Consider the following 57,671-nt stretch of genomic DNA (forward strand, 5'->3'; position numbering starts at 1 on the left):
TTTTGATCTCATTGTTATAGGAAACCGGTTTTTCGGGATCACTTATAAATTCCTCCTTATTTTCGGTAGGTTCCTCAGTGAATTTCTGATCATCTCCCAGATACCAGGTTTTAGTATTAGTATTCTTCGGAGGCCATTCCGTATAATCGTTCCATTTTCTAAGCCCGGTGTCGTAAATGTGAGCTTCAGCAAGCTTCAAGGCATCTTTGGTTTTCTTTTTCAGAAAATGATTAAAGAATTCGGTTTCATAATCTCTCTGAAAATGAGTAGAAATACTATCACCAAAATATACATTCCCTACAGCCTGTCTACCAGATTCTCTGGCCCAGTCCCCATGACTCCAGGGACCAAAAACAATAGAATTATAATTATCGCTGTTCTCTTCTATACTTTTGTAGATCGCGAAAGGCCCATAAAGATCTTCAGCATCAAATAATCCGCCAACAATTAGCACTGCAGGCTTGATGTCTTTCATATGCTGAACAATTCCCCGCTTTTGCCAGAAATCATCATAATTAGGATGATCTTTCAATTGCTGCCAGAACTCATTATCTTCCTTGTAATATTCATCAAGATTACTCAAAGGGCCATTATCCAAAAAGAACTGGTATTGATCTTCAGTTCCCAGTTTTGGAAAATCGTACCAGGCAGAATCTGTTGGTTTATCGTGCTGATATCCAAAAACGGCGGTAGCTCTCCAGTAACTTAAAAGATAGGCTCCATTATGATGAAAATCGTCAAAAAAGAAATCACCAATACTAGCCTGCGGAGATGCTGCTTTTAGCGCGGGATGTCCGCTCAACAAAGAGTAAGTGGCATAGAATCCGGGGTACGAAATTCCCCAGGTGCCGACTCTCCCATTATTATTTTCAACATTATTGATCAACCACTCTATCGTGTCGTAAGTATCGCTGGCTTCATCTACCTCTTTTCCTTTTTTATTCGGAATATAAGCCCGCATATTATCATATTTTCCTTCACTCATCCATCTACCGCGAACATCCTGGTAAACAATGATATTCCCTTCTTTCATCATGATCTCATTAGGGCCGATCTTTGAGCGAAACTGATCCACTCCATAAGGTCTGGAACTATAAGGAGTTCTTTGCATTAAGATGGGATATTCCTGCGAAGTATCTTTCGGAGAATAAATGGTAGTATGCAGTTTGGTGCCATCCCGCATCGGTATGTCTACTTCCATTTTATTATAATTTTTCTTAACATCAAATTCCGATTCAGTTTGGCCTAAAACCGGATTCATCACAAATAGAAAAAGTATTGCGAACAGGGGGTTTTTGAAGATTTTCATTTTGGGATTTTATTTAAAGTTTCTAAAGATAGAAATTAGCCCATTAAACCTAAAGGAAAATAGAGGTTAAAGCTCAATACTATAATTTATGCGTTAAATAAAGGCTCGGAATGCATTAAAAAGGTCAAAAATATATTCGTGCATTAGTGGCAATAGTAAAAATCAAACTAACTCAGCATTTATTTCAGGGCCTGGAACAGATGCTGAAAAGCAAGAAATTCTCTTTAGATTAACACTTAAACAGGATATTTCTCCTTCGCTATGCTTCGTCGAAATGACAACCACGCATTGTTCTTTAAATCTCTACGTAATACAGATCTTCAGGATCTTAGAATCAGATTTGTCAACGGCAAAACGATTATCGGCGCGATGATTAATGATCCAAACAATTTCTTTATCTGAACAAAGTATCCAGGTATGTTCTTTTTCCGGCAAAGAAAATTTCTCATCTTTAAAGAAATCACTCAGCTTTTTTTTGCCATTCATCCCGAAAGGATAGAAAAAATCACCTTTTTTCCATTTTCTTATCACTAGTGGAAATTTAAGTTTTCGCTCCGGTACATAAATGCAACTTTGAGAAGTTTGCCCTATTTTATCAACTTCACTCATATGAAATGATCCCATTCCCGGGATCATCACCAGGTCTTCTTCCCTATCCAGGCGATATTCCTTGTTCCCGGTTTTTTCATTATGTTCCGTCAACAACAATTTCTTACGGTCTTTGATAAGACGATGGGAATCTGAAAGTACCATTTTCCCCGTTTGTGCATGCATAAGATCATAAACATCATCCCACTCTGTAAAGCCAAATGATTTCAATAACTGATACAGGATCTGTTTTTGATGAGGCACCTTTTTAAGAAAATCAATATCCAGCGAGTATCCATATTTATCTTTCTGAACAAGTTTTGGATAGAGCAGACTCATATAATCTTCTACCAGGTCCAGGCTTTCCTGAAGATGATCCTGAGTTTTTGAAAAACTATCCAGCAATTGCGGATTAATCTCTTCCATCACAGGGACTATCTGATGCCTGATCTTATTCCGCATATATTTATCTGAAGCATTACTGCTGTCTTCCCTCCATTTATAATTCTTCTTCCTGGCGAAATTTTCAATCTGACTTCGCGTAAAAGGAAGAAGTGGCCTCACGACCTCGTTTTTTTCTTTTTTGATTCCGGTTAAGCCTTCAGGTCCGGTTCCACGAATAAGATTGATAAGAAATGTTTCCAGATTATCGTTGGCGTGATGCGCCGTAAGCGTATAATCGAACTGTACAGAACTACTAAGTTCAGAGAACCACTCATAACGCAGATCTCTCGCCGCCATTTGAACGGAAATACCATGATTTTCCGCAAATTTCAAGGTATCGAAACTTTCCGTATAAACATCTACCTCCAGGGAGTCGGCCAGATCAACTACGAATTTCTCATCCCCGTCACTTTCTTCTCCCCTCAAATTGAAATTACAATGGGCAATGGCGAAATCCAGTTTCGCTGAATGGCACAAATGAGCCAGTACTACACTATCTACGCCCCCGCTAACTGCAAGCAACAACTTACTTCCGCATAAATAGGGATAGTCAGTTTTTACGAGATTCTTGAAGGTTTTTTCCATTGTTTCCCAAATATACGAAGGCCCCTCCTAAATCCTCTCCACAGGGAGGGACTTTTTTATGCTTAGGAGAAAAGAGGAAAACTGAATTATTTATAATGCGGCAAGAACTTCCCGCATCGCTTTTGCCTTTAACAGGCACTCCTCATATTCCTTTTCAGGATCAGATTTTGCGGTGATAGCACCCCCTACAGAAAAGGACAAATAGTTATTTTCTGAATTATAAAGAATACTTCTTATCACCACATTAAAATCGAAATCACCATCTGGAGTAAAATAACCTACAGCTCCGCTATATAACCCACGTTTGGATTCTTCCAGTTCCTCTATGATCTTCATGGCTGAAATTTTCGGGGCTCCCGTCATACTACCCATGGGAAAACTGGTTCTTAAAGCTTCCACCGGTGGAATATCATCTGCAATTTCAGCGGTTACACTGGAAACTAACTGGTGAACCTGTTTAAAAGTATAAACCTTACAAAGTTCATCTACTTTTACACTACCCTTTTTAGCGATCCTGGACAGATCATTTCTCACCAGATCTACGATCATCACATTCTCAGACTGTTCTTTTGGATCTTTGGCAAGTTCTGATGCTATTTTTCGATCTTCCTCAATATCTTCTGCTCTTCGCGCGGTGCCCTTTATTGGTTGAGATAAGAGTTCGCTGCCTCTTTTTCTTAAATATCTTTCAGGCGAAGCAGAAATAAGATTCACATTCTCTAATTTAAGATAGGCTGCAAAAGGGGGAGTCGAAATTTCATTGAGAGACCGGTAAATATTAAAAGGATCAATTTGCACATTTTCAGCATAAAATTCCTGGCAAAAGTTGGCTTCATAAATATCTCCGCGATAAATGTGGTTCAGCATCAAGCCAATCTTATCCAGGTATTCCTGCTTCGATATTCTGGCTTCAACCTTTACCGGCGTATGCTCTTCATCAGATTTGAGATCATAATTCTGGATATCTTCAAAATCATCTTCAATTTCATCATCTATCATTCTCAAATAATGAAACTCGATCTGATCTTCCTTAATGAATATTATTTTTTGAGGCTGAAAGAAATAAAGATCCGGAAAATGAAGTCCGTCGAAATTTGAAGATTTCAGACGTTCCACATCATTTTTTAGGTCATAGCTTAGATAACCAAAGATCCAGTCGGCCGTGGTTTCCTGGTATTCTTTCAGTTTATCAAAAGCATTTAAGTGATCGGTTTTAATCGCCGTAAAAGCTTCCACCGCCAGAATAGCCTCATATTCCCCGGTTTTTGAATCATATTCATTACTGTCCAGCCAGGCGATTTCCTGAAACTGTCTGCCCCAGGCCAGTAGCTGTTCTTTTAACTTTTTTGACTCTTTAACTGAAAATACTCTGGAAGTACGCACTTAACTTTGAATTTGATGCGCAAAGGTAGTAAGCACATCTTCAATTCCCATATCCAGAACTTCGTTTGTCACCTTGCCTTCCTCGAAATTATCTTTAAACGATGGCAGACTAAAACTTTCTATCACCTCACCACCGAACCGGCCAAAGATATTTTTCGTGTATTCCAGCGAAGAACTAGCGCCTCGTTTTCCGGGAGAAGTACTTATTAGAAGGATTTGCTTACCCTCTAAAAAATTCCTGTTCACTCGCGAAAGCCAGTCGATTATATTCTTAAAAAAAGCCGAAGGTGCTCCATTATGCTCATTTACCGCTATCACCAAAGCATCACTTTCGGCGATTAAATTTTTGATGATCGTAGCATTTATGGGAAATCCCTCATTTTTTTCAAGGTCGGCGCTATAAATAGGCAACGGATAATCGGTAAGTTTAACTTCCTTGATCTTGTGTCCCTGTATCCTTCCCACTAAATGATCCAGTAATTGCTGATTTATAGAGGTGCTACTATTAGAGCCTGCGAAGGCCAGTACTTTTTGCATCGGTTCAATTTTCGTCTAAAAATACCTAAAATATTTTAGCCAGAAACATTAGCCTTTCCCGACTCTCCGTGGTTTTGTAACTTTATTCAAAAATTATCTGTTTTGAAAAAATATTCCATAGAAAATGAATTTCTGAAGATCACAGTAAAAGAGACCGGAGCGGAACTCTGCAGTATTCTGAATAAAGAGAACCATAAAGAATATATCTGGCAGGCAGATCCTGAAATTTGGGATAGTCATGGTCCTAACCTGTTCCCGGTAATTGGGGTTCTAAAAGACGGGAAATATAGATTTGAAGGAGAAGAGTATAAGATCCCAAAACACGGATTTATCCGCCACAATGAGAACATACGCTTAAAAGAGAGGACTGAGCTTCAACTTGTTTTTGAACTTTTATATTCTGAAGAGACCTTACAGATGTATCCTTTCAAATTTGATTTCAGGATAGCTTTTACTCTGAACAAAAAATCGATTGAAGTAAATCATCATGTGATCAACCTGGACGAGAAACCGATATATTTCTCTTTAGGCGGCCATCCTGCCTTCAATATTCAGCATTTTGAAAAAGAGAAGATCGAGGACTATGCCCTGGTATTTGATAAGAAAATGGATCTTGAAACCTATGTATTAAATGAAGAAGGACTGGTTAGTTCAAAGACCAAAAGTGTTCTGAATAATGAGAATAAAATTCAGCTAACTGAAAACATTTTTAATAAAGACGCGTTTATTTTCAAAAATATCAAGTCTAAAAAAGTTGATCTTATAAGCAGGAAAAATGGAAAGATCCTTTCAGTAACATATAAAGATTTCAAAAACCTGGGAATTTGGGCTAAACCTGGGGCTCCCTATGTTTGTATCGAGCCCTGGCTGGGGATAGCAGATATTGAAGGCACCGATCAAAACCTGAAAAATAAAGAAGGAATCATCAAACTTGAGCCTGAAAATGAATTCGATGCAGACTACAGCATAAACATCGTTTAAGTTTTACTTGCTAAAATCAGGTAAAACTTTGAGTTTCATGCCGTACCTTTGCGCAAAATTAAACTTCGCACTTTGAGTTTTCAGGACCTAAATTTAAACACTCCGTTACGCAATGCCCTGGAAGATCTGAATTTTCAGACTCCCACTCCTATACAGGAACAGGCATTCTCATCTATCATGTCTGGGAGAGATGTGGTTGGAATTGCCCAAACGGGAACGGGAAAAACTTTCGCCTACCTATTGCCTTTACTAAGAATGCTGAAATATTCTGAACAAAAGAATCCGCGTATTCTCATTATGGTCCCAACCAGAGAGTTGGTGGTTCAGGTAGTAGAAGAGATCGAAAAACTGGCAAAGTATATCAATCTAAGAGTTGCTGGAGTTTATGGTGGAGTGAATATTAATACGCAACACCAGGATCTCATGCAGGGTCTGGACATTGTTGTAGCTACTCCCAGGAGGCTGTATGATCTTGTACTGAGAAGAGCCGTTCAGTTGAAGTCTATCCAGAAATTTGTGATCGATGAAGTGGATGTGATGTTGGATCTTGGATTTAAATTCCAGGTGAATAATATTATTGAATTGCTTCCGAAAAACAGGCAAAGCATCATGTTCTCGGCAACGATGACTGAAACTGTTGAAGAAATGATCAACGCAAATTTTAAATCTCCTGAAAAGATTTCAGTAGCTGTAAGCGGTACGCCTTTAGAAAATATTGATCAGCGCGGGTATAAGATCCCTAATTTCTATACAAAAGCTAACTTATTAAAACATTTACTGGCAGATACTGAAACCTATCATAAGGTCCTCATCTTTATTGGAGATAAACGAATTGCAGACAGACTTTATGAAAATTTAGGAGAGGAGTTTCCGGGGGAAACGAGTCTTGTACATACCGGGAAAAGCCAGAATTACAGATTGAAGAGTGTAAGTGATTTTGGGGAAGGTGAATCGAGAGTTTTGATCGCTACAGATGTAATGGCGCGTGGTCTGGATATTGAGAACGTTTCACATGTGGTGAATTTTGATACGCCTCAATATCCTGAGAACTATATGCATAGAATTGGTAGAACGGGACGTGCCGAGAAAAAAGGTCATTCCTTATTATTTACCACGGAAAATGAACAGGAATACCTGGATGCGATTGAAGAATTAATGAAAATGGAAGTTCCAAAATATGAACTTCCGGAAGAAGTTGAAATAGCTACAGAATTAATCCCTGAAGAAAAGCCCAGGGCTATTGAGATCAATAATCCTAATTCTGTTACCGATGAGGCTGGTCCTGCGTTTCATGAGAAAAAGGACAAGAATAAGAAAGTAAATCTTGGTGGATCTTATAGAAGGGAGATCGCCCAAAAATATAAGAAGCCTAAAACTCGAGGCGACAAGAACGCCAATCGAAGAAGGAAAAAATAGAAAAAGGAGCGCCAAAGCGCTCCTTTTTGTTTTTAAAAAACAATTTGTAATTGAATCTTAAATATTTTTGTCATTTCGACCGAAGGGAGAAATCTCCATCGACCGAGATTTCTCAGTCGTTACACTTCTTCGAAATGACAATAGAAAGATTAAGAGATTCTGGTTTTCTTAACTTCTATTTTTCTTCTTCGCAGCTTTAGCAGCTCTTTTTTCTTTCAAACTCAAAACCGGCTCTTTCTTAGCCGAATTCTTAGAAGGCGATTTTTCTTTTGCCATGATTTCTATAATTAGAATTAACTGAATAAAAGTAATAAAAGATCATATACGAAAATCATAAATTTTAAAATTGTAGGTCTACCTGATTATAAAGTATTTTTGAGAATTCATATGAGAAATCTCAGATTCTTCCTATTTCTTAATTATTTTCAAAACAAATTTAAATTACACTGATTATCAGATATTTATATTATTTTAATGGTTTGATTGAGATATATTATATTCAAAAAAATAATTTTATATCATGAAGTATGAAGGCTCACATAATTAGATCCAGACTTTTAGCATTTTTTCTTTTGAATGCCATATTATTTCTAAGTTTTTCATCTTGTTCAGATGATGACAATAATAGAAATGGAGACGACGGGGAACCCAATGAAGAAAATGGAGATGCATTTGATAATTCGGAAATTGTATTCCTTTTGATTGATGAAGATGCCATTGATAACGGTAATGAACCTAATAATTTTTCAGAAACAGACGTTAATGATAATATTGCTGATATTGGTCAAAGACAAACCTTGAAATATTTTCAGGATAATATTGGCCGGGTTATCGATCTTTATTCAGGTCAGGTTGGAGATGAAGCTTGGTTTGCACTAAAATCTATTCCAGATAGTTGGATCACTACAGGACCTACCAGTAACGGACTGCAAAATTACCTCACACCGGGGCCGGGTCTGGGCGCTCCAGGTGACGATCGGGAAGTCTTACTTGATGAAATACCAAATGTGACTCCGTTAAGGGCAGCCGGATTAAAAATGCTGGAAGGTGAGACTGTATATGCGGTGGTATATGATAGTGATATATCTATAAATTACGATCCTATCGAAGGGAATCTTCAGGGGGATAATCTGGGCATTGTAGCTTTTGATGTGATCGATGTCACAGCGAGAAATGACGGTTCAAGTTCAGACCTTCCGAGAGTTACTATACGAATAAGGAATGCTATAGAAATAGCAGAAATGAACTTAGCCCTGTTTTCTAATGCACCAGTTCCGGAATCTTCTTCAGAACCCTTGGATATCACGCCACCAGAAAGTCCGGAACCAATCGTACTTAGCCCTGCCCGGTGATTTGGAAAATTTGGTTTATACCATAGCTATAACATATAAGTAGATTTCTTATTGTTAATAAAGATCCCAGTCGTTTTACTCCTTCCAAATGATTATAAGTTTTCGCAAATATGAAAAGTAAATAATCCTCGGGGAAAGCCCCCAGGCATTAGTTTAGAATAGATTCAATTGAATGTCATTATTTCTAAACTTGGTCAAGACTAATTTTTAGATGAAATCTATGCCTTCATATCAACTTTATCCAGTTCGGCATTTCTTACCCAATTCAGAATAAAAGTTGCTATTCTGCCAATAATAAAGGTGAAACCTCCAAAAACAGGTGGTAATAATGTAAGTTTTAAACCGCCAGCAAACAGGCTTGGGTTTACATCTCCTAAAGATTCAAAAGCATCGAAAACACCAATAAGTACGATTAACTGGCTGAATAATCCAATTATCAACGCCAGTAATGCTACCTGATTCACAAGATAAACCGCCTTTTTAAAAACATGAGAGGATGTTCTCAATTTCATACCGGCTCTCACAATAAAAAAGATCATTAAGAAAAATAACAGTATAATTATGGTCATAGAGAAAGGCCCTCCCTCCTGAATTCTTGAATACAGTTGCCCGAAAAAACCCTGTCGTTGTGCCAGATAAATAAAAAATGAAATCATAAGTGTTTTTTTAGTGGTTAATACCTCAAAACTATATGTTTAATGCAAGGTATTTTAAGATTTGCGATGAACTGCAGATTATGCAGGGTTTATTACAAATATTGGCTCGCCATGTTTTCTACCTTTCTAATTTGGTTATCTGTCGTAAAAGTTTTCAGTATTTAATATTTAGTCGCATTTTTAGTACTTGATGAAAAAAGGAAAAAGGATAACAGGACTTGTTAAACGCAGTCTAACCCATCTCGTATTGTGGTTGATAGTAGTGATCTTTTTCAGTTTTTTCCTTGGAATAGAGGGAGCAGATATCTATTCAAAAATCATATTTTCATTATTCTTCCTGCCAGTTACCATAGCTACCACCTATACTTTCCTATACCATTTGATCCCTAAGTATTTACTGCCGAAACATTATTTTAAATTCGGGTTGTTTACCCTTTATACTCTGGTCATTTCCTCTATTTTTATCATTCTATCTGCTTTTTATGGTTTTGTAATTGCCCTGGAACTTCAATGGAATGCCAACTTTCCCATCTCTAAAAGCCTGTTCTTTATAATTATAACTATTTACCTGGTGGTGGCGATCGCTTCGGCATTCAGCCTTCTGAAAAATAATTATTCCGCTACCGCTAAAAATGAAGAATTAAAAAATCGGATACTTGAAGCTCAGCTAAAATTGAAAGATCAGGAACTTCAGTATTTAAAAATGCAGATACATCCACACTTTCTTTTCAATACGCTCAATACGATCTATGGTCTTAGTTTGTCAAAAAATGAGAAAACACCTGAAATGATCCTTCAACTTTCTGATCTTCTGGACTATATCCTTTACCAGACCACAAAACCATCGGTAAAGCTTGAGGAGGAAATCAATCACATTCGTAATTATATTGATTTGGAGAAAAAACGCTTTCAGGATGCATTGGAAATTGAATTTAAATCTGACCAAATTCCTTCTGATATTGAATTAGCCCCCATGTTGCTTTTACCTTTTGTAGAGAATAGTTTTAAACATGGAAAAGGTAATGATGGAAAACTTAAAATATCGATCTGTATAAAACTGGAAAATAAACAACTCGATTTCAAAATTATAAATTCGGTGAAGCCAAGCTGTGAATATACTATAGCGGAGGGAATTGGGCTTGAAAACATCCGACGCAGATTGAATCTTCTTTACGGTAAAAATTATGAACTGCGTATTGAGGATGAAAAAGAATATTTTAGTGTTAATTTAAAAGTAAACACTGCAAAAATGCCTGCCGATGTTAGATAAAATAAGATGTATTATTGTTGATGACGAACCGGTAGCTTTGGATATTCTGGAGAATCATCTTTCAAAAATAGCTAAGATCGAGATCATTGGCCGGTGCAGAAATTCCACCGAAGCATTTAATATGATCAACGCTAACAAAACTGATCTTATTTTTTTAGATATCAATATGCCCGGTATTTCAGGAATTTCATTTGCAAAATCAATCAATAAGAACATCAGGATCATTTTTACTACCGCATACCGGGAATATGCTATAGAAGGCTTCGATCTGCACGCAGTAGATTATCTTTTAAAACCAATTTCTTTCGACCGCTTACTCGATGCCGTAAATAATTTTCAGGAAGTTCTTTTAAGCCGAAAGACAGAAGAGATTCAAAATGAAAGTTCGGGTGATTTTATTTTTGTGAAGATCGACCGGAAAATGCATAAGATAGATTTTGACAAAATTCTCTGGATAGAAAGTTTAAGTGATTACCTGAAAATCGAAATCACCGACGGTACAAAAGTCACTCGCGAAACAATTTCGTCCATTGAGATGAAACTTCCACAGGATAAATTTCTTAGAATTCATCGGTCTTTTATTATTGCTATTGACAAAATAGAATCTTACTCTAACGAAGAGGTGATCATTCAGAATAAATCAATTCCCATAAGCCGGACCTATAAAGAACAGGTGATCCAAGGGCTGGAGAAATTTCAATAAAAAAGCCCCGCAAGAGCGAGGCTTTTTAAATAAATATTTTCTAATTATATATGCAATGCCCTGTTTTCAGTAGCGGCTAAGGCAGCTTCTTTTACCGCTTCAGCATAAGTTGGGTGAGCATGGCTCATTCTTGCGATATCTTCCGCAGATGCTCTAAATTCCATAGCGGTAACAGCTTCCGCAATAAGATCGGCAGTTCTGGCACCAATCATATGAACTCCAAGAACCTCATCGGTCTTTTCGTCTGCAAGAATCTTAACAAGTCCGTCAATGTCTCCACTGGCTCTGGAACGGCCAAGTGCACGCATAGGGAATTTTCCTTCCTTATATTTCACACCTTCTTCCTTCAACTGCTCTTCAGTTTTTCCAACCGCAGCAACTTCAGGCCAGGTATAAACAACCCCTGGGATTAGGTTATAATCGATATGAGGTTTTTGCCCGGCGATCAATTCAGCAACCATAGAACCTTCTTCTTCCGCTTTATGCGCAAGCATGGCTCCACGAACCACATCTCCTATCGCATAGATATTCTCTACATTGGTTTGTAAGTGATCGTTCACTTTCACTCTTCCCTTATCATCCAGTTCTACTCCTGCGGCATCGGCATTCAATCCATCAGTATAAGGACGACGTCCTACTGAAACTAGACAGTAATCACCTTTTAGTTCGATCTCCTTATCCTTCTTATCATCTGCTTTTATAATGATTTCATCTCCATTTCTCTCTACCGACTTCACTTTGGTACTGGTATGGAATTTAACTCCCTGCTTCTTCAATACTTTCTGAAGTTCTTTAGAAAGTGCGCTATCCATAGTCGGGATAATTCTATCCATGAACTCAACTACAGTAACCTCAGCACCAAGACGGCGATACACCTGTCCCAGTTCTAATCCAATAACTCCACCACCAATCACGATCATATGTTTTGGTACTTCTTTAAGCGTAAGAGCTTCTGTAGAAGTGATGACTCTTTCCTTATCTAATTCGATAAATGGAAGGTTAGCCGGCTTGGAACCGGTAGCGATAATGATCTTCTTTGCTTCGATGGTTTGAGTTTCTCCATCCTTTTCGATATTGACATGGGTTTTATCTTTAAAAGATCCAACACCTTCAATCACATCGATCTTATTCTTATCCATGAGGAACTTTACTCCGTCGCAAGTCTGACTTACCACAGAAGATTTACGCTCCATCATTTTTTCAAGGTTCAATTTCACTTCTCCCGGAATTTCTATTCCGTGTTCTTCAAAATGTTTAAGGGCATCATGATAATGGTGAGAAGAATCCAAAAGCGCCTTACTTGGGATACAACCAACATTAAGGCAGGTTCCTCCAAGAGTGGAGTATTTCTCTATGATTGCAGTTTTCATACCCAGTTGGGCGCAACGAATGGCGGCTACATATCCACCGGGTCCTGATCCTATAACTGCAACATCATATGTACTCATAATTGTAAGTTTTTTTGTTTTTCAAAAATTGGTCGTAAAAGTACGACTATTCTCCACAATGACCAATACTGAGTTCGTAGTTCGTGGTTCGTAGAAAATAAAATTTCACTGCCTCGTAAAAAAATTTATTTAAAAAGTCACGAACTAATAACTAAAGACTAATCAGCGTACTTTGCTTTACTTTATTGATCGTAAAGATACTTTTGGTACTTCCTATATGATCCAGCGTAGTTAATTTTGTAACCAGAAATTCCCGGTAGGCATCCATATCTTTCACCAGAACTTTCAGGATATAGTCAAAATCTCCACTTACATGAAGACATTCTATTACTTCGGGAAGACTGGTAACTTCTCTTTCAAATTTATTTAGGAAATCTTTTTTATGCTGAATAAGTTTTATCTGGCAAAGCACCATAAAAGCCTTTTCAATTTTTTCAGGATCCAGCAGAGCAACATAATTTTTGATCACTCCTGCCCTTTCCAATTTCCGAATCCTTTCATATACCGCGGTTACCGAAAGTCCCAGATCGTTCGAAATCTCTTTATTGGTCTTTTTACTATCCTGCTGTAGATGATTCAGGATTTTCTTATCAAGTTGATCAATTTTCATAGGTTACTAATTTTCATCAAATCAATGAAATTTATCCTAAAAATAGAATTTAATTCTAAATTTTAGATTTAAAGCAGATTTATTTACCATAATTGACCAGTATCATTGTTTTTAAAACTAATCTTATTCAACTTTGATATATTAAATCAAACATCATGAAATACAAACCGGCAGATCGTATTCAGGATCTACAATATTTTGGGGAATTTGGAGGAGTGAATCCTTCAATTTCTGACTCTTCAACTTATACATTTCTTTCCGCAAAGACCATGTTCGATACTTTCGAAGGAAATGCAGAAGGTTGTTATTTATATTCACGGCATTCTTCCCCTTCAAACCTATATTTAGGCGAAGCCCTGGCAGCAATGGAAGGAACTGAGACGGCGAATGTTACAGCATCAGGAATGGGTGCGATCACAGCAACATTAATGCAATTATGTAATGCCGGAGATCATATCGTATGTAGCAGAACTGTTTATGGGGGCACCTATGCTTTTCTGAAGAATTTAGCGCCTAAGTTTGGGATAGCAACCACATTTGTTGATATTACTAAACCTGAAATGGTAGAAGCTGCGGTTCAGAAAAATACGAAAGTGATCTACTGCGAATCTGTAAGCAATCCTCTACTGGAAATTGCCGACCTTGAATCTCTAAGCAGAATTTCGAAGGTTCATGGTCTTAAGCTTGTAATAGACAATACATTTTCTCCTCTGTCTATCACTCCACAAAAGTTGGGAGCAGACGTGGTGATTCATAGTCTTACTAAATTCATCAATGGCAGCAGTGATACGGTTAGTGGAGTAATTTGTGGAACTAAAGAATTCATCAATGATCTTAGGAATGTGAATGACGGGGCGGCCATGTTATTGGGGCCAACCATGGATAGTTTTAGAGCAGCTTCAATTTTGAAGAATCTTAGAACCCTTCATATTAGAATGAAACAGCACAGTCATAACGCCATGTTTCTGGCCAAAAAATTTCAAGAAGATGGATTTAAAACGGTATATCCTGGACTGGAATCTCATCCCGGCCACGATACTTTCAGGAAAATGATGAATGAGTCTTATGGATTTGGCGGAATGCTGACCATTGATGTTGGTTCTCTGGACAAGGCCAATGAACTTATGGAGTTAATGCAGGAAAAAAATCTTGGATACCTGGCAGTAAGTTTAGGATTCTATAAAACCCTGTTCAGCGCACCGGGAACTTCTACTTCATCTGAAATTCCTATAGAAGAGCAGAATGAAATGGGCTTAAGCGATGGATTGATCCGTTTTTCCATTGGTTTGGATAACGATATTGCAAGAACATATGAAATGATGAAAGAATGTATGATAAAAGTAGGAGTTCTGGATACTGAAATGGTCTAAAATTTTGCAGGATTAAGCCGAAAGTCGTAAAATTACGTTCAGAAAAAATGATCAATATTAACGACCGGTTTTAAAATCATAAGCCTCAGGGTAGATCTGATAATTTTCAGGTATACCCTGAGGCTTTATTTTTACCGCATATAAAGAACTTAAGCTTAATGGAAAACTCTACTGCGAATCCTGAAAATGAACCTGTAATTGAAAACAGAGAGCTTAATATCTGGGAAGCTTTAATTCCAGTTTTTGCCCTAATTGGGATGCTTGCATTTAATGTTTTTGTTTTTGGCGACGACGCACTTAGTGGATCCAATCAATTCATCTTATTATTAGGAGGTGGAGTTGCAGCGATTGTTGGATATTTCAATAAAGTGAAATTTGACTTCATGATAGATGAGGTTGCTAAAAATATCCAAAGTACCGCAGGCGCTATCCTGATATTATTAATGGTGGGAGCACTTGCAGGAACCTGGCTTATTAGTGGAATTATCCCTACCATGATCTATTATGGTCTACAAATATTAAATCCCACAATCTTTCTTGCAGCCTGTGTGATCATCTGTTCGGTAATTTCTGTGGCTACAGGTAGTAGTTGGACCACTTCAGCCACGGTAGGTATTGCTCTTATCGGGATTGCCGACGCCCTGGGGATTTCTTTGGGAATGACCGCCGGTGCTATACTTTCCGGAGCTTATTTTGGAGATAAAATGTCTCCTTTAAGTGATACCACCAACCTTGCCCCTGCCATGGCCGGCACCGATCTTTTCACGCATATAAAGTACATGGCCTTAACTACGGTGCCTACCATCACAATTACTTTGATCGCATTTATCATTATAGGATTAAATCTTGATACCAGTGGATCTACAGATACTTCAGCTATTTTAAATTCTATTGAAAGTTCCTTTACTATTACTCCATGGCTTTTTCTCGTGCCGGTAGTGGTTATATTTTTAATCGTTAGGAAAACTTCTCCTTTGGTGGCATTGTTAATTGGAACCTTAATGGGAGCAGTAGCAGCTTTGATTGTTCAACCGAACATCGTGCTTGCGGTGAGCGGAATGGATGATCTCAACTTCATAAGTGGGTATAAAGGGATTATGAATGCGATCACCGTAGATACTGCTGTTGAAACCGATTCTGAAGCCCTGAACGATCTTTTTGCTTCCAGCGGAATGGCGGGGATGCTGGGCACGATCTGGCTGATTATTTGCGCGATGGTCTTTGGTGGAATTATGGAAGCTATTGGTGCCTTAGCCAGAATTAGCAAGGCCCTGCTTAATATGTTCCATACTACCTTTGGATTATTTGCCAGTACCGTATTTAGCTGTTTAGCATTGAATGTAACTGCTTCAGATCAATACCTGGCGATTGTTGTTCCTGGTAAAATGTTCGACAAAGCCTATAAAGATAAAGGACTTGCTCCTGAAAACTTAAGCCGTAGTCTGGAGGATTCGGGTACGGTAACTTCAGTTTTAGTTCCCTGGAATACCTGTGGGGCTTATCACAGTGGTGTTCTGGGTGTACCGGTTTTATCTTATGCCGGCTATGCCTTCTTTAATTACCTAAGCCCGTTTATGACATTGTTATTCGCGGCGGTGGGAATAAAAATTAAAATGCTTTCCGAAAAATAAAACTTACAATTACGATAATTCTGAAGTTAATTTACTGATAATTTGATAATTATAGAGTCATACTATTGCGTTAATTGAAATCAATAGATAAGCCCTATTAAACAATAAAATTTTAAAATTTTTCAGGCTTTCAAATACATGCTTAGATAGTAAATTTGCGGTGTAGAAAAGAAAAAAGTTTAATTAAAAATAAAATTATAATATGGCTTTAGTAGGAAAAAAATTTCCAAATCTTAGCGTTGACGCAATGAACGAAATGGGAGATACTTTCAAATTAAATGTTTTGGAAGAAGCTCAGAAAAACAACAAGAAAGTATTGCTTTTCTGGTACCCGAAAGATTTCACCTTTGTTTGCCCTACAGAACTTCACGCTTTTCAAAATGCTATGGAAGAGTTTGAAAAAAGAAATGTGATGGTGATCGGAGCTTCCTGTGATACTCCAGAGGTACATTTTGCATGGTTAAATACTCCAAAAGATAATGGTGGTATTGAAGGTGTAAAATACCCGATCCTTGCAGATTCTAACCGTAACCTAAGTTCAAGACTTGATATCCTGGACATTATGAGTGAGACTTATGATGACGAAACAGGAGCGATCACTCTTGAAGGTGATAATGTAACTTATAGAGCTACTTACCTTATCGATGAAGAAGGAACTGTATTTCATGAAGGTATCAATCATATGCCACTTGGAAGAAATGTAAACGAATTCCTAAGATTGATAGATGCTTACACGCATGTTCAGGAAAAAGGAGAGGTTTGCCCGGCAAACTGGGAAGAAGGTAAAGAAGCAATGAATGCAAATCGCGATGGAGTTGCATCTTACTTAAGCCTTAACTAAGAAGTTAGAACTGAAGTAAGAACTTAAAAAAATTGCTATGATTAAGGAATTAGATCAGGATAACTTAAGCGAATTAGTTGAAAGTAATGATACCGTAGTGGTCCAGTATATGGCCGGATGGTGTGGAAACTGCAGGTTGATGAAGCCAAAGTTTAAAAAACTGGCTTCTGAGAACGAAAATGCTCAGTTTATATTTGTTGATGCGGAAAAGTTTCCGGAATCAAGAAAACTGGCTAAAGTTGATAACCTGCCTACCTTTGCTACTTTCAAAAATGGAAGTTTTAAGAATCAGGTTCAGACGAACAAGTTTGACCAATTAAAAAGCTTAGTAGATGAAGTTACCAGTAATTAGACATCTGCAGAAAAACAATGATGAGGTAAAGCTTCAAAACACGATTGAAGTTCTTGAAAATTTCACCGAACATCGTTCAGTCTCTGAAGAGGAAATGGACGTGATAGGTGAACTGCTTACCAATCTTTGTGGAGCTGTAGAAGTTCATAAAATGATAAAAGATGGTGTTCCGGAAAGGGATGCTGCAAATAACTTTGTAAAGAAAGTCTTAGGTTCTATAGACAAATAGATAATCTTACAAATCAATTCACAAGGGCTGTTTTCATTAGGAAACAGCCCTTATTGTTTTATGATAATTTTAGTAATAACCCAAAGACAATCTTCTAAATTTATATTTCAAATAAAAAAATAGCATGGCAAAGATTGAACTTGGCGGAGAAAAAGTAACTACCTATGGTAATTTACCTTCGATGGACGAAAAAGCACCTCATTTTGAACTGATTAAGTCAGATTTATCTATTGGGACTTTAGAAGATTTTAAAGGTAAAAGAGTGGTGATGAATATTTTCCCCAGTATAGATACGGGGGTTTGTGCAACTTCTGTCCGCAATTTCAACAAGAAAGCATCAGAATTAAAAAATACCGTAGTTCTGTGTATCTCCAGAGATCTTCCATTCGCGCAACAAAGGTTCGTGAGTGATGAGGAACTAAAAAATGTGACTAATCTTTCAGATTTTAGAGATAGAAATTTTGGAAAGGACTATGGTGTGGAAATGCTAGACGGAGCTTTTGAAGGACTTCTTTCAAGAGCTGTCGTGGTACTGGACGAAAATGGCCATGTAATTCACTCACAACAGGTTTCAAGAATTGAAGATGAACCGGATTATCTTGCCGCTTTGAAAACATTATTATAATGAAGAACAGTTTCCTCGGAAAAAGAATCAGAGGAGGAGGATATGCGATCAAAGGAGCCTGGCTTCTGCTTAAGCATGAACCCAGTATCCAGGTTCAATTTGTGATTTCTATCCTGGTGTGCATTGCCGGATGGTTTTTTGGGATCTCCAGAACAGAATGGATATTTCAGTTCCTGGCTATTGGTCTGGTTATGTCTACAGAAGGCCTGAACACTGCTATTGAAGCCATGGCAGATTTTGTCCATCCAGATTTTCATAATAAAATAGGTCATATCAAAGATGTGGCAGCCGGAGCAGTATTTATATCAGCACTAATTGCTGTAATAATTGCTGGTTTCATTTACTTACCCTATATATTTAATCCCGGTAAATAATAAATCCTATATATTAAAGTTTTCATTTATAGTCTAAAACCTATAAAACAGGCAAGTTTTAAAATTGAAGATTTTTTTCCTTAATTTGGAAAAGGCTAATTTGTATTTTTGCCGAAACCGTTCAACCTACATATGGCTAAAAAGAAAGCTAACACCAAGAAAACCGCCAAAAAACCTCGTAATTTCTCACTGAAGCTCAACAGGCAACAAAAGGTGGTTCTGGGTAGTTTTTTAATGCTTTTTGGCTTGGCCCTAATTGTAGCCTTCGTTTCCTTCCTTTTTAACTGGCAAGCCGATCAGAGTGTTCTTAATGAATTTACCAATCGGGAGATCGAAGCCAGAAACTGGCTTAGTAAATTTGGAGCCACTGTTAGTGATTTCTTTATCTACCAGGGATTTGGCCTCGCCGCTTTCTCCATTGCTTTTTTAGTATTGCTTAGCGGAGTATATCTTTTCTTTGGATTCAATAGCTCCAATCTTAGAAAATTCTGGTTTTGGGGAGTATTGGTCATGATATGGCTATCTGTATTCTTTGGCTTCTTTGCTGAAAAAAATGCGTTGCTTGGAGGACGCATAGGTTTTGAAACCAATGATTTTATACAGGATTATTTAGGCTTTTTTGGAACTGCACTTCTAATGCTTTTCTTATTTATTGCATATCTGGCAATTAGATTAAAAGTAACTCCGGAAATGATAGGAGTATATTTCAAATCTGGTAAAAAAGAGCTTAAAGACGCTATGGTAGAACACCAGTCCACTATTTCTGAAACCGAAGAAGAAAAAGACTGGAAAGAAACTGTAGTTAAACCAAAAACAGAAGAAGAGAAACCTCAAAGTATAGATCTTTCGGAAGAAAAACCTGAAAAGAAGGAACCTGAACCATCTCCGAAAATGGAAGTTACCACCCCTTCTGAAGAAGATGTCGCGATGGAAGTTGAAGCAGCTCCAGAGGAAGAAGAGGAAGATAACCTGAGCAAAAAACTGGTAAAGGATTTTGGGGAATTTGATCCGACCCTGGAATTGAAGAATTATAAGTTCCCAACCGTAGAACTTCTTAAAGATTATGGAGGGACTATTACTATAGACCAGGAAGAACTTGAGGAAAACAAAAATAGAATTGTAGAAACCCTCAAAAACTATAAAATCGAGATCGCCCAGATCAAAGCGACCGTGGGACCTACGGTAACGCTATATGAGATCGTGCCTGAAGCTGGAATAAGGATTTCCAAGATCAAGAATTTAGAAGATGATATTGCGCTTTCACTATCGGCATTAGGGATCAGGATCATTGCTCCGATTCCGGGAAGAGGAACCATTGGTATTGAAGTACCTAATAAAAATGCCAGTATTGTCTCCATGCGCTCCGTGATTGCCTCGGCAAAATTTCAGAATGCTGAAATGGAATTACCCCTGGCGCTGGGAAAAACCATTTCAAACGAAACCTTTGTGGTAGACCTTGCTAAAATGCCGCATATGTTGATGGCGGGAGCTACCGGTCAGGGTAAATCGGTTGGTTTAAATGCTATTCTTACCTCCCTACTCTACTGCAAACATCCTGCAGAAGTGAAATTTGTACTGGTGGATCCGAAGAAAGTTGAACTTACTTTATTCAATAAAATTGAACGTCATTACCTGGCAAAATTACCAGATACCGAAGACGCAATTATTACCGATAATACCAAGGTGATCAACACCCTGAACTCGCTTTGTATAGAAATGGACAACCGTTACGATATGCTGAAAAACGCCATGTGTCGTAACATTAAAGAATACAATACTAAATTCAAGGCTAGAAAACTTAATCCAAACGACGGACATAAGTTCTTACCATATATTGTTTTGGTAGTAGATGAGTTTGCAGATCTTATTATGACGGCAGGTAAAGAGGTTGAAACTCCAATCGCAAGACTGGCCCAGCTTGCCCGTGCTATTGGAATACATTTGATCATTGCCACCCAAAGACCATCTGTAAACGTAATTACTGGTATTATCAAAGCTAACTTCCCTGCCAGAGTTGCTTTCCGTGTTACTTCGAAAATTGACTCCAGGACTATTCTGGATAACCAGGGAGCAGACCAGTTAATTGGCCGCGGGGATATGCTATTTACTCAGGGAAATGATCTTAAAAGATTACAATGTGCTTTCGTAGACACTCCTGAAGTGGATAAGATAACAGAATTCATAGGTTCTCAAAAAGCCTATCCAGATGCACACCAACTTCCTGCTTATGAAAGTGAGGAAAGTGGCACAGGACTTGATATAGATGTGAGCGAGCGGGATAAGTTATTCCGTGAAGCCGCAGAAGTGATCGTTACGCACCAGCAAGGGTCCGCATCATTGCTTCAAAGAAAACTAAAACTTGGTTATAACCGTGCCGGAAGGATCATAGATCAACTGGAAGCTGCAGGCATCGTTGGTCCTTTCGAAGGAAGCAAGGCAAGACAGGTATTAGTAACAGATCTGGCGGCATTAGATCAACTTTTAAATGAAAAACCAGACAATTAAAAAATCAAGATGAAAAAATTAGTATTTATTCTGGCTGCGATCATGTCGTTAAACGTGCAGGCCCAGGATTCTCAAAAAGCTGAAAAATTACTTAATTCTGTATCCTCCAAGGTGAAAGCCTACGACAATATGGTAATAGAATTTAAATATGCTTTGGAGAATAAAGCCGAAAATGTAAGCCAGGAAACAAGAGGAGATGTGAGTATAGATGGGGAAAAGTACGTGCTAAACCTTATGGGAACTACCCAAATGTTTGACGGAAAGAAAATTTATACGATCATTCCTGAAGATGAAGAGATCAACATATCAAACTATGTAGAAGAAGATAATAACAGTATCACTCCTTCAAAAATGTTCAGTTTTTATGAGGATGGATACAACTACCAGATGGACATCACTCAAAATGTAAAAGGACGTGAAATCCAGTATGTAAAGCTTACCCCTAAAGATAGTAATGCTGAGATCAAAAATATTTTACTGGGAATAGACAGCCAGACCAAACATATTTATAATCTTATCCAAACTCAGGAAAATGGTACAAAAGTGACCATTACCGTGAAAAGTTTTAAAACGGATCAGCCTTTGGCGAAAAATCTGTTTACCTTCAACAAAGACAGATATAGCGATTACTACATCAATAGATTAGATTAAATTGAAAATACTCGACCGGTACATACTAACCAGTTTTTTAAAAACATTTTTTTCGGTCTTTATCATACTCATGTTCATCTTTGTACTCCAGACAATCTGGTTGTACATAGGTGAACTTGCTGGTAAAGACCTGGATGCAGAAGTTATTTTGAAATTCCTTTTGTATTTTTCCCCAAAACTGGTACCGCTCGTTTTACCGCTTACCATCCTGCTCACTTCCATAATGACCTTTGGTTCCTTTGCTGAAAATTATGAATTTGCAGCGATGAAATCTTCGGGTATTTCACTTGGTCGCGCGATGCGAAGTCTAACGGTCTTTATTGTTTTTGTTAGTCTTATAGCTTTCTTTTTTGCCAATAATGTGATTCCTGCTGCGGAATTCAAGTCAATAAATCTTCGGAAGAATATTGCACAACTAAAGCCTGCCATGGCCATTTCTGAAGGTATTTTTAATGACATAGGTACTTTCAACATCAAAGTAGAAGATAAAACGGGTGAAAATGACCAGTATCTTACGGATGTGATCATTCATCAGAAAAAACAAACCGGAGGAAATACCACGGTTATAAAAGCAAAAGAAGGTGAATTAGTAGGTAGTACAGAATCTGATGTACTCTCTTTAATATTAAAAGAAGGAAATTACTACGATGAAATAAAACCTTCAGATTACGAAAAGCGGAAGAACAAACCTTTTACCAAAAGTTATTTCGATGAATATGTGATCAACATAGATCTTTCAGATTTTAATAATGTTAACCTGGAAGATGAATCTTACAGTTCTACTCACGGAATGCTTAAAATTTCAGAATTAGATGAAAGTATAGACTCGTTCTCTGTGGCTTACAATAACAAAATGGCTGAGTTTAAAGAATCTATGTATAACCGAACAGGTGTAAAGACCATCAAAATAAATTATACTCCGAAGGATACCCTCATTGCTTTTGAGGACGGACTTCTATCCCACTACGACACCTACGATGCCGCTCAAATTGCAAATCTCGCGCTGGGTTCGGTAAATTCATCCTTAGCACACCTGGGAATGAAAAAGGTGGAATTTAAACGAAGTGTACAGCAGGTGAATAAGTTTGAGATCGCCCTGCATGAGAAATACGCGTTGTCGGTGGCATGTATAGTACTCTTCTTTGTAGGGGCGCCATTGGGAGCGATTATAAGAAAAGGAGGGATTGGACTCCCAATAGTAGTAGCAATACTACTGTTTTTAACCTATCACTTCATAGGAATTTTTGCTAAAAATTCAGCGGAAGACGGTAGTGTTCCGGCTTTTATAGCCACATGGCTCTCCACTTTAATCATGTTACCACTGGGAATATATTTAACATACAGAGCCACGACAGATCAGGGTCTGTTTGTGTTCGACAATATTCTGGAACCTTTCAAAAAACTCTTCAAAAAAGCCGGGCTTTTCAAGGACAAAAGTAAAACAGAATAAATATCTTTGCAGCCACAAAATTAGATGTTATGGCTCAGGTAGAAAACAATCAATATTCAATAAAACTGGATAATATTCAGGAAGCCATTGATGATATTCGTGCCGGGAAGGTAATCATTGTGGTAGATGATATTGATCGTGAAAATGAAGGTGACTTTTTAGCTGCTGCCGAAAAAGTTACACCTGAGATGATAAATTTTATGGCTACCCACGGTCGCGGACTTATTTGCGCACCACTTACCGAAGCCAGATGTAATGAGCTGAAACTAGAAATGATGGTTGGTAATAATACCGATCCTATGGAAACAGCTTTTACTATTTCAGTTGATCTTAGAGGAAAAGGAGTTACCACAGGAATCTCTGCGGCCGATCGTGCTAAAACTGTCGAAGCTCTTATCGATCCTGAGATCAAACCACAGGATCTTAACAGGCCAGGACATATCTTTCCGCTCAAAGCAAAAGAAGGCGGAGTCTTAAGAAGAACAGGCCACACTGAAGCTGCCATTGACTTTGCCAGACTGGCTGGTTTTGAACCGGCGGGAGTGATCGTGGAGATCATGAATGAAGATGGTACAATGGCCCGTCTACCTCAGTTAATGGAAGTCGCCAAAAAGTTCGATCTTAAAATTGTTTCTATCGAAGATCTGGTAGCCTATAGAATGCAACATGACTCTTTGATCGAAAAGAAAGAAGATTTTGAGCTGGACACGAGATTTGGAAAATTCAGATTACGAGCCTATAAGCAAACCACCAATTCTCAGGTACATGTGGCCTTAACCAAAGGTGCATGGAAATCAAATGAGGAAATTATGGTAAGGGTCAATTCTACCCTGGTAAACAATGATATTCTAGGTACGTTGACCAATAATGCCGACAAGAAGCTGGACAGTATGTTCAAAGCCATAAATGATGAAGGTCGTGGCGCTATTGTCTTTATTAATCCTGCAAACCAATCTCCCAATCTCTTAAACCGTCTTACAGAATTAAAGGAAAGTCAGAAAAAAGGAGAGATCAAAGCACCTCCGGTGAAAATGGATAATAAGGATTTTGGAATTGGAGCCCAGATACTTCACGACCTCGAAATACATAAGATCAGGTTGCTTTCAAATACACAGCAAACCAAGCGTGTGGGGATGATTGGATACGGACTTGAAATAACTGAATACGTAAATTATTAGTCTATTTCAATAATAACCTCATCCAGAGGTCTTCTTACCTTTTTAAATTTAGAGAACATATCCTCTTCAGAACGATATCCAACCGGAAGAACGAGGACAGATCGTAAATTCTTAGCATGCAGATCCAGGAATTCATCATATTTCTCAGGTTCAAAACCTTCCATGGGGCAGGCATCAATTTCTTCTGCAGCGCAAACAGTAAGCAAAGTTCCTAAAGCAAGATATGCCTGATTAATCGCCCAGGCTTCGATCTCTGCTACTTCTTTCGTCTTAAAATCATTGATAAGGAAATCATGAAATGGTTTAAGGATCTCTTCGGGAGTTTCCCGCACATGCTTTACCCTTTTAAAGTAATTCGTAATAAAATCTTCATCTACCTTGTCTTCAATACAAATTACCATAACATGTGAAGCGGAATCCACCTGTTGCTGGTTCATAGAAAATTCACGCAGCTTTTTTTGAATTTCTTTATTAGAAATGATCAGCATTTTAAGGGGCTGAAGTCCGTAAGAGGTTGCGGTTAAATTAAAAGCCTGTTTTAAGACCTTTACTTTTTCCTGAGAAAGAATTTTGGTATCATCAAATTTCTTGGTCGCATAGCGCCAGTTCAAAGCTTTTATATTACTCATAACTCATTAAAATAATATTTTACAAATGTACACAATGTATAAGGTAACACTGGCGTTAGCGCATAAATTAATCTAATACATCAATTATTATGGCTATCTTCGGTAATCAATTCATCAATCTTTAATGAAGCGGCTAAAAAAAATAATTCTGGCTTTCGTCATCGGTCTGGTACTGATCATTTTTGTAGTGCTTGGGATTGAAGCGATATTCCAGCGGCAAACGGCAGGACTTATTTATAGTGATATGTCTAATGTTCCTCCTGCCAGGACCGTTATCATACTTGGAGCCAGCGTGCATGCTGATGGTAAATTATCCCCCATTCTGCAGGATCGGGTAGATACAGCCATAAGATTATACAAAAATAACAAAGTGGAAAATTTTCTGGTTACAGGAGATCATAGAACCGACGATTACAATGAGGTCTCGGCAATGGTGAATTATCTTGAAGAAAAAGGAATCGACAAAAGTTTGATTATTTCAGATCATGCCGGGCTGGACACTTATGATAGCATGTACAGGGCTGGAAAATTATTTGATGTAGAAAGTGCCATTGTTGTTACTCAAAAGTTCCATCTTACCAGAACCCTGTTTATTGCAAAAAATCTTGGCCTGGATTACCGGGGATTCGCTGCCGATCAAAGAGCTTATCAAACGGAATACAGACTCAAACAAAGGGAAAAATTAGCCAATCTCAAGGCACTCTGGGAGGTTTTATTGAAGAAAAAACCACGCACTTTACAGGCGAGGCTAAATTAATCGCTCCCAGGCAACTAAGCTTGTCATTTGTTTTTTTGTTATATTAGAATACTACTAACTTCTAAAATCGAACAATATGATCCAGTGGTTAATTCATATTCTAATTGACGCTTTAGTTCTTCTTATTGCCGCAAAATTTTTAAGTAAAGTCCATTTAAACGGCTTTAAGTCTGCAATCATTGTGGCATTGATTATTGGAGTGCTTAGCTTTCTGTTAAGCTGGTTGCTAACAGCTATTCTCAATATAGCTACATTAGGTATCTTCTACTTCCTCGGAATTGGTTTTATCACCAGGGTTATTGCCTATGCCATAATCATTGAGATCGCTGATAAATTGACTTCAGACTTTAAGACAGACGGTTTTTGGCCTTCGCTATGGCTCGCTGTATTAATTGCTATTATAGGTGGAATTGTAGACGCAATTCTATTCTAAATATTCATCTACCGGGTGAGATGCTTCACCCGGTTTTTTCTTCCCCACCATACTATAAAACCAGTTACAGGTAAAGAAGCCACAAAAAGGCTTAAAATAAAGGCGATGATCTTTCCTGTCATTCCAAAATACTGCCCGGTATGAATTCCATAACTCATTTCCTGCAGTTTCAGTCCGGTACTTTTACTTTTATATGGCTGACTTTGTAGTAGTTCAGCAGTCTGGGGATGAAAATAGTAATTAGATTGATGATCATAATCCAGAGATTCAGGATAGACTCCAGTTACCACAGGATGGTGATCTCCCTCTGTCCAAACAAAATACATATCATTATTTGGCAAAAGCTCTATTGTTTCATAGAACGCTATATCTACCGGATTTTCTGCAATTGGTGTTTTTTGCTCAATATCCTCCACATGATGATCACTTTCCACGTCTTCTCCAAAATTTCCGGCATAATAAATCCCTTCCTTAACCCAATCGTAAGAGAAATACAAACCTGTAATAGCTACAATTATTGCCAGAATATGAAGATAAAATCCACTAATATTATGCAGGTCGTAGTTAAGTCTTCTCCAACGGGCACTCCATTTAACCTTAAGGCTCTTTTTTAAATTCTTCAACTTTTTAGGCCACCAGAGTATTACACCCGTTATCAACATCAAAATAAATATCAAGGTTGATATTCCAACTACCTGCCTGCCGATCTCCTCAGGTAGTAAAAGGTACATATGCAGAGATTTGACAATTTCGAAGAAATCTTGCGTGAAGTCCTGGGCATATAGAAACTCGCCGGTATAGGGGTTTAGATAGAAATAATAAGGAACCTCTTCATATAGACCGTACACGGCAACGGGCCTGTCTTTTCCTGTGTACAACACAAAATCATCAGTTGCACCGGGGTAATTTTGTTGTACAACCTCCTTAATCTTTGAAGGCGCCATAAAAGCTTCCTGCTTGTTTTCTACGAACCGGTAATCATAGATAGCATCTTTTATCTCATCATGAAAAACATAGATGCATCCCGTTATGGCTACGATAAACACGATAATTCCGGTAATAAGGCCTAACCAAAGATGAATTCGGCCGGCCCATTTTTTTAAGGTGTTATTCTTTTTCTTTTTTTTCATAATAGAAAAAGGAGATCACCCTAAGAGCGATCTCCGGCTAATTAATTTCTAAAATTTATAAGTCAGCGCTGCTGCAAAATTTCTGGGAGCCTGCGGATTGATAGTTGACCAACCGTTGAAATAATCTTCGTTGGTAAGATTATTTAATTTGAGATTGATAGAAAATTTATCTACATCATAGAAAACCGCTGCGTTCAAGACTGTATAGGATGGCAGGGTAAAAGTCCCGGCAGTATTCCTGTTAAATATCATATTTTCACTGGCATAATTTCCTCCAAATCCAATTCCAAAACCTTCAGCAATACCAGAGGTCAATCTATAACTGGCCCATAGGTTGGCAAGAGTTTCCGGTCCGGCAGATTCTGGTCTCCTTCCAAGAAAATCATCATTTGCGGCAGCTTCAGTAACCTCACTGTCATTATGACTAAAACCTGCAACCAAATTCAGTCCGTCCACCGGGCTGGCCGTTAACCTTGCTTCAAAACCACGGCTGTATTGGGTCCCATCCTGGGTAACTTCTATACCGCTACCTAAAACAATATTTTCAACTTGAATATCATAATAACTTAAGGTTGCGAAAACTCGGCCATTGAAAAAGTTAAGTTTTGTTCCTACTTCAAATTGAGTCGCATGTTCCGGGTCAAAAGTGATCCTTTGAGATTGTTGGGTTTCCTGATCAATAACTTCTGTAGGAGCCACATTACTAAAACCATCCATATAATTGGCAAATATCGATATCTTATCAATAATTGGCTGATACACTACACCAAATTTAGGAGAAAGCGCTGTCTGGCTGTTACTATCATTTTCAAACTGATCTATTCTTAAACTGGCCATTGCAGATAACGCTGGAGTTATATTAAGAACATTAGAAACATAGGCACTGTAAAAGTCTTCCTTAGTAATACTGTTATTTCTAGCAGTATTTTGCAATAAACCATCAACGGCAGCTGTAGAAAGGATTCCGCTATCACCATTTGTTATGTAGTTTTCCTCTTCCGTAATTCCAAAAACACTTTCATTTACGTTTTGCAGACTGGCATTTCCTAAGTAAACCTGTCCGTTACCCACATATCCGCTGCCATTATCAATTATTTCCCTTTGAAAATAATCAAGACCGGCCACCATTCTGTTTCTCATTCCGAAGATCTCAAAATCACCGATAAAATTTTGCTGAAGATCTGTGGTTAGCGTAGTTGAATTTTGATTATTCATAAATCTTGTAAAAACAACTCCTTCTTCCAGGCCTTCGGTAAACCTCGTAGATTCATATAAATAAGAGTAGTATCCTTTAGATTTCGCACTACCACGTGAGATAACGGTTTGTGAGGTCCAGTTGTCTGACAATTCATAATTCATCTGTCCCTGGAGGCTGTATGTAGGATTCTCTAGCGTAAGGTCATTACTAGTGTAAGACCTGTTCGTATTATAGTTCAATTCTTCAATATTGGTAGCTGTTAGAGGGGCACCCCTGTCTACAAAAAGCATGGTTGGATTTGTAGATTCCCCATTAAAGAATTCAGTATTTACAAAAAATGAAAGCCTGTCATTCACTTTATATTTTAGCGAGGGCGCCACGAAGAAAGATTTGGAAAAACCGGCATCCTGAAAAGAGTTCCTGGTTTGATACGCAGTATTTACACGCAAAGCTACATCACCTTCCTCATCAAGCGGAGTATTCACATCTGCCGCAACTCTGTTAAGACCAAAACTGCCCAGAGTATAGCTTATATTTCCGCCGAAATATTCATATGGTTTTTTGGTGGTGATATTTATCAAACCTCCATAGGAAATAAGGCTGCTCCCGTATAGCGTACCCGATGGGCCTTTAATAACTTCTATATTTTCAATATTGGCAGGATCGGGGCTTCCATTGGTAAGGGCGGGAAGACCGTTTACCAGGCTAGGCTGCACGGGAAATCCTCTTAGAGCATAGTACCCGGCTCCATCTCCTCCCCGACCGGTAGATTCCCAAAGCTTGGTGATCCCGGAACTATTTTTCAAAGCATCATCAAAATTGGTAACAATTTGCTCGCTGAGAATTTCCGCGGTAATATTATCGTACACCTGAGGATTTTCAATATTTTTTAGAGGTAATTTGGAAACATATACACTTTTTTCGCGGTTAAACTTATTAGCATTTCCATTTCCTCGGATTAGTACTTCAGAGAGTTGCTCTTCTCCAGATTTTAGAGTGATATTAGGAAGACTGGTAGTTTCACCTGCCTTTACAGAGAAAGCTATCTCCTGAGATTTGTAACCCACATAAGAAATCCTTAAAAGATAATTGCCTACAGGAACATTCTCAATCTTAAAAGAACCATCTTCAAGGGTTTCGGTTCCTATTTCTGTGCCCTGAATATTGATATTAGCTTCAGAAATTCCATTAGCATCTACAGTGGTAACTTTACCCTGAAGACTTCCGGAATTTTGTGCAAAACCGGCATAAGTAAAAAGCAAAGCGATGAGTAGTATTTTTTGATACATTATAAGTTTAAATTTATTTAGACTGATTACAAATAGAAGTGCAAATCTAAACTTGAGAGTTGAGAATTAAAAGCCTATTTAGAATTATTTTAAATAAAATTAATGAAAAGACTGTATTTCAAATATTTATAAACACCAAGAATAGGTATTCGTTATAACCGGAATGTGAAATTTAATATGGAATTAATTTGATTGACTAAGGTTTCGGTTACTTTTGAGCTTTCAAATTAATACTATGATCAAACTTATTGTAACCGACGTTGACGGAACTTTGTTGAATGATAATCACGAGTTACATCCAGATTTCTGGAAAGTAGAAGAACAACTAACCAAAAAAGGGATTCTTTTCTCTATCGCCAGCGGTCGGCAATTCTATAATCTGGAAGCGAGGTTTGAAAAGATCAAAGATCGAACAATGTTCTTTGCTGAGAATGGAACTTATGTTTCGCATAAAGGAAAGGAATTATACGTGAATCCTATAGAAAAAACTGCCGCGATAGAATTTATAAAACTCGGCCGGAACCTGGAAAATACTCATCTGGTCTTATGCGGAAAAGATTCCGCATATATTGAAACGAATGACGAAGAATTCCAGAAAGAGATCTCGAAATTCTATGAACGTCTAAAAGTTGTAGACGATCTAACTCAGGTAGAAGACACTTACTTAAAAGTGACCCTTTGTAATTTTGACGGGGTTGAAAATAACACCTTCCCGCATTTTGTAAATTATACTGATAGATTCAAAGTTGCAATTGCTGCGAAAGTTTTTATCGATATCACTGCTCTCGATGCGAACAAAGGAAACGCGATTAGAGATATTCAAAAAGAACTAAATATTACCCCGGAAGAAACCCTGGTTTTTGGTGACTATCTTAATGATCTCGAAATGATGAAGGTGGCAAAACATAGCTATGCCATGAAAAATGCCCATCCGGAAATTTTACAGGCAAGTAATTTTGTGACCACCCATGATAATAATGATAATGGGGTTCTTAGAACTATTGAATCTCTTGGTTTATTGAAGGCCTAATTTACAATGATATTGGTCTTATCCAGACCCGTATTACCTGTTAAAGGATCATAGGCATAGATCAATATATCATAAAGCCCTTTTTCCAGACTTATATCGGCCTTAAAAGTGCTCGGCTTATCTTTCTGTGTCATCGCAACTTCCTTAGATTCTCCTTCAGAATTTGTGATGATGGCTTTAACTTCGTATTGATTGGCATCCCAGATCCCATCTTTAGTAACAGGACAACCGCACATCATTACGATATTTGCCTTTAATTCAATATTTTCAGAGGAAGCTATCCTTTCATGTGTTTGCGGACTTAAAATATCCACCACGAATCCCGGTATATCCAGCACTACTCCATCACCAGCAATATCTTTACCAGGAATAACCCAAAGCTGGGTGCTGCTCATCACCTCAGCCTGTTTCTTGTTTACCGGAGCATAGGCTTCAATTGTAATGAATTTTGGCTTTTTAATATTTAAACCGGCATTGAATCCTGCCGTGTTCTCATCTGAAAGATTTTCACCCCGCTTCCAATCCTGATTCATTATTATATCAGTGTTTCCCGTGCTACCGGAAGTTATACCCTCAGCCATTACTTCTCCTGTTAAGGCATCTTTCACTAAAATCTTTGCTCCCCCAATAGACGAACCAATGAATTTAGCATCTTTTGCTTTAGCCCGTATCATTACATTGGTTTCCTGAGCATAAAGACTGGAAGAAAATGCTGCAAGAAATAAGACAAAAAATAGCCGGTAAAAATTAATGCTTTTCATAAGTATCAATGTTTACCGGCTAATTTAATTAAAATCTAATTTAATTAAGCTTTGGCTAATTCAGCTTCAGCATTTTTCGAAGCTATATTGTGAAAATTCTTAGGATCTGACTGATATTTCTGAATATATCCTTCAAGGGTATTTATCTCTTCCTGGGTAAGATCATTTGCTTTCATATTCTGTGAAAGGTTTATCCAGGGTTTATCTGATTGATAATCATATTCTCCAAATACCATAAAGGGCGTTCCATTTCGGGCAATTTTTGAACCTTCTACGTCCCACATATTTGCCCAGTTAAAGATATACTTGGCATCATCCATATATAATCTTACACATCCATGACTTGCCGGGTAACCTGGCAATGCATATTGGTGAACCCCTACTCCTTCAAAATTCATAAAGTTGAAATAATAAGGTAATATCCAGGATTCATCTACGGTACTTACTTTACGCTTAGCCTTATAATTTCCGTAATTGAGTCCATTGGGTGTTTTGGTTGAACTTTTTCCAGTACTTACCGGGCCCCATTTTACTAATTCTCCATTTTCATACAATCCAAACGCCTGAACTCTTTGAGAAATAAGGACCGTTTTAGGGATGCACTGTAAGAAATTTATATTTTCAGGGAAGGGACTGTAGGCATTAAATTCATCAGAAGGACAATCTGGGATAACAATTGGTCTTTCTGGTCTTAATCTGTTCTTTTCTATACGGTTTAAAGCTAAAATAGTTTTTAACTGGTCTTCAGAATAGTTATTTATCAGACTATCTATTTGTTCTCTGGTCTTCAACGAATCTACCGTATAACTAAGGTCTTTTCTGTAAATTTTTGCTTCTTTCTTTATAACCGGATTCTTCATACTCAATGTTTCTGACTGAGTAACTGAGGAAGGCTCTATGACCTGGGTATTAGAATTACATGCATAAAAAAGCGCAGACCCCACAATTAATAAAGAAATCTTTTTTAAGGCACAAAGGCGTCTCATCTTGAATAGTAGTTTAGGTTGTTGATGTGAATTTAAAAACCAAACCAGGGTGATGATGCCAATAAAGAGTTAAGGCTTTGTTTACTTTATGATAATTAACCGTTTTTAAGATTGGTAGGAAAAAGTTTACCTTAAAATTTTCAGAAAAATTAACTAAATCTTAGAATTTATAAAGTCTTTAAATTCTACGAATTTTTATAAGATTATATTCCTCATAAAAGTAAATATAAGAATGTTATTTAAAATTTTCCAGCGTTAAAAGAATTACTAATATCGTATAAAAATTTAACTATGAGATTAGTGAAAATGACAATTTAATTTACTTAATTTATTGATTATTAGACATTTATTTTTATTGTAATTCGATTGATTAAGGAATTCATTTCCGGACTTTTGATCTTTAGGAAATCGATATTAAAAGTCGTCTATGGTGTAGATAACCGGGAAATTAAGCTGATTTCCAATTTCCCACCCCCTCCCAGTATTTTCAATCCGTTATTCTTTTCTGGAAACGGATCATACTCTATTAATTTTCAAGAAAAGTTTCTTCGGAAACAATGTCTTTATTTCCTGTTTTAGATAAAGCTAATTGAAAATAATTCTTCCCCTTCTATAATACCTACAATTTATTTGTTAGTCATGTTCAACAAAAATCAATGAAAACAATTACCAAACTAGGTCTTTCCCTCCTGCTGATAGCTATATCATTTAGTTGTTCAGAGGATGATGAAATGAATACCGTGACAGAAAATGCAGCTTACACGGTTATACGATTTGGAGAAGAGCAAACTATCGCTGAAAATGAAGGTCAAAAGGAAATCATAATCCCTTTTGATAAAGCAGCTCATTCCTCGGGACAGATTGATCTAAAACTAATTACAGGCGGGGCTATAATGTTCCAGACTATTCCCGAAATGATTGATGGAGTAATAAGTCTTCAGGTTAATGAAGGAGATCCATTTGCTTCATTTACTATTATTCCAATTAATGATGAGATCGTTTCAAATTTCAGTAGTCTTATTTTTTCTATAAACAGTTTAAGTGAAGGTTTTAGAAAAGGAAATAATAATAATCTTAATGTAGGAATCCTTGATGACGAATTAAGTGGCATGCCCAGATCCTATATCATTAATACTGATAATGGAAGTGTAATGCAGGAATATTTTTATAATGCTGAAATGAAATTACTCAAAATTGAAAATACTTTTCTTAATAGCTGGGATTGGAAGGAAATTTCGACTTTTTATTATTCTGAAGATTCCAGGCTTAGTAAAATGACCTCTACCAGTAAATATGATGGAATGGAAGCCGAAAATGCAACGGAAACTTTCTATTTCTGGGAGAATGATTTAATCACAAGGTCTGAAAGGATCGTAGATGGAATAAAAACTGCCTATACTATTTATGAGTACGATAATAACAAAAACATAAGTAAGAAAACTGATTACAATTTACACTCCCCTGAAGAATATAAGCTTTCCTATATATATATTTATAAATATAATGAAGAGGGTAATCTAATTGAAGAAAGTTCTTCTTTCCATTATGAAGGAAATGTGGAATCGAAAATAATTTTAACTTATGAAAATTATAGTAGTCATTTAAATCCTTTCCCTATCAAAAATATAATACCCGGAATTTCAGTTCAGAAAAATTTACCTGGAATTATGAAATATGATGCAGGAGATGGAATATCAATTTATAATTATACCTATGAGTTTGATGAAGAGGGCAAGGTGATTAAAAGAATTACTCCGTATGAGACTGCTATTTTCGCCTATCATTAAAAATTAAATACTCAAACAAAAAGGCCTTGCTTGAGCGGGGCCTTTTTCATTTATATTAATTAGTTTTTAAAAATTGATTAATTTAAAGGAAAATCCATCAATGGAAAACAGAAGAAAATTTCTCAAAAAATCAGGAATCCTGCTTAGTGCAACTTTACTTCCTTTTCCAGGATGTATCGTAAATAATTCAGAAAAAAAATTAGGAGTGGCTCTGGTAGGTCTTGGTTACTACAGCACCGATCTTCTGGCTCCAGCTTTGCAGCTAACAGATCATTGTGAACTTAAAGGAATAGTGACCGGGAGCCCGGAAAAAATTCCGGTATGGCAGAAAAGATACGGCATCAAAGATTCCAATATCTATAACTATGAAAATATGCACGAGATTGCCAATAATGATGAGATCGATGTAATCTATATTGTCTTGCCCACAGGTCTTCATGCTGTATATGCCATTAAAGCGGCCAATACCGGAAAACATGTCTGGTGTGAGAAACCTATGGCCAGAACTGCTAAAGAATGTCAACAAATTATTGATGCCTGTAATAAGAATAAGGTAAAACTATCTATAGGGTATAGAATGCAGCATGAAAAGAATACTCAAACAATCATGAAGTTGGCGGAAACCAAACCTTATGGAGATATAAATCGAGTTATCTCTGAAGCCGGCTATAATGGAGGTACAATAAACCCTTGGAAACTTAAAAAAGAAATGGGAGGAGGTGCAATTTATGACATGGGAGTTTATAGCATTAATGCCGCCAGATATTCTACAGGAATGGAACCCATCGCTGTTACCGCCACTCAATCTACTAACCGGCCCGAAATCTTCACAGAGGTCGATGAAACCACCTCCTTTCAGCTCGAATTCCCTAACGGAATTATTATTGACGGGAAGACCAGTTTCGGAGAAAATTTAAATAACCTGGAGGTCACTGCTAAAGAAGGCTGGTATTATTTAAGACCTATGCAGTCCTATTCAGGAGTCCGCGGGGAGACTAGCGATGGAAAGATCCTGAAGCCTATGGGAAAAAATCAGCAGGCCGTACAAATGGATGACGATGCCCTGGCTATAATAAATAACAAACCGGTTCTGGTCCCGGGGGAGGAAGGAATGAAAGATATTCATATAGTTCAAAAGATTAATGAAGCGGCAGCGAAGGCTGAGCGGATTCTAATATAATTTTCAAAATTAATTTTGCCAGAAAAAGGATTCATCGTAATATTGCAATATATAGTTGAATATGGGCGTTACTAAAACAGATTTATTTACACAGGAACAAAACGAGCTGGCGAATTTAGCTAAAGCCTTTGCACATCCTGCTCGTGTAGCCATTCTCCAGTATCTATTAGCATCTAATAAATGTATAAATGGAGACCTCGTAAATGAATTAGGGCTGGCCCAGGCAACCATTAGTCAGCATTTAAGAGAACTAAAAAATATAGGCCTTATTCAGGGTAATATTGAAGGTGCTTCCATGAGCTATTGTATAAATCCTGAAAAATGGCAGAGTGTACAACAACTTTTTAATGGCATGTTCGATCAAATTGAAAACTGTGACCCGGGCGAATGCTGCTAAAAAAATTTAATAAATAACATCGTAATAATACGATAAAACGATAACCCTTATGAAACTTTCAGAATTTACTAATCAGTTATCCAGATTAAGAGAAATCGCTTTCGAACTTCCAAACGGTAATTTGGTGCCGGAGCATTTTCACGTTACTGAAGTTGGAAAAATAAGCAAGTCTTTTATTGACTGTGGAGGAACTTTAAGAGATGAAGAAAAAGTGTCTTTTCAACTTTGGGAAGAAAACGATTATAACCACCGTCTACATCCGGATAAACTGATCAAGATCATAGATCTGGCGAAAGATAAACTCCATTTACCAGACGCAGAGATCGAGGTGGAATATCAGGGAGAGAGTATTAATAAATTCAGTCTTGAATTCGACGGTAAGAACTTTCTTCTGGTCAACACCCAAACCGATTGTCTGGCCAGAGAAAAATGTGGTGTCCCGGCACAAAAACCAAAAATGAAATTATCTGAACTTCAAAATTCTGCCTGTTCTCCTAATTCAGGTTGCTGCTAAAATCTATATATGTCACAGACAAACTTATATCCTGACTTAAAGAAAAAACTGGAAGTTTTAAATAAACTGGAAGTTCCTTCTTACCGCAAAGAAGTTCTAAATCCCCTGATCAATTTTATACAAAAGGAAAAAGACTCAGGAAATCAGATTCAACTCAATTTTATCTGTACGCATAATTCCAGGCGCAGTCAGTTAGGACAGGTTTGGGCAAAGGCTATTTCAGCTCATAACGGGATAGACACCGACTGCTTTTCCGGCGGAACTGAAGAAACTGCCTTCTTTAAAAATGCCATCGATGCTTTAAGGAGAGCGGGATTCAGGATAAATTCTGAAGCAGGTGAAAATCCTCATTCTGAAGTTTTTTATTCCGAAGAGCAAAAACCTGTGGTCTGCTACTCTAAAGTTTACGATGCTCCGGAAAATCCGTCTGAAAATTTTGCAGCGGTGATGACCTGTTCTCATGCCGATGAAAACTGTCCTTTTATTCCCGGTTCAAAAGCCAGGATAGCGCTGGATTATAATGATCCTAAAGAATTTGATGATACTCCCTTGGCAGAAAAGAAATATAATGAACGCAGTGATCAGATCGGTTCAGAAATGATCTATGTATTTGAAAATATAAAATAGCATGGCAAAAAAACTAAATTACCTGGATAAGAATCTCACGTTATGGATCTTTCTGGCCATGGGTCTGGGGGTGGGATTAGGTTATTTAATTCCCTCAATTCCTGAAAACATAAATTCTTATAGCTCCGGAACCACCAATATCCCTATTGCTATAGGCCTTATTCTAATGATGTATCCTCCATTGGCCAAGGTAAAATACAGGTTGTTGCCGAAAGTCTTTAAAAATGTAAAGATTTTAAGCATCTCGCTGGTTCTAAACTGGATCATAGGACCATTTTTAATGTTCTTTCTGGCAATACTATTTCTGCAGGATCATCCTGAATATATGGTTGGACTAATCCTAATTGGGCTGGCCCGTTGTATCGCTATGGTTCTGGTCTGGAATGACCTTGCCGAAGGCAGCAGCGAATATGGCGCAGGACTGGTCGCACTTAATAGTATCTTCCAGGTTTTTGCCTATAGCTTTTATGCATGGCTGTTTATAACCTGGCTTCCGCCTCTTTTCGGATTTGATGGTGCCATTGTAGATATTTCAATCGCTACCATTGCTGAAAGTGTAGCAATTTATCTTGGAATTCCTTTTGCCCTAGGCATCCTTAGCCGAGTAATATTAGTGAAACTAAAAGGCGAAAACTGGTATGAGAACAAATTTATTCCCACCATATCTCCATTGACCCTTATTGCGCTGCTATTTACCATAATTCTTATGTTCTCATTAAAAGGGGAACTTATCGTAGAGATCCCAATGGATGTTGTTAGAATTGCCATTCCGTTATTGATCTATTTCAGCCTGATGTTTCTTATAAGTTTCTTTTTAAGCAAAGCTCTGGGCGCTTCTTACGAAAAGAATGCTTCTATATCTTTCACCGCTGCAGGAAACAATTTTGAACTAGCCATCGCGGTGGCTATTGCGATATTCGGCTTGAACAGTGGTCAGGCATTTACAGGGGTTATTGGCCCACTGGTAGAAGTTCCAGCACTGATATTACTGGTAAGAGTATCTTTCTGGTTAAGGAAAAAGTTTTATAGAGATCTGGCAAAAACATAATTTAAGATCATATAGAAGCGAGCAGGGATTCGAGATCCAAAGCACGGGTATACATATTCAAAGTATCATCTTCATTTTGAGGCCATTCTTCTCTCGGTTTATCCCAGTATAGTTCTATTCCATTCCCATCAGGATCATCAAGGTAGATCGCTTCTGAAACCCCATGATCTGCAGCACCGGAAAGCGGATAGGCCTTTTCAAAAAGCCTTTTCACTACTGCTGCAAGATCCTTTCTTGTTGGATAAAGAATCGCGGCATGGAACAAACCTACGCCAGATTTTGAGGCTTTGTCTCCTCCTTCGCTATGCCAGGTATTTAGTCCAATATGATGATGGTAGCCTCCTGCGGAAAGAAAAACAGCCTGATCTCCCATTCTTTGGGTGATCTCAAAACCCAGGATATCCCTGTAAAATTTCAGAGCTTTTTCAATATTGGAAACTTTTAAATGTACGTGGCCAATTCTGGTTTCAGCAGGAACTTTATACTTATAAGACATGGTTTTTTTCTTTAAATTTAAGTAAGATTTATTTTAATTAATAAGAACATCATGGAAGATAAGAACAAACCAGATTGGACAAGCTTCACCGTTAATCTTCCTCTGGATCAACCAAAGGAAAAAATTATTAATTCCTGGATGTCCCAGAACGAACTTGAAAAATGGTTTCTAAAACTTGCAGAATTTAGAACTTCTAAGGGAGAGATTCGTAAAAGACAGGAAGTATTTCATCCCGGCGACACCTACAGGTGGCAATGGTTTGGCTGGCCGGAAAGCGTAGAAGAGCATGGAGAAATCTTAAAACCCAAAGAAGGTGAGTTTTTAAGATTCATTTTTGGTAAAGCAGGCACAGTTGCCGTTAAGATTGTTGAGGAGAACAAACAGACCGTATTAAAACTAACTCAGGAAAATATTCCTGTGGACGAACATTCTAAAATGAATTTTTACGTAGGTTGTAAAACAGGCTGGACCTTTTATATGCTGAATCTTAAATCTAACCTTCAGTCCGGGCCCGATCTTAGAAATAAACGCAGTGAATTGCAGATGGACTGATTTAGCTTACGTCTAAAATTCAGTCCACCCTATGAAAATTAGAGAATTAGAACTTCTGATTTTTTTGGAATATTATAACTTTTCAAAAACTTCAAATCTTCTATAAAATTATAGATTTAGATTCCGAAAATTAACCTAACAGAATCTAGATGAAAAAAGTTCTTGCAGTAATAGCAATACTTTTAATTGTATTCATTGTGCTTATTTACTGGTCGGTTTCCAGTACGAATAAAGAATTTAAAACCTGTGAAATAAAGAGTTTCGAAGACCTGGAAAATATCGATTTTAGAAAGCATGATTCTGTGTTGCTTGCTCCCAATAGTCTCTACGAAGGAAATATTCTGAAAGAATTTATGCAGGGAGAGAACTACAGAAAAACCTGGGCGACTCCTATTCAGTTTCCTATTGTATTTCTGGACACTTTAAAGGGCGGACTAACAATTCTAAAAGAAGGAGGCGGAAAGCAAACTCATTCCCTCAAACTGGTAAATCCTCAAGGCATCACCTTTACCCTGAGGAGCGTAGCAAAAGATCCCCAAAAATTAATTCCGGAAATAGCAGAAGATCTCGGTCTGGAAAATATTATAGTAGATGGGATTTCTGCACAACATCCTTATGGCGCTATTCTAGCCGCTAAACTTTCAGAAATTGTAGGTGTCTTACACACACATCCATCTATGTACTTTCTTCCAAAACAGGATTTGCTCGGAAAGTATAATGAGAAGTACGGGAACCGTTTATATCTCCTGGAATATGAAACTGAAAGTAAAAAGAACTGGACTTCTTACGAGAATGTAAATGAGATTATTGAAACAAAAGCCCTGCAGGAGCTAAAGCAAAAAGAAGGAAAGAATCTAAGTATAAACAGAGCGGCTTTGATAAGAACCCGTCTATTCGACCTGCTTATAGGAGATTGGGACCGGCATGCAGAACAATGGGGCTGGGTTTTAAAGGAAAACGAAGGTAAAATTGAAGCAATTCCTCTGGCCGGCGATCGCGATAACGCTTTTTTTAATCCTGGCGGGGTGATCCCTACCATCATAACCAATAAAAATGTGGAACCGCTGGTAAGACCTTTCGAGATGAAAATTGATCATATGCCCGGGTTGGTGTATCCTTTCGACAGATATTTTCTTATAGATACTCCAAAAGAGATTTATATAGAACAGGCCAAAGCGCTTCAAAATGCATTAACCAATGCCAAAATTGACGATTCTTTTAAAGTCTGGCCCAAAGAAATTTCAAAGCTAGACCGGGCAGAGATCAGTGAAAAGCTCAGAAGCAGAAGAGATCATCTCGTCGAATATGCCGAAGCATTTCAGTCTGTAATTCAGGAAAAAGGAAAGCTTAACGAAGCTCTAAAAGGATCGGAAAAAGCAGAAATTAGTCCCGAACTCCTCCCCTGTTTTGAATGTGGAGTAAATTCTTCAAATTAATTTTTTAAGTTCTATTTTTGAAACAAGCATTTTAACCAGGCCATTCATGAAGATAAAATTCACTTTTTTTATTCTAAGCATATTTATCAGCTTCAATTCAATTGCCCAAAGTACGGCTTCTTCAAATGTCAGCCATTTTGAAATTGAAGCGCCGCAGCTGGATATTATCAAAAAGATCTGGATCTATCTACCAAAAAGCTATAGCAATTCAGATAAAAGATATCCAGTGATCTATATGCACGATGCGCAAAATCTGTTCGATAACAAAACTTCTTTTGTGGGTGAATGGAAGGTAGATGAAGCTCTTGATAGTCCAGATTCTAAAGAAGCAATCATCGTGGGTATTGAACATGGCGGAGATAAAAGAATTGATGAATTAACTCCCTTTCCTCATGAAAAATATGGAGGAGGAAAAGCAAATGCCTATCTTGATTTTCTGCTTGAAAATTTGAAACCACATATTGACAGTACTTACAGAAGCTTACCGGGTTATGAAAATACCGGTATTTTCGGTTCATCTTTAGGCGGACTTATCTCTTTCTACGCTGCTTTAAAATATCCGGAGAGCTTTGGGATGATTGGAGCCTACTCGCCTTCTTTCTGGTTCAATGATAAGATCTATGATTTTACTGAAGAAGCTGAATTAAACCCCAACACTAAATTTTACTTTTTAGCCGGTACTGCTGAATCTGAAGAGATGGTTCCTGACCTGAAAAAGATGATCGGTCTATTAATGGAAAAAGGAATGAAAACTGAAAATTTCAAGCTAAAGTACGTAGAAGGTGGCGAGCATAATGAAACGATGTGGAGCAAAAACTTTCCCGAAACCTATCTTTGGTTAATGCAGAAATAAATTATTCGAGATGAAAAATATTCTTACCTGTCTAATCGCTCTTCATCTGTTCTATGCAATTTCTGCACAGGAAAGTCATGATTCCAATTTATTCAAACAACTCAAATCAAGAGATAGCCTGTTGTTTGATCTGGGATTCAATAAGTGTAAAATTGAGGCATTTGAGATGTTTATAAGTGAAGATCTGGAATTCTATCACGACCAGGGCGGTTTAAGCAACAGTAAAGAAGATTTTTTAAATGCTGTTAAGAAAAATATTTGTGCAATTCCAGATAAGAAACCTATTAGAAAACTTATTCCTGAAAGCCTGGAAGTTTATCCTTTATATGAAAATGGTAAATTATATGGAGCGATCCAGAAAGGGAATCACGATTTTTACATACAAGAACCAGATAAGGAAGTCTACAAAACCAGTTCGGCAAAATTCACCCATATTTGGATCCTTGTAAATAATGAATGGATCTTAAAACGTGTTTTAAGTTACGATCACAAAAGTCCTGAATAAATGGAAAAAGTAAATGTAAATGAAAAATTTAAAATGTTCTCAGACCACTGGAATCCAAGAATTGTGGGTGAACTTAATGGACAGCAGGTAAAACTGGCTAAACTTAAAGGCGAATTTATCTGGCACTCCCATGAAGCAGAAGATGAAATGTTCTGGATCGTAAAAGGAAAGCTGAAAATTGAATTCAGAGATAGAACCGTGGAACTTCAGGAAAATGAATTTTTTATAGTGCCGCGTGGTGTTGAACACCGTCCCATTGCCGAAGAAGAAGTACAGGTAATGCTCTTTGAACCTGCTTCAACTCAACATACCGGAAAGGAAAAACATCAGCTTACCAATAATGATCAGAAACATCTTTAGACTATTCGATAATCTCAGAATATAGATAATTACTTCCATTTTTTGTATATTCAACTGAGCTTAAACCAACCAATTAGTTAACTAACACTACAGAAAATGAAAAAAATTAATTTCTTATTTCTTCTCTTTGCCGCAGGCCTTTTTGCGCAAGATCAGGAAAAACCAAAAGAGTACAGTATTGAACAATTTTACGAAAATACCCGCATTGGTGGCGGAAGCTTCTCGGCTGACGAATCTAAACTTCTAATTAGCAGCGATAAATCTGGGATCTTCAATCTTTTTGAGATCAATATTGCTGATGGCACTCAAACTGCAGTCACCAATTCTAAAGAAGAATCTTTCTTTGCGGTAGATTATGTCCCTAATAGTGAGAATATACTTTATTCCGCAGATAAGGGTGGGAATGAGATAGATCATATCTATCTTCTAAAACCAGATGGGACCTCAAAAGACCTAACCCCGGGAGAAAATGAAAAAGCAAATTTTGCAGGCTGGAGTGGAGACAAACAATACATGTATTATCTCTCGAATAAAAGAAATCCACAATTTTTCGATCTCTATAGAATGAAAACAGGTGTGTGGGAACCGGAATTACTTTATGAAAATACAGAAGGTTATTCAGTTTCAGGCATTTCAGCATCAGGAAAACATCTCGCGCTGGCAAAACCGATCACTACCAGCGAAAATAAACTCTTTTTACTGAACAGGGAGAATGGGGAAATGACCGAAATTTCCAAACCCGGTTTTAATTACAGTCCAACCGGTTTCAATAAAGATGAAACAGAACTTTATTATACCACCAATCATGGAGGGGAATTCAGCCGATTAATGTCTTTCAACTTAGAGAGCAAAGAATCTAAAGTTATTTATGAGACCAACTGGGACGTAATGTACAGTAACCTTAGCGAAAATGACACTTATAGAGTCATTGCCATAAATGAAGATGGAGCAAATAAACTAATTCTTTGGGAAAACGCAACTAAAACGCCCATGGAGCTTCCCGAAATAAAAGATGGCAACATCGTGTCTGCCAGTTTTTCTGAAAGTGAAGATCTTTTAAGGCTCACCGTGGGAACTTCAAAAACTCCCAATAATATTTATGTTTATAATATAAAGACCAAAGAACTTAAAAAACTCACCAGCACTCTAAACCCTGAAATTGATCCTAATGATCTTGTTTCAGCAGAAGTGGTGAGATATAAATCTTTTGACGGACTCGAAATTCCAGCAATTTATTATAACCCACTAAATGCTACTGCCGATAATAAGAAACCTGCATTAGTTTGGGTCCACGGCGGTCCCGGCGGACAATCCCGAGTTGGATATTCTGCTTTAATCCAATACCTGGTAAATCACGGTTATGCGGTTCTAGCGGTTAATAACCGAGGTAGCAGCGGGTATGGCGCTAGTTTTTATAAGATGGATGATAAGAACCACGGGGAAAAAGACCTTCAGGATGTCATTTATGGAAAAAAATGGCTGGAATCCCAGGATTACATTAATAAAGACCAGATCGGAATTATTGGCGGAAGTTATGGCGGATATATGACCATGGCCGCTATGACTTTTGAACCAGATGAATTTGAGGTAGGCGTGAATATTTTTGGGGTAACTAACTGGTTGAGAACCCTGAGATCTATTCCGCCATACTGGGAATCCTTTAAGAACGCTTTGTATGAAGAATTAGGAGATCCCACCACCAAGGATTCTATTAGACTTAGAAAAATCTCTCCCCTTTTCCATGCTGAAAATGTAAAAAATCCAATCATGGTATTACAGGGAGCTAATGATCCGCGTGTGCTACAGGTTGAATCTGATGAAATAGTAGAAGCTGTAAAAGCAAATGATGTTCCTGTGGAATACATGGTATTTCCTGATGAAGGACATGGTTTTATTAAAAAAGAAAATGAGATAAAAGGCTATAGACAAATCCTGAGCTTTCTTGATAAGTATTTACGGGATGAAGATGTATCTATGCCTGAAAAAGCATTAAAAGATTAATTTAGCGGGATAGCTAAAGCAAATGAAACAGGTAATATCCAGTAAGAACATAATTTCAAATTTTTGAAAATACCTTCCCGGATATTGCCTGTTATCGTTTTTGCGCAATTCTGTTGCACCTCTTTATGGTTTGCAGGCAATGCGGTAATGCCAGACCTTCTTAGGGAATTCACCCTTGATCCTGATGCTCTTGGCCATTTAACATCTGCAGTTCAGTTTGGATTTATTGCCGGAACCTTAAGTTTTGCCTTTCTTACTATTTCAGACAGGTTTTCACCTTCAAAAGTTTTCTTTTTTTGCGCTATAGCAGGAGCTATTTTTAACCTGGGCGCCTTATTTGAAAACAATAATCTTTTCAGTTTATTATTACTCCGTTTTTTTACCGGTTTTGCACTGGCAGGTATTTATCCTGTGGGAATGAAGATCGCTGCAGATTACTTTGAAAAAGGCCTGGGCAGATCGCTGGGTTACCTGGTAGGGGCATTGGTTTTGGGAACGGCATTCCCACATCTATTAAAAGAAGTTTCAGGAAATAATGATCTTGAGTGGAGATATGTCATTTACCTCACTTCTACTCTGGCGGTTACCGGAGGAATTTTAATCTTGATGTTAGTACCCAATGGGCCATTTCGCACAGCTCGGAAAATCCCAGATCCCGGTCTCATTTTTAAAATATTTAAAAAGTCGAACTTTCGTTCAGCTGCATTTGGGTATTTCGGGCATATGTGGGAATTATACGCATTCTGGGCCTTTATTCCGGTAATACTGGCCTTTTATAAAAACCTTCATCCCGAGGTGGATTTCAGTATTCCCTTTCTATCGTTCCTCGTAATTGGTCTTGGAGGAATTGGCTGCATCTTAGGAGGGTTCATTTCCGAAAAGAAAGGAGTAAAAATAACGGCAGGTTCAGCACTTTTTCTATCCGGACTTTGCTGCCTTATCTCACCATTGATTTTTTACTTAAGTTCAGAATATATACTTTTTGCATTTTTAATATTCTGGGGTTTGGTGGTAGTAGCTGATTCTCCTCTCTTCTCTACCCTTGTCGCCCAAAACGCTTCTGCTGAATCCAGGGGTACCGCGTTGACGATCGTAAATTGTATTGGTTTTAGCATTACTATTTTCAGTATTCAATTAGTGACCTACCTAATGGGATTTTTATCTCCGGCATATATTTTCCTCTTTTTGGCCCTGGGACCTGCATTTGGATTAGTAGCACTTTTCAAAAGTAAAAGTGCCGTAAAATGATTAAATTCATAGGAAACTCATTAATTAAGACCCTATGAAAATTGAGGCCGATTCTCCAGAAGAATATATCAGCAAGGTTCCTGAAGAAAGAACAGCGCAAATGAATAAGCTACGGGCTGAATTAAAAATAATCTTCCGGAAGGTTTTGAGGAAAGAATGAGTTACGGAATGATTGGTTATGTGATTCCGCATTCCATTTACCCGGAAGGCTATCATTGTGATCCATTACTCCCGCTTCCGTTTATGAACCTGGCCTCTCAAAAGAATTATATTGCCGTTTACCATTCAGGAGTATATGCTAATAAAGAAATGCATGATTGGTTTGTGAGTGAATATATAAAGAGAACTGGTAAAAAACCCGATATGGGCAAAAGTTGCCTCAGACTCAAAAACATGGACAATATTCCATTTGAATTGATCGGGGAGCTCTCTTCAAAAATAAGCCCGCAGCAATGGATATCTACCTATGAGAAAGCTATAAAAAAGTAGATTTATTAAATCTTAAATGAATGGGAATATATACCATTTTTCAATCCTTGTGTAGAAGCCAAGGAAAGAATATGAGGAATATTTCCTGAGAAAACTTTGAAAAAGATAGACAAGGTGGCAGACGCTTATAAGAAATTTATTCTTTTAAAATGAAATTATCAGAGTTATAGCCTGAATTAGCTCATATCCTTATGTAGAGCGGTTCCCAGTTGTTAAAGCTTCATTAAGAATTAATTTCAGCATCATAAAATTATGGAAGTCCCAAATTATAGGCATAGCCTTTGCACTATAAGTATCAAACATTAAAATTATAGAAAAATGAAGAAGTTTTTTAGTAGTCTGTTATTTGTAGTCGCTGTAGGAACGGCATCAGTAACGGCCCAATCTACAACAATACCACAACAACAGGAATCAATTGAAGTAAGTGATGCTGAACTGACTCAATTTGCTGAAGTTTTTCAGAAAATGAGAATGATGAACCAGGAAGCTCAAAAGGAAATGATGGCAACGGTTCAAAATGAAGATTTTGAACTTGAAAGATTCAATGAGATTCATCAGGCTGAAATGGATCCAAATAAGGAAGTAGAAACTTCTGCTGAAGAAGACAAGAAATATAAGGCTGTAGTTTCTGAACTTGAAAAAATGCAACCTGAATTCCAGAAAAAGATGCAGGCAGTGATCACTGAAAGTGATCTAAGTATGGAAAGATATCAGCAATTAGCTATGGCCCTAAGGTCTGATGCTGAACTTCAGCAAAGACTTCAGGAAATTATGAAGAGCTAGAGCTTTTAAATATTACGATTTAGAAAGCAGGTTTTAAAACCTGCTTTTTTTGTTTTTAATATGGAAGACCTATAATTTAAGTCTATTTTAAAACTTGAAAATCCTTAAGGCATCAATTTTGTCGTATTTTGGTAAGTAATTAATTAATATGGTGAGCCTTTACACAAAAACATTTTTTGTATTCTTTTTTTTGATTTCTCTACCGGCTTGCTATGCCCAGCAATCAACCATGCAACAAAAAGATAGTTTAGAATTTAGCAATAAAATTGTACCCGATATAATCTGGCGGGAAACCTATGTAGCTCTTTCTCATTATCCTGAATTAAAAGATACTCCCATTGAAATTAGGTTTAAGAAAAATATAAAAAAGTCTTTTATGCAGGCTCAGCCAAAAATTAGCGGACTTTTTAAAAATCGTAAGAATAGAAGTTACTTTATCTTCATCAACGAAAAATTCAAAATCGAAGATGAAATATTTGATGTCACTACCGTACCCTCAGAGGTATTAATTGGATGGATAGGGCATGAATTAGGTCATATCATGGATTATAGAGATAGATCTGCCCTTGACCTCATGTGGTTTGGAGTAAAGTATGTGACTTCAAAAAATTACATTCGGGAAGCTGAAAGAGCGGCAGATACTTATGCTGTTAATCATGGCCTGGGTGAAAACATCATAGCCACTAAAGATTTTATTTTAAATCATTCGAAACTTTCAGACACCTACAAGAATAGAATTGAAGACCTCTACCTCTCACAGGAAGAGATCATGGTTCTAATCGATGAAATTCATGAAGAAACAGATTAACTAGTTGCTCCCTGGTCTTTCAGGAAATTTTCCCATTTTTCCAGTTTTTCCTCATTCATTACTTTTTCCATTTTAACCTGGCCTCCTTTTTTCTTATTAAGGGCATTCCATTCATGAAATAAGTTAGGATCTATAGTGGTCACCTTCACTCCTTTTAATGCTTTTCCTCTGGCCACCTTGTAATTCTTATTCGCACTTTTCAGAGCATTATCCAGGGCTTCAGCAAGATTATCATCTTCTACTTTATCTTCAGTCCCCAAATACCAGTAATGGTAATATTCGCCATCCTCTGCTCTTTTTGCAGCGACCACAAATTCTGGAATCTTTATATCGAATTGATCTTCTAACTCCTGTACAGCATCATTCATCTTATTTACTGAAAGCTGGGATCCAACCACGTTCAAAAAGAATTTAGTTCTACCGGTAATTCTTATCTCGTGTTTTTCCTTATCGGTAAACTTGATGGTGTCACCAATTAAGTATCGCCATGCCCCACTTACTGTAGAAATTAGCAGCACATAATCCTGTTCTTCTTCTACATCTGCCAGTGAAATTACTGGTGCATCATCGGTAATAGATCCATCCTGGTTAATATATTCAGCTTTAAAAGGAACAAATTCGAAATAAATTCCGTTATCCAGGATCAGTTTCATGGCATGTGTATCCGGTCTGTTCTGGATCGCTAAAAATCCTTCGGAAGCAAGATAAGTATCAATCACCTGTACAGGTTTTCCTAATAACGCATTGAAACTTTTTTCATAAGGTTCAAAAGCAACCCCTCCAGAAGTATAGACCTGTAGATTTGGCCAGATCTCGTGGATATTATCTACTTTGTGGTATTCAATTACCTTTTTCAGCATCAATTCCATCCAGGATGGAATTCCACTTAATGCTCCTATATCCCACTCTTTTGCATTTTCGGCAATTTTCTGAACTCGATCGTCCCATTCATCTATTTTAGAAATCTCTTCACCGGGTTTGTAATAACTTCTAAACCAAAATGGAATATTACTGGCGCTAATTCCGCTAATTTCACCTTCCTGATGATCTCCTTCTTTTTGAAGATCTGTAGAACTTCCAAGCATCATGATCTCTTTCTCAAAAAAGTCGGGTGGCAGATCAAAATTGCTAAGTGCACCAACCTGTTTGATCCCGGCTTTACGAATAGATTCCATCATTTCATCGGTAACCGGAATCCTTTTACTACTTTTTCCAGTGGTACCAGAACTCAAAGCAAAATAAGGTGGTTTCCCCGGCCAGGTAACATTCTCTTCTCCTTCATGATATTTATGCCACCACTCCTTATCTATTTTATTGTAGTCAAAATATGGAATCCTTTTAGAAAATTCCAGCTGAATATTTTCTGACTCTAAGATCTCCTCAAATTTGTAATGCTTACCAAATGAGGTATCCTTAGCCTTTTTCAATAGACCGAGCAATACCTCTTCCTGATTTTTCTCTGCTTCTCCCTCTGTGGTAAAACTTTCTTTTAGGTCTATAAGACTTTTAATAATAGATCCGAATATCGCCATTTAGTTATATGATTTTTTTGGAATGTTAAATCTAAAAATACCCTCAGAGACCTACTAAAGATTACCAAATATTTAACGGGGCTAAAAAGTAGTAATAGCCTTACAGCTTGTTTAATATTAATAGGAAACAAATTAGAAAACGTTAAAAATCCTTCATTTACGATGAAAAACAAAAAATAACTGTAATATTTACAAATTAAACCGAATCTCTAACTTTTACCCTACAAATCTTCTATGGACCAAATTTCACCAAACACCCAATCCAGGTACAAAATGATCTCTTATGAGCAGGCTTCTCCTCAGGTAAGAGAAATCTATGATGATACAAAAAAAACCTTGCAACTTCCTTTTGTTTTAAACTGGTTTAAGTGCCAGGGAGATAATGAAGTTCTATTAAAGGGAAACTGGAGCAAATTAAAAAATACTTTAATGGAAGGCCAGGTTCCAAACGTATTAAAACAGCTAATCATTTATAACGTTTCCAAGCAAAGAGGATGTAATTATTGTTCTCATGCGCATGGAATTTTCGCAGATAGTATGAGTTCCATGATATCTGAAGAAGATGGCTTCAGAGCTACTCAAAGTTTAAACTCTCCATCGATGCCTGTTAGTTATAAAACCGCCATCCAGGTAGTTACCAAAGCAGCCCTGGAGCACTCTGAAATTTCAGAAGAAGATTTTACCGAACTTGAAAATGCAGGTTTTACCTCTAGAGAAATTCAGGAATTAATGGCTCAGGCTGACCTTGTGAATATGCTGAATACGATTGCCGACGTATCTGGGATCAAAATAGATAATGAATTGCTTGAAACTCCTCAATAGGAAATTTCAGTCAATATCCTAATGAGTGATATTTTCCAAAATACCTCCCAGCTTTATAGAATAACCTATGAAGCTTATTCAAAATTTGCCAATGATATAAATCGCTGTGCAGATCTTGAAGAGGTTGCTGAAGTATGTAAAACCCACCTGAAATATTTACTTAATTTCAGGATCATCAGGATGACGATATACCAGGGAGACAAATTATTCTTTTTTGAACAATTCGGTACTAAGATCTGGTTCGATCTTAGGGAAGAATCTCAATTATTTCCTTACGAAAAAGAATTATTAGAAAAAGGAATTCCACTTATTACCAATGAAATTCCTGATGAACTTATAAGAAACAAAGTTTCCTTAGACTCTTTGTATGATCCTGTACTCTGGGGATGGTGCTTTAATAAACATGAAAGAAAAGTATTAGTATCTTTGCTCGCCGATCAGAAAAAGACATTTTCTATTGGTGATGTGGAAATCCTGAAATTAATAGTGGATTGCATTCAGGCTAAATTTAGCGAGATATACCTGAAGCGACAGCTTGCTATCCAGAACAGGAACCTTTCTGAAGCTTATGATACCATTAAATCCAAAAATCTGGAGATTGAAAATATCGTAGAGAATCAAAAGCAGACTATTAAAGAAAGGACCCATGAGATCGTTGAGAAAAATAAGAAGCTCCTGCATATTTTAGCTTTAAATTCTCACAGCATTCGGGAACCACTATCAAGAATCCAGGGAATTATTCAGCTTTTTGAATTTATGGATGATAAAGAGTGTAGAGCAGAGTTAATCCCAAAACTTGAAACGACAGTGGAGGAGATGGATGAAATATTAAAAGAAGTTGTTGATATGGCATCAAAAGAGTTGATGGAATTAAAGGCCAAAGATTTATGAAAAAGATCTATTTAGTAGACGATCAGCCTATTTCAAATTTTATCACCAAAAAGTTATTGGAACTTGAAGGTTTTGAAGGTTCTGTAGAAGATTTTACAGATCCTACCAAGGCTTTCCAATCGGTAGCCAAAGAGGAAGGCGCCTTAATTTTTCTTGATCTAAATATGCCGGATATGGATGGCTGGGAATTTTTAGAAGCATTAAAGAAAAATAATATTTTTCATCGCATTATCATTCTTACCTCCAGTACCAGTAAAATAGATAAAGAAAAGGCAAAAGAGTATTCAAATGTTATAAAATACATGGTTAAACCCATGAATAAGAAAAAGATTTCTGAACTTTCAGAATACTTAAAAGCTTCCTAGATTTTGCCGGCTCCAGACCCACAAAAGCTCCTTGAACTTGCTTACGCGAAAATGCATTTTGGCAAGTATAAAGATTATTATTTATCTGATATTCCAGAACCTTATTATGTATGGTTTCGGCAGAAGGGTTTTCCACCTGGAAAGCTGGGCGACCAGATGCAGCAGGTTTACGAATTAAAGATAAACAGTCTGGAAGGCCTGTTGAGGCAGATAAGAAAAAAGTATCCAAAACCCTAATTTCAGTAATCATCAGCTGTTAAAAAGCTCTTAATAATAGCTTTCCAAATTAGCGGCTTTTTCTATTCTTCTTTGTAATTTAGCGCCCTGAATAAAACAACGCAACAAACGAGAAAAAAATGGCCGATACCAAGTATATATTTGTTACTGGAGGTGTGTCTTCTTCCCTTGGAAAAGGGATCATCGCTGCTTCCCTGGCAAAATTATTGCAGGCAAGGGGATTTAAAGTGACTATTCAGAAACTGGATCCATATATAAATATAGATCCCGGAACCTTAAATCCTTACGAACACGGAGAATGTTATGTTACTGAAGATGGCGCAGAAACCGATCTGGATCTTGGTCATTATGAACGTTTTTTAAACGTAAATACTTCACAGGCAAATAATGTTACCACGGGAAGAATTTATCAAAGCGTTATTGAAAAAGAACGTCGCGGAGAATTCCTTGGAAAAACCGTACAGGTGGTTCCACATATTACCAATGAAATAAAAGAAAGAATCCAGATCCTGGGTAAGAACGGGGATTATGATATCGTGATTACTGAAATTGGCGGTACCGTAGGTGATATTGAATCACTGCCTTATATTGAAGCAGTAAGACAATTAAAATGGGAGCTGGGAGATGATAATGCGCTGGTGATACATCTTACGCTTGTCCCCTATCTTTCTGCTGCGGGAGAGTTGAAAACAAAACCTACCCAGCACAGTGTAAAAACCCTGATGGAAAGCGGAATTAAGGCTGATATTCTTGTTTGCCGTACTGAACACGAACTCTCTGATGATATTCGCAGAAAACTAGCCATATTTTGTAATGTTAGACAGGAAGCGGTAATTCAAAGTATTGATGCACCCACGATCTATGATGTTCCCAATATGATGCTGAAAGAAGGCCTGGACACGGTTACTCTGAAAAAACTGGCTTTACCAGATGATTCCACACCCAATCTTGATCGCTGGAATCAATTTCTGCAAAGACATAAAAATCCGAAAGCTGAAGTTCATATCGGACTTATTGGAAAGTATGTAGAACTTCAGGATTCCTATAAATCTATTCTAGAATCTTTTATTCATGCCGGTGCAGAGAATGAGGTCTATGTAAATGTTGAATATATTCATTCAGAATTTATAAATGACAGCACGATACATAATAAGATAAGTCATCTGGATGGCGTTCTTGTTGCTCCAGGTTTTGGGGAAAGAGGAATTGAAGGAAAGATCGATGCGGTAAGATACGCTCGTGAAAACGACCTCCCGTTTTTGGGAATATGCCTGGGAATGCAAATGGCGGTAATAGAATTTGCCCGTAATGTACTTCAGTTAAAAGGAGCCAATTCCACTGAAATGGATCCTGAAACAAAACACCCGGTGATAGACCTTATGGAAGCACAAAAAGAGGTAACCCATAAAGGCGGGACTATGCGTCTTGGTGCGTGGGATTGTGAACTTCGTAAAGATTCAATCATTCATGAAGTTTATGGGGTAGACATGATCAAGGAACGTCACCGTCATCGTTACGAATATAACAACAAATATCAAGAACAATTGGAAAATGCAGGGATGCTTAGTACCGGGATCAATCCTGAAACTGGTCTTGTAGAGATTATTGAATTAAAAGATCATCCATGGTTTGTGGGAGTTCAATATCATCCTGAATATAAGAGTACCGTGGCTAGCCCACATCCTCTTTTTGTTTCTTTTGTAAAAGCTGCACACGAACATTCCGTAAAGGAGAAAAATGCCAAGATGGCACAGAAATAAAAACTGGCCGTTTTTTTGACCAAAGGAAGAATAAGCAAAATTAAATAATGGAAGAAAAGAAAATAGACGTACAATCCATCATTGGATTTATACTAATTGGGGGAATTCTTTTATGGATGCTCTACAATAATACTCCTGAAGAAACCGAAACAGAAGATGCCACTACAACCGAACAGGTTGAATCTTCAACTAAGGAGAATCAAGTTGCTACTGAAGAATCTGCAAACAGACAGCCCAATGACTCCACAGCACTTGCCGATGCGCAACGCCGCCTGGGATCTTTTGGATATTCCGAAACCTTATCATCAGCACAGGGAGGCACAACTACCATTGAAAATGATCTTCTAATTTTAAAGATCGCTAATAAAGGTGGTTATATTGAAGAAGCTCGCCTAAAAAATTATAAGACCTACGATTCTATTCCGGTTTACCTAATAAAAGACGGGAACTCTTCTTTAAATATGAGTTTTACTACCACAGACGGTAGAACACTAAATACAGAAAATTTATTTTTTGAACCTGAACTTACCGATAATAATGGTAACCAGATACTTTCCATGAAACTTAAGGTTTCTGAAGATGAGTATCTGGAATATCGCTATGCTATGCGTCCGGGAGAATATATGTTAGATTTTAGCATACGTTCGCAGGGTCTAACAGGTGTTTTGAATAGCGCTGAAACTCCTACCCTGGACTGGAAACTTAAAGGCTTCCGTCACTCAAAAAGTATTTCTTATGAAAATAATTATACCGATCTTATTTACGAATATGATGGGGGTGATGACGACAGTGTTACCGATGGGGAAGATGAAGATGAAAATATTAGTTATATCGCCTACAGACAACACTTTTTCTCTTCTATTCTTTTAACAGATAATCCTTTTACAACAAGTAGTTTTAAAGTTAAAAATTTGGTGGAAGATGAAGAAGTTGATACTGTTTTCACCAAGACTTTCGCCTCTACCATTCCATTGGAATTAAAAGCAGGTGAACTAAACTATAATATGAATTGGTATTATGGTCCTTCAGATTATAAGATCTTAAATGATTATGATCGAAACCTTGATGAAATCATTCCTTTGGGATGGGGAATTTTTGGATGGATCAATAAATATCTTTTTATTCCGTTTTTCGCTTTCTTGGCGGGAGTGCTTCCTAGTTATGGACTGGCGATCATTGCGATGACCATTGTAGTTAGAATTGTATTATCTCCGGTTACCTATAAATCTTATTTGTCCCAGGCTAAAATGAAGATATTAAAACCTGAGATCAATGAACTTAATGAGAAGTACAAGGATAATGCAATGAAAAAGCAACAGGAAACTATGAAGCTTTATAGCAAGGCGGGAGCCAGCCCTATGAGTGGATGTTTACCGGCTTTAATGCAAATCCCAGTATTCTATGCTTTATTCCAGTTTTTCCCAAGTGCTTTCCAGTTAAGACAGAAAAGCTTCTTATGGGCAGATGACCTTTCCAGCTATGATGTAATTGCGGAATTACCATTTCACATTCCATTCTACGGAGACCACGTGAGTTTGTTCCCGATATTAGCTTCTGTAGCCATTTTCATCTATATGATGATGACTACCGGGCAGAGTATGCAGGCTAATCAGCAACCGGGAATGCCTAATATGAAATTTTTAATGTACCTGTCTCCTTTAGTAATGTTGATATTCTTCAATAACTATGCTAGTGGACTTTCGCTTTATTATTTCACTTCCAACCTTATTACCATTGGTATTATGCTGGTAATAAAATATGCGATCATAGATGAAGATAAAATTCATGCTAAGATTCAGGAAAACAAGAAAAAACCTAAAAAGCAAAACAGGTTTACCAGAAAGTTCCAGGAAATGATGGAGCAGGCTGAAGAACAGCAGAAAAAACAAAAGAAGTAAAAATAAAAAGCCCGGTTCTCACCGGGCTTTTAAATTCAAACAATTAAAAAAACAAATTACTCTAAAGTTGGCAATAGAACCATATCTATAGCGTGAATCACACCATTTGTAGCCTGCACATCTGCAGCCACTACCGTAGATATTCCATCATTAACATCAGTAATACTAACATTACCATCTCCATCTACATTAATAGTAATATCTTCCCCTTGCAATGTAGTTACCACCATTCCATCTGTAAGCTCATCTGAGGTTACATAATCTTCAGTAATTACATGATATTGTAAAACCGAAGTCAGTGTGGCTGAATCTATATCATCAAGAGATTCTGCTTCCAGATCTTCCAGCAATGCCGTAAATGCGTCATCAGTTGGAGCAAAGATCGTAAAGGGAGCCGGAGCATCAGTAGATTGCAGTGTGGTGACCAGTTCTTCTCTTGTGAGCGCTGTCGCTAGAGAAGAAAAAGTAGGATCGGCAGTGGCAAACGTAGTAACATCAGGCAATCCAATTACGGCATCAACCGCATGAATAACACCGTTGTCAACTTCATTGTCTGCAGAAGTAACTGTGCTCATTCCATTAAGCACCACTCCATCTGAAGTGTCTACATATAAACTTACATTTTCCCCATCAGGACCTGCTTCTGCCATACTTTCGATATAACCGGTGCTAAGATCTGAAGACATAACTATACCAGTCTGAACATGATTCATCAAAACCAGAGTCAACAAATCTGTTGGAACATCCTCCAAGGTTGCAAAACCATTAGCTTCTAAAAATGCATCAAATGCGGCATTATTTGGTGCGAATACAGTAAATTCAGTATCCCCATCCAAAGTTTCGATTAAATCTGCCGCTTCTAAGGCCGCTCCAAGAGATGAATAATCGTCATTACTATTAACGAAATCTACAATAGTATTACTTTCTGCAGTACCATCATCATCAGGGTCTGGGTCAGGATCTGGATCTGGCGTAGGTTCTGGAGTAACTGTTCCTGTCTCACCTCCTGGATCGAATAGATCATCTTCACTACATGCGCTAAACGAAAAAGAAATAAGAAGCGCCAAAAATGTTAACTTGGCATTTTTTAAAATAAAATTCATAATTCTAAGTTTAAGTTATTGATTAGTTTTTGATTTTTTGTAAAAGTAAAACCAATCATAATAATTTTTTGTTTAATATTTGTTAATTATGGTTAAACAGCTTGAAATTTTAACATTAATACTCTTATTTCCAGTTATTTGTATATCTCAAATTAATCAATTTGACGACCAGGGACGCCGAAATGGACCCTGGAAAGTCAATTTTGAAGGCACTAATAAGCCTAAATTTGAAGGTGCATTTCAGAATGGAAAGGAAACCGGAATTTTTAAGTTCTATAAAAAAGGATTTTATGAACATCCAACTGCGATAATGGATTTTGAGAAGGCTCAGGATTCGGTTCATGTTACTTATTACACTCAAAAGGGGAAACCTATAAGCGAGGGTATGATGTTAGAGAAAAAAAGGGAAGGAAAATGGATATACTATCATCAAAAATCGGATAGTATCATGATGACTGAAATCTATAAAAATGATAAATTGGATGGTCTCCAAAAGACCTACTTCCCTAACGGAAAACTAGCAGAAAAGACCAAGTACCTAAATGGTGAAAAAGATGGGGAAAGTTTTATTTATGCAGATAACGGAAAGGTCACCAAAGAATTACATTATAAAAAAGGAGAATTACATGGCCCGGCCAATTATTATACCCCTGAAGGAATAAAAACAATCGAGGGTCAATATACCGAAGGACGTAAAAGCGGGAACTGGAAATATTTCTCTGAGGGAAAATTAGAAAGAGAGGAAGATTATTAATAAATGAATATATTTGAATAACTAAAATATCTACTTATGAAAAAGTTTTTAATTCTATTATTATCAATAACACTTTTCACTGCTTGCAGCGATGATGATTCCGATACAAATGATGGTACCGAAATAGTAGGAAAATGGTTTCTCGAATCTTTAAGACCAGTTGGTGGTGATAATACGCTTAATAGTTGCAATCAGGACTCCTACATAGAATTCAATTCTGACGGTACAGGCAGCTCTGAGTTTTTTGAAGAAACTGAAACTGGATGTGAGTCTGAGGGTGTGGATTCAGGAAACTGGTCTTATAATGGTGGTAATAGTTATACTATTGTTGTACCTAACTTTGGGAGTACTACCGGAAATGTAAATTTTACCGGTGATAATCAATTCATTTTTACAAGCCCTGAACTACCAGGTGTAGAAGTTGTTTTTGTAAAATAACAAATCTCTATCATTCTTATATAAAAGGTGGCTTTCGCCACCTTTTTTTATTTCGTAATTTTGTGCCCGCTAATCCGACTCTTTAA

At 37.3% G+C, this 57,671-nt stretch carries 58 protein-coding genes (1 of these 58 running past the window's edge); 43 read left to right on the forward strand and 15 right to left on the reverse strand.

Translation table 11 applies throughout. From position 1 onward, the window contains the following. From LGQ90_RS05600 to LGQ90_RS05615, 4 genes are all read right to left on the reverse strand, one after another. Positions 1-1,309 carry the 5' portion of a CocE/NonD family hydrolase gene (locus LGQ90_RS05600; RefSeq protein WP_229339036.1) on the reverse strand. It extends 545 nt beyond the left edge of the window, so only the first 1,309 of its 1,854 coding nucleotides appear in the window; it begins with the start codon at positions 1,307-1,309; its stop codon lies beyond the left edge, outside the window. 303 nt (positions 1,310-1,612) lie between these two features. Beyond that, positions 1,613-2,926, reverse strand: coding sequence for a tRNA lysidine(34) synthetase TilS (gene tilS / locus LGQ90_RS05605; RefSeq protein WP_229339038.1), 1,314 nt, complete (start codon positions 2,924-2,926; stop codon positions 1,613-1,615). Between the two features lie 90 nt (positions 2,927-3,016). Further along, positions 3,017-4,309, reverse strand: a complete 1,293-nt coding sequence (gene pabB, locus LGQ90_RS05610; RefSeq protein WP_229339040.1) for an aminodeoxychorismate synthase component I — start codon at positions 4,307-4,309, stop codon at positions 3,017-3,019. Continuing rightward, positions 4,310-4,846 (reverse strand): NADPH-dependent FMN reductase, encoded by a 537-nt coding sequence (locus LGQ90_RS05615; protein WP_229339042.1) that lies wholly within the window; start codon positions 4,844-4,846, stop codon positions 4,310-4,312. 102 nt (positions 4,847-4,948) lie between these two features. Here LGQ90_RS05615 and LGQ90_RS05620 point away from each other — a divergent pair, with 102 nt between their 5' ends. The 3 genes from LGQ90_RS05620 (at position 4,949) to LGQ90_RS05630 (ending at position 8,595) form a co-directional block, all read left to right on the forward strand. After that, entirely contained in the window at positions 4,949-5,827 is an 879-nt protein-coding gene (locus tag LGQ90_RS05620; protein ID WP_229339044.1) for an aldose 1-epimerase family protein, read from the forward strand. A 72-nt stretch (positions 5,828-5,899) separates the two neighbouring features. Next, on the forward strand, positions 5,900-7,243 hold the full coding sequence (locus LGQ90_RS05625; protein ID WP_229339045.1) for a DEAD/DEAH box helicase: 1,344 nt from the start codon (positions 5,900-5,902) through the stop codon (positions 7,241-7,243). 527 nt (positions 7,244-7,770) lie between these two features. Next, entirely contained in the window at positions 7,771-8,595 is an 825-nt protein-coding gene (locus LGQ90_RS05630; RefSeq protein WP_229339048.1) for a hypothetical protein, read from the forward strand. Between the two features lie 218 nt (positions 8,596-8,813). Here the strand turns inward: LGQ90_RS05630 and LGQ90_RS05635 are convergent, their stop codons facing one another. Further along, positions 8,814-9,251, reverse strand: a complete 438-nt coding sequence (locus LGQ90_RS05635; RefSeq protein ID WP_229339050.1) for a hypothetical protein — start codon at positions 9,249-9,251, stop codon at positions 8,814-8,816. Positions 9,252-9,441: 190 nt separating this feature from the next. Between LGQ90_RS05635 and LGQ90_RS05640 the strand changes: the two genes are divergently transcribed. Both LGQ90_RS05640 and LGQ90_RS05645 read left to right on the forward strand, forming a co-directional pair. Next, positions 9,442-10,521 (forward strand): sensor histidine kinase, encoded by a 1,080-nt coding sequence (locus LGQ90_RS05640; RefSeq protein WP_229339051.1) that lies wholly within the window; start codon positions 9,442-9,444, stop codon positions 10,519-10,521. Further along, positions 10,511-11,224: a LytR/AlgR family response regulator transcription factor gene (locus tag LGQ90_RS05645; RefSeq protein WP_229339053.1), complete on the forward strand. Its 714-nt coding sequence runs from the start codon at positions 10,511-10,513 to the stop codon at positions 11,222-11,224. The genes LGQ90_RS05640 and LGQ90_RS05645 overlap by 11 nt, the downstream gene beginning before the upstream one ends. A gap of 44 nt (positions 11,225-11,268) precedes the next feature. On the opposite strand, the gene lpdA is transcribed toward LGQ90_RS05645, so the two are convergent. After that, positions 11,269-12,672 (reverse strand): dihydrolipoyl dehydrogenase, encoded by a 1,404-nt coding sequence (gene lpdA, locus LGQ90_RS05650; RefSeq protein WP_229339055.1) that lies wholly within the window; start codon positions 12,670-12,672, stop codon positions 11,269-11,271. Positions 12,673-12,823: 151 nt separating this feature from the next. Next, positions 12,824-13,282: an Lrp/AsnC family transcriptional regulator gene (locus tag LGQ90_RS05655; RefSeq protein ID WP_229339057.1), complete on the reverse strand. Its 459-nt coding sequence runs from the start codon at positions 13,280-13,282 to the stop codon at positions 12,824-12,826. A gap of 155 nt (positions 13,283-13,437) precedes the next feature. Here LGQ90_RS05655 and LGQ90_RS05660 point away from each other — a divergent pair, with 155 nt between their 5' ends. From LGQ90_RS05660 to ribB, 11 genes are all read left to right on the forward strand, one after another. Beyond that, on the forward strand, positions 13,438-14,652 hold the full coding sequence (locus LGQ90_RS05660; protein ID WP_229339059.1) for an aminotransferase class I/II-fold pyridoxal phosphate-dependent enzyme: 1,215 nt from the start codon (positions 13,438-13,440) through the stop codon (positions 14,650-14,652). Positions 14,653-14,810: 158 nt separating this feature from the next. After that, positions 14,811-16,283 carry a Na+/H+ antiporter NhaC gene (gene nhaC / locus LGQ90_RS05665; RefSeq protein ID WP_229339061.1) on the forward strand — a complete coding sequence of 491 codons (1,473 nt, stop codon included), beginning with the start codon at positions 14,811-14,813 and terminating at the stop codon, positions 16,281-16,283. Between the two features lie 202 nt (positions 16,284-16,485). Further along, positions 16,486-17,124, forward strand: a complete 639-nt coding sequence (locus LGQ90_RS05670) for a peroxiredoxin (protein ID WP_229339063.1) — start codon at positions 16,486-16,488, stop codon at positions 17,122-17,124. 37 nt (positions 17,125-17,161) lie between these two features. After that, entirely contained in the window at positions 17,162-17,476 is a 315-nt protein-coding gene (locus tag LGQ90_RS05675) for a thioredoxin family protein (RefSeq protein WP_229339065.1), read from the forward strand. Continuing rightward, complete coding sequence (locus LGQ90_RS05680; RefSeq protein ID WP_229339067.1) at positions 17,457-17,705, forward strand: DUF6952 family protein; 249 nt, start codon at positions 17,457-17,459, stop codon at positions 17,703-17,705. The genes LGQ90_RS05675 and LGQ90_RS05680 overlap by 20 nt, the downstream gene beginning before the upstream one ends. A 124-nt stretch (positions 17,706-17,829) precedes the next feature. Further along, on the forward strand, positions 17,830-18,330 hold the full coding sequence (gene tpx, locus LGQ90_RS05685; RefSeq protein ID WP_229339069.1) for a thiol peroxidase: 501 nt from the start codon (positions 17,830-17,832) through the stop codon (positions 18,328-18,330). Then, entirely contained in the window at positions 18,330-18,704 is a 375-nt protein-coding gene (locus tag LGQ90_RS05690; RefSeq protein WP_229339071.1) for a diacylglycerol kinase, read from the forward strand. Before tpx ends, LGQ90_RS05690 begins: the two co-directional genes overlap by 1 nt. A 132-nt stretch (positions 18,705-18,836) precedes the next feature. Continuing rightward, entirely contained in the window at positions 18,837-21,209 is a 2,373-nt protein-coding gene (locus LGQ90_RS05695; protein ID WP_229339073.1) for a DNA translocase FtsK, read from the forward strand. Positions 21,210-21,218: 9 nt separating this feature from the next. Next, the gene (gene lolA1, locus LGQ90_RS05700) at positions 21,219-21,860 is read left to right on the forward strand and encodes an outer membrane lipoprotein periplasmic chaperone LolA1 (protein WP_229339075.1); all 642 of its coding nucleotides are present in this window, start codon (positions 21,219-21,221) and stop codon (positions 21,858-21,860) included. Between the two features lie 70 nt (positions 21,861-21,930). Further along, a complete protein-coding gene (locus LGQ90_RS05705) occupies positions 21,931-23,310 on the forward strand; it encodes an LptF/LptG family permease (protein WP_229339077.1) in 1,380 nt (459 codons plus the stop codon). 29 nt (positions 23,311-23,339) lie between these two features. After that, a complete protein-coding gene (gene ribB / locus LGQ90_RS05710; protein ID WP_229339079.1) occupies positions 23,340-24,488 on the forward strand; it encodes a 3,4-dihydroxy-2-butanone-4-phosphate synthase in 1,149 nt (382 codons plus the stop codon). Here ribB and LGQ90_RS05715 read toward each other — a convergent pair. Then, the gene (locus tag LGQ90_RS05715) at positions 24,485-25,117 is read right to left on the reverse strand and encodes an NAD(P)H-dependent oxidoreductase (RefSeq protein ID WP_229339081.1); all 633 of its coding nucleotides are present in this window, start codon (positions 25,115-25,117) and stop codon (positions 24,485-24,487) included. The genes ribB and LGQ90_RS05715 overlap by 4 nt on opposite strands. A gap of 124 nt (positions 25,118-25,241) precedes the next feature. On the opposite strand from LGQ90_RS05715, the gene LGQ90_RS05720 reads away from it, so the two are divergent. Both LGQ90_RS05720 and LGQ90_RS05725 read left to right on the forward strand, forming a co-directional pair. Beyond that, on the forward strand, positions 25,242-25,874 hold the full coding sequence (locus LGQ90_RS05720; protein ID WP_229339083.1) for a SanA/YdcF family protein: 633 nt from the start codon (positions 25,242-25,244) through the stop codon (positions 25,872-25,874). Between the two features lie 76 nt (positions 25,875-25,950). Continuing rightward, positions 25,951-26,307, forward strand: coding sequence for a phage holin family protein (locus LGQ90_RS05725; RefSeq protein WP_229339085.1), 357 nt, complete (start codon positions 25,951-25,953; stop codon positions 26,305-26,307). An 8-nt stretch (positions 26,308-26,315) separates the two neighbouring features. Here LGQ90_RS05725 and LGQ90_RS05730 read toward each other — a convergent pair whose 3' ends face one another. After that, positions 26,316-27,437 carry a PepSY-associated TM helix domain-containing protein gene (locus LGQ90_RS05730; RefSeq protein WP_229339087.1) on the reverse strand — a complete coding sequence of 374 codons (1,122 nt, stop codon included), beginning with the start codon at positions 27,435-27,437 and terminating at the stop codon, positions 26,316-26,318. Positions 27,438-27,485: 48 nt separating this feature from the next. Further along, positions 27,486-29,924, reverse strand: coding sequence for a TonB-dependent receptor (locus LGQ90_RS05735; protein WP_229339088.1), 2,439 nt, complete (start codon positions 29,922-29,924; stop codon positions 27,486-27,488). A 235-nt stretch (positions 29,925-30,159) separates the two neighbouring features. Between LGQ90_RS05735 and LGQ90_RS05740 the strand changes: the two genes are divergently transcribed. Continuing rightward, on the forward strand, positions 30,160-30,954 hold the full coding sequence (locus LGQ90_RS05740) for an HAD family hydrolase (protein WP_229339090.1): 795 nt from the start codon (positions 30,160-30,162) through the stop codon (positions 30,952-30,954). Here LGQ90_RS05740 and LGQ90_RS05745 read toward each other — a convergent pair. Continuing rightward, positions 30,951-31,715 carry a hypothetical protein gene (locus LGQ90_RS05745; RefSeq protein WP_229339092.1) on the reverse strand — a complete coding sequence of 255 codons (765 nt, stop codon included), beginning with the start codon at positions 31,713-31,715 and terminating at the stop codon, positions 30,951-30,953. The two genes, LGQ90_RS05740 and LGQ90_RS05745, sit on opposite strands and share 4 nt — an antisense overlap. Before the next feature lie 44 nt (positions 31,716-31,759). Then, entirely contained in the window at positions 31,760-32,701 is a 942-nt protein-coding gene (locus LGQ90_RS05750) for a L,D-transpeptidase (RefSeq protein WP_229339094.1), read from the reverse strand. A gap of 656 nt (positions 32,702-33,357) precedes the next feature. Between LGQ90_RS05750 and LGQ90_RS05755 the strand changes: the two genes are divergently transcribed. The 6 genes from LGQ90_RS05755 (at position 33,358) to arsB (ending at position 38,254) form a co-directional block, all read left to right on the forward strand. Continuing rightward, positions 33,358-34,488, forward strand: coding sequence for a hypothetical protein (locus LGQ90_RS05755; RefSeq protein WP_229339096.1), 1,131 nt, complete (start codon positions 33,358-33,360; stop codon positions 34,486-34,488). 100 nt (positions 34,489-34,588) lie between these two features. After that, on the forward strand, positions 34,589-35,668 hold the full coding sequence (locus tag LGQ90_RS05760; RefSeq protein ID WP_229339098.1) for a Gfo/Idh/MocA family protein: 1,080 nt from the start codon (positions 34,589-34,591) through the stop codon (positions 35,666-35,668). A gap of 61 nt (positions 35,669-35,729) precedes the next feature. Continuing rightward, positions 35,730-36,065 carry an ArsR/SmtB family transcription factor gene (locus LGQ90_RS05765; RefSeq protein WP_229339100.1) on the forward strand — a complete coding sequence of 112 codons (336 nt, stop codon included), beginning with the start codon at positions 35,730-35,732 and terminating at the stop codon, positions 36,063-36,065. A 49-nt stretch (positions 36,066-36,114) separates the two neighbouring features. Next, positions 36,115-36,579, forward strand: a complete 465-nt coding sequence (locus tag LGQ90_RS05770; protein ID WP_229339102.1) for a DUF6428 family protein — start codon at positions 36,115-36,117, stop codon at positions 36,577-36,579. 9 nt (positions 36,580-36,588) lie between these two features. Next, the gene (locus LGQ90_RS05775; protein WP_229339104.1) at positions 36,589-37,206 is read left to right on the forward strand and encodes a low molecular weight phosphatase family protein; all 618 of its coding nucleotides are present in this window, start codon (positions 36,589-36,591) and stop codon (positions 37,204-37,206) included. Position 37,207: 1 nt separating this feature from the next. Beyond that, the gene (gene arsB / locus LGQ90_RS05780) at positions 37,208-38,254 is read left to right on the forward strand and encodes an ACR3 family arsenite efflux transporter (protein WP_229339106.1); all 1,047 of its coding nucleotides are present in this window, start codon (positions 37,208-37,210) and stop codon (positions 38,252-38,254) included. A gap of 7 nt (positions 38,255-38,261) precedes the next feature. Here the strand turns inward: arsB and LGQ90_RS05785 are convergent, their stop codons facing one another. Continuing rightward, entirely contained in the window at positions 38,262-38,750 is a 489-nt protein-coding gene (locus tag LGQ90_RS05785; protein WP_229339108.1) for a VOC family protein, read from the reverse strand. Positions 38,751-38,801: 51 nt separating this feature from the next. On the opposite strand from LGQ90_RS05785, the gene LGQ90_RS05790 reads away from it, so the two are divergent. The 10 genes from LGQ90_RS05790 to LGQ90_RS05835 all read left to right on the forward strand — a co-directional run bounded on the left by LGQ90_RS05790 (position 38,802) and on the right by LGQ90_RS05835 (position 47,785). Continuing rightward, positions 38,802-39,302 carry an SRPBCC domain-containing protein gene (locus LGQ90_RS05790; RefSeq protein WP_229339110.1) on the forward strand — a complete coding sequence of 167 codons (501 nt, stop codon included), beginning with the start codon at positions 38,802-38,804 and terminating at the stop codon, positions 39,300-39,302. Between the two features lie 149 nt (positions 39,303-39,451). Continuing rightward, on the forward strand, positions 39,452-40,738 hold the full coding sequence (locus tag LGQ90_RS05795; RefSeq protein WP_229339112.1) for a hypothetical protein: 1,287 nt from the start codon (positions 39,452-39,454) through the stop codon (positions 40,736-40,738). Positions 40,739-40,784: 46 nt separating this feature from the next. Next, positions 40,785-41,591 carry an alpha/beta hydrolase gene (locus tag LGQ90_RS05800; protein WP_229339114.1) on the forward strand — a complete coding sequence of 269 codons (807 nt, stop codon included), beginning with the start codon at positions 40,785-40,787 and terminating at the stop codon, positions 41,589-41,591. Between the two features lie 10 nt (positions 41,592-41,601). Beyond that, entirely contained in the window at positions 41,602-42,096 is a 495-nt protein-coding gene (locus LGQ90_RS05805) for a nuclear transport factor 2 family protein (RefSeq protein WP_229339116.1), read from the forward strand. Then, positions 42,097-42,456: a cupin domain-containing protein gene (locus LGQ90_RS05810; protein WP_229339118.1), complete on the forward strand. Its 360-nt coding sequence runs from the start codon at positions 42,097-42,099 to the stop codon at positions 42,454-42,456. It abuts the gene before it with no gap. 96 nt (positions 42,457-42,552) lie between these two features. Continuing rightward, positions 42,553-44,457, forward strand: a complete 1,905-nt coding sequence (locus LGQ90_RS05815) for a S9 family peptidase (RefSeq protein WP_229339120.1) — start codon at positions 42,553-42,555, stop codon at positions 44,455-44,457. A gap of 63 nt (positions 44,458-44,520) precedes the next feature. After that, positions 44,521-45,705, forward strand: a complete 1,185-nt coding sequence (locus LGQ90_RS05820; protein ID WP_229339122.1) for an MFS transporter — start codon at positions 44,521-44,523, stop codon at positions 45,703-45,705. Positions 45,706-45,861: 156 nt separating this feature from the next. Continuing rightward, the gene (locus tag LGQ90_RS05825) at positions 45,862-46,194 is read left to right on the forward strand and encodes a DUF1801 domain-containing protein (protein WP_341481956.1); all 333 of its coding nucleotides are present in this window, start codon (positions 45,862-45,864) and stop codon (positions 46,192-46,194) included. Positions 46,195-46,512: 318 nt separating this feature from the next. Continuing rightward, complete coding sequence (locus tag LGQ90_RS05830; protein WP_229339124.1) at positions 46,513-46,977, forward strand: DUF4168 domain-containing protein; 465 nt, start codon at positions 46,513-46,515, stop codon at positions 46,975-46,977. Positions 46,978-47,206: 229 nt separating this feature from the next. Beyond that, positions 47,207-47,785 carry a hypothetical protein gene (locus tag LGQ90_RS05835; RefSeq protein ID WP_229339126.1) on the forward strand — a complete coding sequence of 193 codons (579 nt, stop codon included), beginning with the start codon at positions 47,207-47,209 and terminating at the stop codon, positions 47,783-47,785. Here the strand turns inward: LGQ90_RS05835 and LGQ90_RS05840 are convergent. Further along, positions 47,782-49,317: a GH3 family acyl-acid amido synthetase gene (locus LGQ90_RS05840; RefSeq protein WP_229339127.1), complete on the reverse strand. Its 1,536-nt coding sequence runs from the start codon at positions 49,315-49,317 to the stop codon at positions 47,782-47,784. The genes LGQ90_RS05835 and LGQ90_RS05840 overlap by 4 nt on opposite strands. Positions 49,318-49,551: 234 nt before the next feature. On the opposite strand from LGQ90_RS05840, the gene LGQ90_RS05845 reads away from it, so the two are divergent. From LGQ90_RS05845 to yidC, 6 genes are all read left to right on the forward strand, one after another. After that, positions 49,552-50,139 (forward strand): carboxymuconolactone decarboxylase family protein, encoded by a 588-nt coding sequence (locus LGQ90_RS05845; RefSeq protein WP_229339129.1) that lies wholly within the window; start codon positions 49,552-49,554, stop codon positions 50,137-50,139. A 21-nt stretch (positions 50,140-50,160) separates the two neighbouring features. Beyond that, on the forward strand, positions 50,161-51,030 hold the full coding sequence (locus tag LGQ90_RS05850) for a histidine kinase (protein ID WP_229339131.1): 870 nt from the start codon (positions 50,161-50,163) through the stop codon (positions 51,028-51,030). Next, positions 51,027-51,395, forward strand: coding sequence for a response regulator (locus tag LGQ90_RS05855; protein WP_229339134.1), 369 nt, complete (start codon positions 51,027-51,029; stop codon positions 51,393-51,395). Before LGQ90_RS05850 ends, LGQ90_RS05855 begins: the two co-directional genes overlap by 4 nt. 3 nt (positions 51,396-51,398) lie before the next feature. Continuing rightward, positions 51,399-51,632, forward strand: a complete 234-nt coding sequence (locus LGQ90_RS05860) for a DUF3820 family protein (protein ID WP_229339136.1) — start codon at positions 51,399-51,401, stop codon at positions 51,630-51,632. A gap of 119 nt (positions 51,633-51,751) precedes the next feature. Beyond that, complete coding sequence (locus LGQ90_RS05865) at positions 51,752-53,392, forward strand: CTP synthase (protein WP_229339138.1); 1,641 nt, start codon at positions 51,752-51,754, stop codon at positions 53,390-53,392. Positions 53,393-53,439: 47 nt separating this feature from the next. Continuing rightward, entirely contained in the window at positions 53,440-55,290 is a 1,851-nt protein-coding gene (gene yidC / locus LGQ90_RS05870) for a membrane protein insertase YidC (protein ID WP_229339140.1), read from the forward strand. A gap of 56 nt (positions 55,291-55,346) precedes the next feature. On the opposite strand, the gene LGQ90_RS05875 is transcribed toward yidC, so the two are convergent. Further along, positions 55,347-56,393 carry a fasciclin domain-containing protein gene (locus LGQ90_RS05875; protein ID WP_229339142.1) on the reverse strand — a complete coding sequence of 349 codons (1,047 nt, stop codon included), beginning with the start codon at positions 56,391-56,393 and terminating at the stop codon, positions 55,347-55,349. An 88-nt stretch (positions 56,394-56,481) separates the two neighbouring features. Here LGQ90_RS05875 and LGQ90_RS05880 point away from each other — a divergent pair, with 88 nt between their 5' ends. Both LGQ90_RS05880 and LGQ90_RS05885 read left to right on the forward strand, forming a co-directional pair. Next, positions 56,482-57,147 carry a toxin-antitoxin system YwqK family antitoxin gene (locus tag LGQ90_RS05880; protein WP_229339144.1) on the forward strand — a complete coding sequence of 222 codons (666 nt, stop codon included), beginning with the start codon at positions 56,482-56,484 and terminating at the stop codon, positions 57,145-57,147. Positions 57,148-57,183: 36 nt separating this feature from the next. Next, positions 57,184-57,585 (forward strand): lipocalin-like domain-containing protein, encoded by a 402-nt coding sequence (locus LGQ90_RS05885; protein ID WP_229339145.1) that lies wholly within the window; start codon positions 57,184-57,186, stop codon positions 57,583-57,585. The last annotated feature ends 86 nt before the right edge of the window (positions 57,586-57,671 follow it).

The organism is Christiangramia sediminis (assembly GCF_020552705.1).
Lineage (GTDB): Bacteria > Bacteroidota > Bacteroidia > Flavobacteriales > Flavobacteriaceae > Christiangramia > Christiangramia sediminis.

Coding starts and splice junctions, on each gene's coding strand:
- LGQ90_RS05765 (WP_229339100.1), top strand. CDS start 35,730: ATGGGCGTTACTAAAACAGATTTATTTACACAGGAACAAAACGAGCTG.
- LGQ90_RS05845 (WP_229339129.1), top strand. CDS start 49,552: ATGGACCAAATTTCACCAAACACCCAATCCAGGTACAAAATGATCTCT.
- LGQ90_RS05705 (WP_229339077.1), top strand. CDS start 21,931: ATGTTCATCTTTGTACTCCAGACAATCTGGTTGTACATAGGTGAACTT.
- LGQ90_RS05795 (WP_229339112.1), top strand. CDS start 39,452: ATGAAAAAAGTTCTTGCAGTAATAGCAATACTTTTAATTGTATTCATT.
- LGQ90_RS05755 (WP_229339096.1), top strand. CDS start 33,358: ATGAAAACAATTACCAAACTAGGTCTTTCCCTCCTGCTGATAGCTATA.
- LGQ90_RS05800 (WP_229339114.1), top strand. CDS start 40,785: ATGAAGATAAAATTCACTTTTTTTATTCTAAGCATATTTATCAGCTTC.
- LGQ90_RS05675 (WP_229339065.1), top strand. CDS start 17,162: ATGATTAAGGAATTAGATCAGGATAACTTAAGCGAATTAGTTGAAAGT.
- lolA1 (WP_229339075.1), top strand. CDS start 21,219: ATGAAAAAATTAGTATTTATTCTGGCTGCGATCATGTCGTTAAACGTG.
- LGQ90_RS05855 (WP_229339134.1), top strand. CDS start 51,027: ATGAAAAAGATCTATTTAGTAGACGATCAGCCTATTTCAAATTTTATC.
- LGQ90_RS05815 (WP_229339120.1), top strand. CDS start 42,553: ATGAAAAAAATTAATTTCTTATTTCTTCTCTTTGCCGCAGGCCTTTTT.
- LGQ90_RS05635 (WP_229339050.1), bottom strand. CDS start 9,251: ATGATTTCATTTTTTATTTATCTGGCACAACGACAGGGTTTTTTCGGG.
- LGQ90_RS05630 (WP_229339048.1), top strand. CDS start 7,771: ATGAAGGCTCACATAATTAGATCCAGACTTTTAGCATTTTTTCTTTTG.
- LGQ90_RS05840 (WP_229339127.1), bottom strand. CDS start 49,317: ATGGCGATATTCGGATCTATTATTAAAAGTCTTATAGACCTAAAAGAA.
- LGQ90_RS05690 (WP_229339071.1), top strand. CDS start 18,330: ATGAAGAACAGTTTCCTCGGAAAAAGAATCAGAGGAGGAGGATATGCG.
- LGQ90_RS05825 (WP_341481956.1), top strand. CDS start 45,862: ATGAGTTACGGAATGATTGGTTATGTGATTCCGCATTCCATTTACCCG.
- LGQ90_RS05720 (WP_229339083.1), top strand. CDS start 25,242: ATGAAGCGGCTAAAAAAAATAATTCTGGCTTTCGTCATCGGTCTGGTA.
- LGQ90_RS05615 (WP_229339042.1), bottom strand. CDS start 4,846: ATGCAAAAAGTACTGGCCTTCGCAGGCTCTAATAGTAGCACCTCTATA.
- LGQ90_RS05880 (WP_229339144.1), top strand. CDS start 56,482: ATGGTTAAACAGCTTGAAATTTTAACATTAATACTCTTATTTCCAGTT.
- LGQ90_RS05730 (WP_229339087.1), bottom strand. CDS start 27,437: ATGAAAAAAAAGAAAAAGAATAACACCTTAAAAAAATGGGCCGGCCGA.
- LGQ90_RS05695 (WP_229339073.1), top strand. CDS start 18,837: ATGGCTAAAAAGAAAGCTAACACCAAGAAAACCGCCAAAAAACCTCGT.
- yidC (WP_229339140.1), top strand. CDS start 53,440: ATGGAAGAAAAGAAAATAGACGTACAATCCATCATTGGATTTATACTA.
- LGQ90_RS05835 (WP_229339126.1), top strand. CDS start 47,207: ATGCAACAAAAAGATAGTTTAGAATTTAGCAATAAAATTGTACCCGAT.
- LGQ90_RS05735 (WP_229339088.1), bottom strand. CDS start 29,924: ATGTATCAAAAAATACTACTCATCGCTTTGCTTTTTACTTATGCCGGT.
- LGQ90_RS05785 (WP_229339108.1), bottom strand. CDS start 38,750: ATGTCTTATAAGTATAAAGTTCCTGCTGAAACCAGAATTGGCCACGTA.
- LGQ90_RS05790 (WP_229339110.1), top strand. CDS start 38,802: ATGGAAGATAAGAACAAACCAGATTGGACAAGCTTCACCGTTAATCTT.
- LGQ90_RS05655 (WP_229339057.1), bottom strand. CDS start 13,282: ATGAAAATTGATCAACTTGATAAGAAAATCCTGAATCATCTACAGCAG.
- LGQ90_RS05660 (WP_229339059.1), top strand. CDS start 13,438: ATGAAATACAAACCGGCAGATCGTATTCAGGATCTACAATATTTTGGG.
- LGQ90_RS05850 (WP_229339131.1), top strand. CDS start 50,161: ATGAGTGATATTTTCCAAAATACCTCCCAGCTTTATAGAATAACCTAT.
- LGQ90_RS05875 (WP_229339142.1), bottom strand. CDS start 56,393: ATGAATTTTATTTTAAAAAATGCCAAGTTAACATTTTTGGCGCTTCTT.
- LGQ90_RS05715 (WP_229339081.1), bottom strand. CDS start 25,117: ATGAGTAATATAAAAGCTTTGAACTGGCGCTATGCGACCAAGAAATTT.
- LGQ90_RS05770 (WP_229339102.1), top strand. CDS start 36,115: ATGAAACTTTCAGAATTTACTAATCAGTTATCCAGATTAAGAGAAATC.
- lpdA (WP_229339055.1), bottom strand. CDS start 12,672: ATGAGTACATATGATGTTGCAGTTATAGGATCAGGACCCGGTGGATAT.
- LGQ90_RS05830 (WP_229339124.1), top strand. CDS start 46,513: ATGAAGAAGTTTTTTAGTAGTCTGTTATTTGTAGTCGCTGTAGGAACG.
- LGQ90_RS05865 (WP_229339138.1), top strand. CDS start 51,752: ATGGCCGATACCAAGTATATATTTGTTACTGGAGGTGTGTCTTCTTCC.
- nhaC (WP_229339061.1), top strand. CDS start 14,811: ATGGAAAACTCTACTGCGAATCCTGAAAATGAACCTGTAATTGAAAAC.
- LGQ90_RS05810 (WP_229339118.1), top strand. CDS start 42,097: ATGGAAAAAGTAAATGTAAATGAAAAATTTAAAATGTTCTCAGACCAC.
- ribB (WP_229339079.1), top strand. CDS start 23,340: ATGGCTCAGGTAGAAAACAATCAATATTCAATAAAACTGGATAATATT.
- LGQ90_RS05680 (WP_229339067.1), top strand. CDS start 17,457: ATGAAGTTACCAGTAATTAGACATCTGCAGAAAAACAATGATGAGGTA.
- LGQ90_RS05745 (WP_229339092.1), bottom strand. CDS start 31,715: ATGAAAAGCATTAATTTTTACCGGCTATTTTTTGTCTTATTTCTTGCA.
- tilS (WP_229339038.1), bottom strand. CDS start 2,926: ATGGAAAAAACCTTCAAGAATCTCGTAAAAACTGACTATCCCTATTTA.
- LGQ90_RS05775 (WP_229339104.1), top strand. CDS start 36,589: ATGTCACAGACAAACTTATATCCTGACTTAAAGAAAAAACTGGAAGTT.
- arsB (WP_229339106.1), top strand. CDS start 37,208: ATGGCAAAAAAACTAAATTACCTGGATAAGAATCTCACGTTATGGATC.
- tpx (WP_229339069.1), top strand. CDS start 17,830: ATGGCAAAGATTGAACTTGGCGGAGAAAAAGTAACTACCTATGGTAAT.
- LGQ90_RS05740 (WP_229339090.1), top strand. CDS start 30,160: ATGATCAAACTTATTGTAACCGACGTTGACGGAACTTTGTTGAATGAT.
- LGQ90_RS05670 (WP_229339063.1), top strand. CDS start 16,486: ATGGCTTTAGTAGGAAAAAAATTTCCAAATCTTAGCGTTGACGCAATG.
- LGQ90_RS05645 (WP_229339053.1), top strand. CDS start 10,511: ATGTTAGATAAAATAAGATGTATTATTGTTGATGACGAACCGGTAGCT.
- LGQ90_RS05885 (WP_229339145.1), top strand. CDS start 57,184: ATGAAAAAGTTTTTAATTCTATTATTATCAATAACACTTTTCACTGCT.
- LGQ90_RS05640 (WP_229339051.1), top strand. CDS start 9,442: ATGAAAAAAGGAAAAAGGATAACAGGACTTGTTAAACGCAGTCTAACC.
- LGQ90_RS05760 (WP_229339098.1), top strand. CDS start 34,589: ATGGAAAACAGAAGAAAATTTCTCAAAAAATCAGGAATCCTGCTTAGT.
- LGQ90_RS05805 (WP_229339116.1), top strand. CDS start 41,602: ATGAAAAATATTCTTACCTGTCTAATCGCTCTTCATCTGTTCTATGCA.
- LGQ90_RS05725 (WP_229339085.1), top strand. CDS start 25,951: ATGATCCAGTGGTTAATTCATATTCTAATTGACGCTTTAGTTCTTCTT.
- LGQ90_RS05750 (WP_229339094.1), bottom strand. CDS start 32,701: ATGAGACGCCTTTGTGCCTTAAAAAAGATTTCTTTATTAATTGTGGGG.